General features: G+C 66.4%; 52 protein-coding genes (1 of these 52 only partly in view). 20 read left to right on the top strand and 32 right to left on the bottom strand.

The features are described from left to right. A protein-coding gene (locus ACXAJT_RS19745; protein WP_475237901.1) for a multiheme c-type cytochrome crosses the window boundary here: on the top strand, positions 1–1,359 show its 3' portion. The gene continues 612 nt to the left of window position 1, outside the view; only the last 1,359 of its 1,971 coding nucleotides appear in the window; the start codon falls outside the window, past its left edge; it ends in the stop codon at positions 1,357–1,359. On the opposite strand, the gene ACXAJT_RS19740 is transcribed toward ACXAJT_RS19745, so the two are convergent. The 3 genes from ACXAJT_RS19740 to kduI all read right to left on the bottom strand — a co-directional run bounded on the left by ACXAJT_RS19740 (position 1,348) and on the right by kduI (position 3,726). Then, entirely contained in the window at positions 1,348–2,001 is a 654-nt protein-coding gene (locus ACXAJT_RS19740; protein WP_475237897.1) for an SDR family oxidoreductase, read from the bottom strand. The two genes, ACXAJT_RS19745 and ACXAJT_RS19740, sit on opposite strands and share 12 nt — an antisense overlap. 157 nt (positions 2,002–2,158) lie before the next feature. Next, positions 2,159–2,902 carry a 2-dehydro-3-deoxy-D-gluconate 5-dehydrogenase KduD gene (gene kduD, locus ACXAJT_RS19735; RefSeq protein ID WP_475237893.1) on the bottom strand — a complete coding sequence of 248 codons (744 nt, stop codon included), beginning with the start codon at positions 2,900–2,902 and terminating at the stop codon, positions 2,159–2,161. Next, complete coding sequence (gene kduI / locus ACXAJT_RS19730; protein WP_475237887.1) at positions 2,902–3,726, bottom strand: 5-dehydro-4-deoxy-D-glucuronate isomerase; 825 nt, start codon at positions 3,724–3,726, stop codon at positions 2,902–2,904. The genes kduD and kduI overlap by 1 nt, the downstream gene beginning before the upstream one ends. A 336-nt stretch (positions 3,727–4,062) precedes the next feature. On the opposite strand from kduI, the gene ACXAJT_RS19725 reads away from it, so the two are divergent. Both ACXAJT_RS19725 and ACXAJT_RS19720 read left to right on the top strand, forming a co-directional pair. Continuing rightward, entirely contained in the window at positions 4,063–4,803 is a 741-nt protein-coding gene (locus ACXAJT_RS19725; RefSeq protein WP_475237880.1) for a FadR/GntR family transcriptional regulator, read from the top strand. Positions 4,804–4,825: 22 nt separating this feature from the next. Continuing rightward, positions 4,826–5,134 (top strand): cupin domain-containing protein, encoded by a 309-nt coding sequence (locus ACXAJT_RS19720; protein WP_475237877.1) that lies wholly within the window; start codon positions 4,826–4,828, stop codon positions 5,132–5,134. Between the two features lie 58 nt (positions 5,135–5,192). Here ACXAJT_RS19720 and ACXAJT_RS19715 read toward each other — a convergent pair whose 3' ends face one another. Beyond that, complete coding sequence (locus ACXAJT_RS19715; protein WP_475237873.1) at positions 5,193–6,101, bottom strand: helix-turn-helix transcriptional regulator; 909 nt, start codon at positions 6,099–6,101, stop codon at positions 5,193–5,195. Between the two features lie 212 nt (positions 6,102–6,313). Between ACXAJT_RS19715 and ACXAJT_RS19710 the strand changes: the two genes are divergently transcribed. From ACXAJT_RS19710 to ACXAJT_RS19685, 6 genes are all read left to right on the top strand, one after another. Next, entirely contained in the window at positions 6,314–7,195 is an 882-nt protein-coding gene (locus ACXAJT_RS19710; protein ID WP_475237870.1) for a carbohydrate ABC transporter permease, read from the top strand. Between the two features lie 2 nt (positions 7,196–7,197). Continuing rightward, positions 7,198–8,121, top strand: a complete 924-nt coding sequence (locus tag ACXAJT_RS19705) for a carbohydrate ABC transporter permease (RefSeq protein ID WP_475237867.1) — start codon at positions 7,198–7,200, stop codon at positions 8,119–8,121. A 4-nt stretch (positions 8,122–8,125) separates the two neighbouring features. Continuing rightward, positions 8,126–9,232: an ABC transporter ATP-binding protein gene (locus tag ACXAJT_RS19700; RefSeq protein ID WP_475237864.1), complete on the top strand. Its 1,107-nt coding sequence runs from the start codon at positions 8,126–8,128 to the stop codon at positions 9,230–9,232. 29 nt (positions 9,233–9,261) lie between these two features. After that, the gene (locus ACXAJT_RS19695; RefSeq protein WP_475237862.1) at positions 9,262–10,527 is read left to right on the top strand and encodes an ABC transporter substrate-binding protein; all 1,266 of its coding nucleotides are present in this window, start codon (positions 9,262–9,264) and stop codon (positions 10,525–10,527) included. A gap of 70 nt (positions 10,528–10,597) precedes the next feature. Then, positions 10,598–12,157: a polygalacturonase PglA gene (pglA, locus tag ACXAJT_RS19690; protein ID WP_475237859.1), complete on the top strand. Its 1,560-nt coding sequence runs from the start codon at positions 10,598–10,600 to the stop codon at positions 12,155–12,157. Beyond that, positions 12,154–13,233: a glycoside hydrolase family 88/105 protein gene (locus ACXAJT_RS19685; protein WP_475237857.1), complete on the top strand. Its 1,080-nt coding sequence runs from the start codon at positions 12,154–12,156 to the stop codon at positions 13,231–13,233. Before pglA ends, ACXAJT_RS19685 begins: the two co-directional genes overlap by 4 nt. Before the next feature lie 9 nt (positions 13,234–13,242). Here ACXAJT_RS19685 and ACXAJT_RS19680 read toward each other — a convergent pair whose 3' ends face one another. The 8 genes from ACXAJT_RS19680 to ACXAJT_RS19645 all read right to left on the bottom strand — a co-directional run bounded on the left by ACXAJT_RS19680 (position 13,243) and on the right by ACXAJT_RS19645 (position 20,760). Then, positions 13,243–13,887 (bottom strand): SGNH/GDSL hydrolase family protein, encoded by a 645-nt coding sequence (locus tag ACXAJT_RS19680; RefSeq protein ID WP_475237855.1) that lies wholly within the window; start codon positions 13,885–13,887, stop codon positions 13,243–13,245. A gap of 17 nt (positions 13,888–13,904) precedes the next feature. Beyond that, positions 13,905–14,768 (bottom strand): amidohydrolase family protein, encoded by an 864-nt coding sequence (locus tag ACXAJT_RS19675; protein ID WP_475237853.1) that lies wholly within the window; start codon positions 14,766–14,768, stop codon positions 13,905–13,907. Between the two features lie 238 nt (positions 14,769–15,006). Further along, positions 15,007–16,140 carry a mandelate racemase/muconate lactonizing enzyme family protein gene (locus tag ACXAJT_RS19670; protein ID WP_475237851.1) on the bottom strand — a complete coding sequence of 378 codons (1,134 nt, stop codon included), beginning with the start codon at positions 16,138–16,140 and terminating at the stop codon, positions 15,007–15,009. A gap of 18 nt (positions 16,141–16,158) precedes the next feature. Then, a complete protein-coding gene (gene kdgD, locus ACXAJT_RS19665) occupies positions 16,159–17,061 on the bottom strand; it encodes a 5-dehydro-4-deoxyglucarate dehydratase (RefSeq protein ID WP_475237849.1) in 903 nt (300 codons plus the stop codon). Positions 17,062–17,119: 58 nt separating this feature from the next. Further along, positions 17,120–17,920: an NAD-dependent epimerase/dehydratase family protein gene (locus ACXAJT_RS19660; protein ID WP_475237846.1), complete on the bottom strand. Its 801-nt coding sequence runs from the start codon at positions 17,918–17,920 to the stop codon at positions 17,120–17,122. A 5-nt stretch (positions 17,921–17,925) separates the two neighbouring features. After that, positions 17,926–19,203 carry a TRAP transporter large permease gene (locus tag ACXAJT_RS19655; RefSeq protein ID WP_475237843.1) on the bottom strand — a complete coding sequence of 426 codons (1,278 nt, stop codon included), beginning with the start codon at positions 19,201–19,203 and terminating at the stop codon, positions 17,926–17,928. A gap of 1 nt (position 19,204) precedes the next feature. Beyond that, positions 19,205–19,708, bottom strand: a complete 504-nt coding sequence (locus ACXAJT_RS19650) for a TRAP transporter small permease (protein ID WP_475237841.1) — start codon at positions 19,706–19,708, stop codon at positions 19,205–19,207. A gap of 68 nt (positions 19,709–19,776) precedes the next feature. Continuing rightward, positions 19,777–20,760 carry a TRAP transporter substrate-binding protein gene (locus tag ACXAJT_RS19645; RefSeq protein ID WP_475237838.1) on the bottom strand — a complete coding sequence of 328 codons (984 nt, stop codon included), beginning with the start codon at positions 20,758–20,760 and terminating at the stop codon, positions 19,777–19,779. Between the two features lie 302 nt (positions 20,761–21,062). Between ACXAJT_RS19645 and ACXAJT_RS19640 the strand changes: the two genes are divergently transcribed. Together ACXAJT_RS19640 and ACXAJT_RS19635 are read left to right on the top strand one after the other, a co-directional pair. Next, on the top strand, positions 21,063–22,223 hold the full coding sequence (locus ACXAJT_RS19640; RefSeq protein WP_475237836.1) for an efflux RND transporter periplasmic adaptor subunit: 1,161 nt from the start codon (positions 21,063–21,065) through the stop codon (positions 22,221–22,223). 21 nt (positions 22,224–22,244) lie between these two features. Continuing rightward, the gene (locus ACXAJT_RS19635; RefSeq protein ID WP_475237833.1) at positions 22,245–25,379 is read left to right on the top strand and encodes an efflux RND transporter permease subunit; all 3,135 of its coding nucleotides are present in this window, start codon (positions 22,245–22,247) and stop codon (positions 25,377–25,379) included. A 126-nt stretch (positions 25,380–25,505) separates the two neighbouring features. Here the strand turns inward: ACXAJT_RS19635 and arsJ are convergent, their stop codons facing one another. Genes arsJ through ACXAJT_RS19620 form a run of 3 tightly spaced genes read right to left on the bottom strand, consistent with a single transcriptional unit; the run spans position 25,506 to position 28,650 of the window. Further along, complete coding sequence (gene arsJ, locus ACXAJT_RS19630) at positions 25,506–26,783, bottom strand: organoarsenical effux MFS transporter ArsJ (RefSeq protein WP_475237830.1); 1,278 nt, start codon at positions 26,781–26,783, stop codon at positions 25,506–25,508. Then, positions 26,780–27,778, bottom strand: coding sequence for an ArsJ-associated glyceraldehyde-3-phosphate dehydrogenase (locus ACXAJT_RS19625; protein ID WP_475237827.1), 999 nt, complete (start codon positions 27,776–27,778; stop codon positions 26,780–26,782). Before ACXAJT_RS19625 ends, arsJ begins: the two co-directional genes overlap by 4 nt. Next, positions 27,775–28,650 (bottom strand): arsenate reductase/protein-tyrosine-phosphatase family protein, encoded by an 876-nt coding sequence (locus ACXAJT_RS19620; RefSeq protein ID WP_475237825.1) that lies wholly within the window; start codon positions 28,648–28,650, stop codon positions 27,775–27,777. Before ACXAJT_RS19620 ends, ACXAJT_RS19625 begins: the two co-directional genes overlap by 4 nt. A 151-nt stretch (positions 28,651–28,801) precedes the next feature. On the opposite strand from ACXAJT_RS19620, the gene ACXAJT_RS19615 reads away from it, so the two are divergent. Together ACXAJT_RS19615 and ACXAJT_RS19610 are read left to right on the top strand one after the other, a co-directional pair. Continuing rightward, on the top strand, positions 28,802–29,326 hold the full coding sequence (locus ACXAJT_RS19615; RefSeq protein WP_475237822.1) for a PadR family transcriptional regulator: 525 nt from the start codon (positions 28,802–28,804) through the stop codon (positions 29,324–29,326). A 20-nt stretch (positions 29,327–29,346) separates the two neighbouring features. Beyond that, positions 29,347–30,093, top strand: coding sequence for a siderophore-interacting protein (locus ACXAJT_RS19610; protein WP_475237819.1), 747 nt, complete (start codon positions 29,347–29,349; stop codon positions 30,091–30,093). A 118-nt stretch (positions 30,094–30,211) separates the two neighbouring features. On the opposite strand, the gene ACXAJT_RS19605 is transcribed toward ACXAJT_RS19610, so the two are convergent. Next, positions 30,212–30,388: a hypothetical protein gene (locus tag ACXAJT_RS19605; RefSeq protein ID WP_475237815.1), complete on the bottom strand. Its 177-nt coding sequence runs from the start codon at positions 30,386–30,388 to the stop codon at positions 30,212–30,214. A 383-nt stretch (positions 30,389–30,771) separates the two neighbouring features. Here ACXAJT_RS19605 and hisS point away from each other — a divergent pair, with 383 nt between their 5' ends. From hisS to hisG, 3 genes are read left to right on the top strand one after another with little or no spacing between them, the layout of a single operon-like run. Beyond that, positions 30,772–32,244: a histidine--tRNA ligase gene (gene hisS, locus ACXAJT_RS19600; protein WP_475237812.1), complete on the top strand. Its 1,473-nt coding sequence runs from the start codon at positions 30,772–30,774 to the stop codon at positions 32,242–32,244. Further along, on the top strand, positions 32,235–33,317 hold the full coding sequence (locus ACXAJT_RS19595) for an ATP phosphoribosyltransferase regulatory subunit (protein WP_475237810.1): 1,083 nt from the start codon (positions 32,235–32,237) through the stop codon (positions 33,315–33,317). The genes hisS and ACXAJT_RS19595 overlap by 10 nt, the downstream gene beginning before the upstream one ends. Next, the gene (hisG, locus tag ACXAJT_RS19590) at positions 33,314–34,006 is read left to right on the top strand and encodes an ATP phosphoribosyltransferase (RefSeq protein WP_475237807.1); all 693 of its coding nucleotides are present in this window, start codon (positions 33,314–33,316) and stop codon (positions 34,004–34,006) included. The genes ACXAJT_RS19595 and hisG overlap by 4 nt, the downstream gene beginning before the upstream one ends. A gap of 72 nt (positions 34,007–34,078) precedes the next feature. Here the strand turns inward: hisG and ACXAJT_RS19585 are convergent, their stop codons facing one another. After that, the gene (locus tag ACXAJT_RS19585; RefSeq protein WP_475237805.1) at positions 34,079–34,990 is read right to left on the bottom strand and encodes an AEC family transporter; all 912 of its coding nucleotides are present in this window, start codon (positions 34,988–34,990) and stop codon (positions 34,079–34,081) included. Positions 34,991–35,081: 91 nt separating this feature from the next. After that, positions 35,082–35,942 carry a glutathione-dependent disulfide-bond oxidoreductase gene (yghU, locus tag ACXAJT_RS19580; protein ID WP_475237803.1) on the bottom strand — a complete coding sequence of 287 codons (861 nt, stop codon included), beginning with the start codon at positions 35,940–35,942 and terminating at the stop codon, positions 35,082–35,084. 276 nt (positions 35,943–36,218) lie between these two features. Here yghU and ACXAJT_RS19575 point away from each other — a divergent pair, with 276 nt between their 5' ends. After that, positions 36,219–38,627: a ligase-associated DNA damage response DEXH box helicase gene (locus tag ACXAJT_RS19575; protein WP_475237801.1), complete on the top strand. Its 2,409-nt coding sequence runs from the start codon at positions 36,219–36,221 to the stop codon at positions 38,625–38,627. Between the two features lie 3 nt (positions 38,628–38,630). On the opposite strand, the gene ACXAJT_RS19570 is transcribed toward ACXAJT_RS19575, so the two are convergent. After that, positions 38,631–39,305 carry an SDR family oxidoreductase gene (locus tag ACXAJT_RS19570; RefSeq protein WP_475237800.1) on the bottom strand — a complete coding sequence of 225 codons (675 nt, stop codon included), beginning with the start codon at positions 39,303–39,305 and terminating at the stop codon, positions 38,631–38,633. Between the two features lie 99 nt (positions 39,306–39,404). Between ACXAJT_RS19570 and pdeM the strand changes: the two genes are divergently transcribed. Continuing rightward, positions 39,405–40,067 carry a ligase-associated DNA damage response endonuclease PdeM gene (pdeM, locus tag ACXAJT_RS19565; protein ID WP_475238141.1) on the top strand — a complete coding sequence of 221 codons (663 nt, stop codon included), beginning with the start codon at positions 39,405–39,407 and terminating at the stop codon, positions 40,065–40,067. Positions 40,068–40,309: 242 nt separating this feature from the next. Here the strand turns inward: pdeM and folD are convergent, their stop codons facing one another. From folD to tolQ, 13 genes are all read right to left on the bottom strand, one after another. After that, on the bottom strand, positions 40,310–41,212 hold the full coding sequence (gene folD, locus ACXAJT_RS19560; protein ID WP_475237797.1) for a bifunctional methylenetetrahydrofolate dehydrogenase/methenyltetrahydrofolate cyclohydrolase FolD: 903 nt from the start codon (positions 41,210–41,212) through the stop codon (positions 40,310–40,312). A 5-nt stretch (positions 41,213–41,217) separates the two neighbouring features. Beyond that, positions 41,218–41,514 carry a chorismate mutase gene (locus ACXAJT_RS19555; protein ID WP_475237793.1) on the bottom strand — a complete coding sequence of 99 codons (297 nt, stop codon included), beginning with the start codon at positions 41,512–41,514 and terminating at the stop codon, positions 41,218–41,220. A 164-nt stretch (positions 41,515–41,678) separates the two neighbouring features. Next, positions 41,679–43,349: a formate--tetrahydrofolate ligase gene (locus tag ACXAJT_RS19550; protein WP_475237790.1), complete on the bottom strand. Its 1,671-nt coding sequence runs from the start codon at positions 43,347–43,349 to the stop codon at positions 41,679–41,681. A 75-nt stretch (positions 43,350–43,424) separates the two neighbouring features. Beyond that, complete coding sequence (locus tag ACXAJT_RS19545; protein WP_475237786.1) at positions 43,425–44,024, bottom strand: MOSC domain-containing protein; 600 nt, start codon at positions 44,022–44,024, stop codon at positions 43,425–43,427. A gap of 170 nt (positions 44,025–44,194) precedes the next feature. Then, complete coding sequence (locus ACXAJT_RS19540; RefSeq protein ID WP_475237783.1) at positions 44,195–44,878, bottom strand: methyltransferase domain-containing protein; 684 nt, start codon at positions 44,876–44,878, stop codon at positions 44,195–44,197. An 89-nt stretch (positions 44,879–44,967) separates the two neighbouring features. Beyond that, positions 44,968–46,881, bottom strand: coding sequence for an ATP-dependent zinc metalloprotease FtsH (gene ftsH / locus ACXAJT_RS19535; RefSeq protein WP_475237781.1), 1,914 nt, complete (start codon positions 46,879–46,881; stop codon positions 44,968–44,970). Positions 46,882–46,972: 91 nt separating this feature from the next. Continuing rightward, on the bottom strand, positions 46,973–48,286 hold the full coding sequence (gene tilS, locus ACXAJT_RS19530) for a tRNA lysidine(34) synthetase TilS (protein ID WP_475237778.1): 1,314 nt from the start codon (positions 48,284–48,286) through the stop codon (positions 46,973–46,975). Positions 48,287–48,306: 20 nt separating this feature from the next. Then, the gene (ybgF, locus tag ACXAJT_RS19525) at positions 48,307–49,152 is read right to left on the bottom strand and encodes a tol-pal system protein YbgF (RefSeq protein WP_475237773.1); all 846 of its coding nucleotides are present in this window, start codon (positions 49,150–49,152) and stop codon (positions 48,307–48,309) included. An 11-nt stretch (positions 49,153–49,163) separates the two neighbouring features. Continuing rightward, positions 49,164–49,691 (bottom strand): peptidoglycan-associated lipoprotein Pal, encoded by a 528-nt coding sequence (gene pal / locus ACXAJT_RS19520; protein WP_475237771.1) that lies wholly within the window; start codon positions 49,689–49,691, stop codon positions 49,164–49,166. Between the two features lie 133 nt (positions 49,692–49,824). Beyond that, a complete protein-coding gene (gene tolB / locus ACXAJT_RS19515; RefSeq protein WP_475237768.1) occupies positions 49,825–51,159 on the bottom strand; it encodes a Tol-Pal system beta propeller repeat protein TolB in 1,335 nt (444 codons plus the stop codon). A 149-nt stretch (positions 51,160–51,308) separates the two neighbouring features. Then, positions 51,309–52,535, bottom strand: coding sequence for a cell envelope biogenesis protein TolA (locus ACXAJT_RS19510; protein ID WP_475237766.1), 1,227 nt, complete (start codon positions 52,533–52,535; stop codon positions 51,309–51,311). 10 nt (positions 52,536–52,545) lie between these two features. Beyond that, complete coding sequence (gene tolR, locus ACXAJT_RS19505) at positions 52,546–53,037, bottom strand: protein TolR (protein ID WP_475237764.1); 492 nt, start codon at positions 53,035–53,037, stop codon at positions 52,546–52,548. A gap of 3 nt (positions 53,038–53,040) precedes the next feature. Then, entirely contained in the window at positions 53,041–53,736 is a 696-nt protein-coding gene (gene tolQ / locus ACXAJT_RS19500) for a protein TolQ (RefSeq protein ID WP_066107651.1), read from the bottom strand. A gap of 279 nt (positions 53,737–54,015) precedes the next feature. On the opposite strand from tolQ, the gene ACXAJT_RS19495 reads away from it, so the two are divergent. Then, positions 54,016–55,359: a cytochrome P450 gene (locus ACXAJT_RS19495; protein WP_475237761.1), complete on the top strand. Its 1,344-nt coding sequence runs from the start codon at positions 54,016–54,018 to the stop codon at positions 55,357–55,359. Between the two features lie 151 nt (positions 55,360–55,510). Next, complete coding sequence (locus tag ACXAJT_RS19490; RefSeq protein WP_475237759.1) at positions 55,511–56,095, top strand: transposase; 585 nt, start codon at positions 55,511–55,513, stop codon at positions 56,093–56,095. Positions 56,096–56,262 lie beyond the last annotated feature (167 nt).

The following is a 56,262-nucleotide window of genomic DNA, read 5'->3' as shown; positions in this document are numbered from 1 at the left end:
CCCGGCGCGGCGCATGCCGAATGGGCCGAGACCTACGAGACCACGCAGGAAGCACCGCCCTCTGCCTCCGGCTTCCCCGTCGACATGTCCGACCCCGCTCAGGCCATCGAACAATGCGCCACATGCCATTCGCGGCGCGAGCCCTACACCGACGGCAACCCCGTGCCCGGCACGCCGTATCACGACACCTACAACCTCTCGCTTCTGCGCGAGGGTGCCTATGAGGCCGACGGGCAGATCCTCGACGAGGTCTATGTCTACGGCTCCTTTCTGCAATCGAAGATGTACGCCGAAGGCGTCAGCTGCTCGAACTGCCACCTGCCGCATGAGGCCGAGCTGATCGCCGAAGGCAACGCCGTCTGCACCCAGTGCCACAGCCCGGCGGGCAACCCAGAGTTCCCGTCGCTGCCGCTCGACGTCTTCGATGGCCCCGAACACACGCATCACCCCGAGGGCTCAGCGGGCGCGCAGTGCAAGAATTGCCACATGGTGGAACGCGTCTACATGGGCAACGACTGGCGCGCCGACCATTCCTTCCGCATCCCGCGCCCGGATCTTGCCGCCGAGACCGCCGCCCCCGATGCCTGCACCACCTGCCACGCAGACCAGAGCCCCGAATGGGCCGCCGAGACGCTTGAGGAGTGGTTCCCCGACAGCACCCATCGCGGCCCGCACTACGGCGAGGTGCTCGCCCATGGCCGCCGCGATCCGGCCCGCGCCGCGCCCGAGCTGCGAAGCCTGTCACAAGACACCGACATGGCGGGCATCGTGCGCGCCACCGCCATCTATCTGCTGGAACAGGCGGGCGATCCCGCCGAGGCCGCGGCCTTGGAAGCTTTGCTGCAAGACCCCGACCCGCTGGTGCGCAGCGCCGCCGTCCGCTTGCAGCGCTCCGCCCCGGCCATGGAACGCGCGCCGCGCGTCATGCAATCGCTCAGCGATCCTTCGCGCTCGGTGCGCATGGCCGCTGCGCAGTCAATGCTCGACGCGCAAATCGCCCATATGCCCGGTCGCTACGAACGGGCGCTGCGCGCGGCCTTTGCCGAATGGCAGGCCTCTATGGCCAGCCGTCTCGATTTCCCCGAAACCCACCTGCAGATGGGCGGCATGGCGCTGGTGATGCGCAATATGCCCGCCGCCTCGAACGCATTCGCCGAGGCCACCCGGCTCGATCCGCAACTGACGGATGCGTGGATCATGCAGGTCCGCATCGCCTTCGCCACCGGCGACGAGGCGCGGGGCCGCGCGCTGCTGGAGGACGCGCTGGCGCGCAACCCGGGCAATGTGACCCTGCAGATGATGCACACCGAACTAACCGGTGAGGAGATGGACCTGCTGCCACCACCCTCAGCGGATTAGCGCAGACACCGCCTCTGCCACCGGCGTGTCGCCATCGGTCAGTTCGACGATCTCGCGCCGGATCTGCGGCGTGTCTATCAGCCGCGCCAGAACCGCCGCCACATTGCCGCGCTTGACCGAGCCATAGGCGAGCGCGGGCGCGAGACTCACCGCATCGTCGCCGTCCTCGTGCAGCAGCGTGCCCGGGCGCAGGATCACCCAGTCGAGATCGGTCGCAACCAGCGCGGCATCGGCCTCTTTCTTGGTCTGCATGTAGACTTCGAAATTCGGCTTCACCTCGCCCCCGCGCCCGGCTTCGGGGATGGCCGAAACGAGGTAGACGCGGGAAATGCCGTTGGCCTGGGCCGCGGCGATCATCTTGCGCGGGCCGTTGCCGTCGATCTCGCGCGTCCGTTCCAGGCCGCTGCCTGCCGCACCCGCCGAGAAGACGATCACATCGTGGCCCTCGGCAGCGGTCGTCATCGCGGCTGCGTCCATCTCCATGAGATCGCCCTGCAGCGGCGTGGCACCCTGCGCGCGCAGGTCTTCGGCCTGCTCGGGCTTGCGGTGCAGCGCGGTGACGGTGTGGCCGCTCTTGACGAGCAGCGAGAGGAGACGACGGCCGATGCCGCCGGTGGCACCGATGAGAAAAATGCGAGACATGTTAGAAACCTTTCCGTTTTGCCTCTTCAGATGGCGCCCGGAAAGACGTTCTCAAGAGCAAGGCGCCCCCGATCCGCGGAAAGCGCCCTGCCCTTCTTCTCTTCAAAAATACGCCCGCCGGAGGCGGTCCTGCGCTCACCCCCGCCGCAGCGGCCGGTCAGCGCGCCAGCCAGCCACCGTCGACGTTCAGCACCGCCCCGGTCACGTAGCGCGCCGCGCGCGAGCAGAGATAAGCCGCCGTGCCCGCGATGTCTTCGGGATCGCCCCAACGCCCGGCGGGGATGCGGTCGAGGATGGCCTTCGACCGCTCCGGGTCCTGGCGCAGCGCGGCGGTGTTGTTGGTGGCGATATAGCCCGGCGCGATGGCGTTGACGGTGATGCCATGCGGCGCCCATTCGTTGGCGAGGATCTTGGTGATCCCTGCCACACCGTGCTTCGAGGCGGTATAGGCCGGCACCCGGATGCCGCCCTGAAACGACAGCAGCGAGGCGATATTGACCACCGCGCCCTCCTGCCTCGTGGCGATCAGCTCGCGTCCGAAGGCCTGACAGGTGAAGAACAGCGCCTTCATATTGACGTCGACCACCGCGTCCCAATCCTCTTCGGAATATTCGGTGCTGTCGGCGCGGCGAATGATCCCGGCGTTGTTGACCAGCAGCGAATAGCCCGCGCCCGCGAACACCTCCTTGGCGGCCATCGGGTCCGAGAAATCCAGCCGCAGCGCCTCGGCCTTGCCGCCCGCCGCTTCGATGATCCCCACGGTCTCGTCACAGGAGCGCCGCCCGACGCAGGTGACCGCTGCGCCCTGCGCCGCAAGCGTCACCGCGATGGCCTGCCCGATACCGGTGTTGGCACCGGTGACCAGCGCGCGCTTGCCGTCCAGTGAAAACAGCCCCGACATCAGCGCATGTCCTTGGGCTGGATGAAGTCCATATCGGTGTAATCGACATTGTCGCCCGCCATGGCCCAGATGAAGGTGTATTCGCCGATGCCCGCGCCCGAGTGGATCGACCAGCTGGGGCTGACCACGCCTTCCTCGTTGGCGACGAACAGATGGCGGGTCTCATCGGGCTCGCCCATCAGGTGCAGCACACGGCTGTCCTCGTCCATGCCCCAGTAGAGATAAGCCTCCATCCGCCGGTCGTGGATGTGGCTGGGGATGGTGTTCCAGACCGAGCCCTCTTCCAGCGAGGTATAGCCGAGGATCAGCTGGCAGCTCTCCATCACCTGCGGGTGGATGAACTGCTTGATGGTGCGCTTGTTGGAGGTCTCGGGCGCGCCCATGGTCACCTCCTTGCAGTCGGCAAGGGTGACAAGCTTCGAGGGGTAGGCCTTATGCGCCGGGCAGGAGGTGATGTAAAAGCGCCCCGCGCCCGAAAACGTCACCGCGCCGCTGCCCATGCCAAGGTACAGCACGTCGCCGCGGCCCATCTCGTAGGTCTCGCCGCCGGCCCCGACGGTGCCCGCCTCACCGATGTTGACGATGCCCATTTCGCGACGGTCGAGGAAGTTCGGCGTCTTGGTCTCGTCGACCACGTCCAGCGTCAGCGTGCCGCTGCCGGGCACCGCGCCGCCCATGACGAAGCGATCGTAGTGGGTGTAAACGAGGCGAATTTCGCCCTCCCGGAACATGCCCTGCGCAAGGAAATGCTCGCGCAGTTCTTCGGTCCACATGTCGCGAGCGTGGGTGGGGTGAATGGCGTGGCGGGTTTCAACGGTCAGCATATGCTCTCTCCCAAAAGGATTCCCGGCGCGGCGGACCGACGGCCCGCGGCGCCCCTCGAGCGCAGAAAACCACGTCTAGGCCTCGCCTTCAAGATGTTATCATACATATATTGGTACATGTCTGACTTATCGGCATACCTTTGTGCGCGACGCTCTCATCCCTCGTGAGATACGCCGCTAATCACCTGCGTCTTGCGCAGATATAGCGGCACAGACCCACGCGTCCGCAACTCTTGGACACCGCGTGCGTGGCCGAATGCAGGCTCACCGTGGACAGCCATGACAAAATCTGTAATATAGGTATACCGCACCCTGGAAACTGGAAAGAGCACCGAAGTGACCGAGCAGAAAGTCAAAACGGCCCGCCCGTCGCGCGGCAGCGGCAAGACGCTCGTCGAACAGGTGCGCGACCAACTGCGCGCGCAGATCGAATCCGGCCAATACGCGCCCGGCGCCCGCCTGCCCAGCGAAGCGCGGCTGACCGAGGAGTTCGAAGTCAGTCGCACCGTGGTGCGCGAGGCGGTTGCGTCGCTGCGCTATGAAGGGCTGGTTGAGCCGCGTCAGGGCGCCGGGGTTTTCGTGCTTGACGCGCGGCCGGAGATGGAACTGCCGTTTCAGAACATCGATTTCGTGCGTATCTCCTCGATGATCGAAATGCTGGAACTGCGCACCGCCGTCGAGGTCGAGGCGGCGGGGCTGGCCGCGCTGCGCCGCTCGCCCGCGCAGGAAGAGCAAATCCTGCAGGCGCTCTCGGCACTACGCAGCAAGGCCGCTGCCGGAGAGCCGACGTCGCTTGCCGACTTCGAGCTGCATCTCGCCATCGCCGACGCCACCAACAACCCGCGCTTTCGCGATTTCCTGTCGATGATCGGCGCAAGCGTGATCCCGCGCCACGCGCTCAGCGACGACAGCGACGCCGCCACCGCCACCTACCTCAAGGCGATCGACGCCGAGCATGAGGCCATCGTCAACGCCGTGCTCGACGGCAACGAGGATGCGGCGCGGCTTGCCATGCGGCTTCACCTCAAGGGCGCACAGTCGCGCTATCGCAACCTGCTGCGCAAGACCGGGCAATAACGCCCAAGCAAGGACCTTCTTCATGAGCACATTCCCCGTCGCATTTCCCGACACCGGCGTCGCGCGTCAGGTGCTGGCCGACAGCCCCGAGCTGATGGTCGTCTCCTTTCGCTTCGAAAAAGGCGCGCAGGGCGCGATGCATCATCACCCGCACGTGCAGTCCACCTACTGCGAGAGCGGGCGCTTCACCTTCTTCCTCGGCGACGAGAGCTTCGAGGTGAAGCCCGGTGACAGCTTCGTCATCCCCTCGGGCGCCAAGCACGGCTGCGAGTGCCTCGAGGCCGGGCGGCTGATCGATTGCTTCACCCCGCGGCGGGACGATTTTCTCTGACCTCGCCAGAAGCGCAACATGAGCCGGGCACGCGCCTTCGAGCCCGGGTCCGGGCCAATTACCCCTGACCCAGCGCCCGCGCCTGATCGGCCTCATCCATCCCCATGATCTGCCCATCCTGCGCGCGCTTCACCCTTTGCTGATGGCCGCGCGGGCTGATGCCCATCTGCCGCTTGAACGCGCGGCTGAAATAATAAGGATCGCCGTAGCCGATCTCTCCGGCCACCTGCGACGGGCTCATACCCCGCTCGAGCAACGACATCGCCCGCTCCATCCGGCAGTATTCCTGATACTGCCGCGGCGTGCGCCCCAGCCGGTCGCGGAAGGCGCGGTGGAAATAGTCAGCATTGTAGGGCGCCGCCTCCACCGCCTGTGCCGCAACCTCTGGATCCAGCGGCGCGGTCGAGATCTGCGCCGCCGCCTTCATCACCGCCAGATCGATCGCCGCCGCCCCGTCGAGCGGCACCGCCCCACCCTGCCGCCAGCCTAGAAAGGCGTCGTCGATGAAGGCGATCAGGAACACCATGAACAGGTGGTGCTGCATCAGCGTGACCGAGTTCGGCGGCGCGCTTTCGCGGTAGCTGCGGATCAGCGGCGCAAGTTCTTCCCAGCGTGAAAGACGCACCTTCCGGCGCAGGTCCATCTGCGCGACCAGATCGGCGTCGCCGTAGATGCCAAGCGTGAAGTGTTGCGCCAGCCCCGTGTAGAGCGGCTCTCCCTCATTCCAGCCCACGAAACTCTCGCCCCGGCGCAGCAGCATGGCCTCGCCCGGGTCCAGCGACACGCGCGTTCCGTCGATCAGATAATCCCCCCGCCCCTCCAGCGCGATCACCAGATCCTCCACCGGGTTGACCTTCTCGATCCGCCACAGCGACGAGTGCTGCATGCGGATGGCCGAGCGGGTCAGCGTCAGGGTCAGTGCCGTGGGCGGCACCCGGTCGAGAATTGAACCTCCGATTTCGTCCATCTTTTTCGCCATCCTGGTGAATTCAATCCGGCCTCGCCTTCTGACAGTAATTCATCATACAACTGTGGAGGACCGCCTGTCACCAGCCAGCCCTGAGGAGAGGGCCAGCTGACGCTACGGGACCGGCGAATTCCGCGCAGTTTGGGAGGACACATGCTTATTTCGCCGAAGTCGGGCGCCATTCCGGCGCGCCGCGGCAAGGGAGGCCGGCCATGACGCGCAAGCGCGCTCTGGGGCTTGGCTACCTTTCGCCCTACATCATCGGACTTCTGGTCTTCACGATGATCCCCTTCGGGGCATCGCTCTATCTCAGCTTCACCGACTACAACCTGATGTCGGCGCCAAGATGGACGGGACTGGAGAATTACATCGATCTGTTCACTAAGGACCGGACGTTCCGCCGCTCGCTGACGGTGACGCTGATCTATGTGTTCACGACGGTGCCGCTGAAGCTCGCCTTTGCGCTCTTCATCGCCTACATCCTCAACTACAAGCTGAAGTTCATCAACTTCTTCCGCACCGCCTTCTACGTGCCCTCGATCCTTGGCGGGTCGATCGCCATCGCGGTGCTGTGGCGCTATATCTTCGCCTCCGAGGGGCTGGTGAACATGATGCTCACCGGGCTTGGCTTCGAGGCGGTGAACTGGTTCGGCGATCCGCAGAACGCGCTTTTCACCATCACGCTGCTGCGCTGCTGGCAGTTCGGCTCGGCCATGGTGATCTTTCTCGCGGCGCTGCAATCGATCGACAAGTCGCTCTACGAGGCCGCCGAAATCGACGGCGCGAGCAAGGCGCATTGCTTCATCTTCATCACCATCCCGCTGATCACCCCGGTGATCTTCTTCAACCTGATCATGCAGATGGTTCAGGCGTTCCAAGAGTTCAACGGCCCCTACATCATCACCCAAGGCGGCCCGCTGAAATCCACCTACCTGCTGCCGATGTACATCTACGACGAAGCCTTCCGCCGCTTTGACATGGGCTATGCCTCGGCGATCGCCTGGGTGCTCTTCGTGATCATCATGGTGCTGACCCTCGTGGCCTTCTGGTCGTCGAAAAAGTGGGTCTACTACGCCGGCGACAAGCGGAGCTGACAATGACCGATATCTCACATGCATCCGATGTCCTGAGCGCCGGCGCCGACGGCCTTGCAGAGGCCCGCGCCGCCAACGCCAAGCAAATCCGCAATGCCAAGATCTCGGCCGCGGTGCGCTACATCATCCTCTTCGGCGTCGGGCTGATGATGCTCTACCCGCTGATCTGGCTGGTCGGCGCCTCGTTCAAAACCAACGCCGAGATCTTCGCCAACCCCGGATTTCTGCCCAGCGAGCCCACCACCGAGGGCTACGTGAAGGGCTGGGAGACCTCGACCCCCTACACCTTCGGGCGGTTCTTCCTGAACTCCTTCCTGATCATTCTGCCCAAGGTGATCGGCACGGCGATCAGCTGCACCATGGTGGCCTACGGCTTCGCCCGGTTCGACTTCCCGCTGAAGAAGCTGCTGTTCGGCTCGGTCATCGCCATCCTGCTGCTGCCGAACGTCGTGACCCGCATCCCGCAGTACCTGCTGTTCCGCGATCTGGGCTGGCTCGACAGCTTCCTGCCGCTCTGGGTGCCATCCGCCTTCGCCGGCGATGCCTTCTTCGTCTTCATGCTGGTACAATTCCTGCGCGCCATCCCGGGCGACATGGAAGAGGCGGCACGGGTCGACGGCGCGAACTCGTGGCAGACGCTGGTGTTCATCGTCGTGCCCATGCTGGCTCCGGCGCTGATCTCGGTGTGCCTGTTCCAGTTCATGTGGACGATGAACGATTTCCTCGGCCCGCTGATCTACATCAGCTCGGTCGACAAGTACCCGGTCAGCCTGGCGCTGAAACTCTCGATCGACACGACCGAGGCGTTCGAATGGAACCGCATCCTCGCGATGTCCGTGCTCACCATCACGCCCGCACTCATCGTGTTCTTCATGGCTCAGAAATACTTCATCGAAGGCATCTCTGCCGGTGGGGTGAAAGGATAATCCAATGGCACGTCTGCAACTCAACAAGCTCGAAAAGGTCTATGGCGGTGCGTTCAAGGCGGTGCACGGGATCGACCTCGATGTGGAAGAAGGCGAGTTCATGGTGCTGGTCGGCCCCTCGGGCTGCGCCAAATCCACCACGCTGCGGATGATCGCGGGGCTCGAAGAGGTCACCAGCGGCGAGGTCCGCATCGGCGACCGCATCGTCAACGCCCTGCCCCCCGGCAAGCGCCGCATCGCCATGGTGTTCCAGAACTACGCGCTCTACCCGCACATGAAGGTGCGCTCCAACCTCGCCTTCGGCCTGCGTCTGGCGCATGTGCCCAAAGCCGAGCGCGAGGCCGCCGTGCAGGAGGTTGCCCGCATCCTCGAGATCGAGCCGCTGCTCGACCGGCTGCCCAAACAGCTTTCGGGCGGTCAGGCGCAGCGGGTCGCCTTGGGCCGGGCGCTGATCAAAAAGCCCGAGGTGTTCCTGTTCGACGAGCCGCTGTCGAACCTCGACGCCAAGCTGCGCGCCTCGATGCGGGTGCGGATCACCGACCTGCACAAGCGCCTGAAGGCCGAGGGCCGCCCCTCGACCGTGGTCTACGTCACCCACGACCAGACCGAGGCAATGACCATGGGCGACCGCATCTGCGTGATGAAGGACGGCCATATCATGCAGGTGGCCACCCCCAAAGAGCTCTACGACCGCCCGGCCAATCTGTTCGTCGCGGGCTTCATCGGCTCGCCCGAGATGAACGTGATCGATGGTCAGATCGAGGGCACCGATTTCCGCCTCGGCGGTCAGGTGATCTCGCTGGATCAGGCGGTGCTGGGCCGGATGCAGGCCAAGCCGCAGGAGGCCGCGCTCGGCATTCGTCCGCAGCACATGAAGCTCTCGGCGGGCAATGGGCTCACCGCGCGGCTGCGTTCGGCCGAGTTCATGGGGCATGAGGTTTATCTGCACGCCACACTCGAGGGCAAGGAGATCACCACCGTCGCGGGCGCCGCGGAATATGACGCGCTCGACCGCTCGGACGAGCGCATCCGGCTGACGCCCGATCTTGGTCACGCCCATATCTTCGACCGCGCAAGCGGCGCGAATGTTTCCCTGCCCCTCGCGGGCTGAACCGAAAACTAGGAGGAGGAGTTTTCAAAATGAAATCAACAATCAAGAAGGCGCTGCTGGCCAGCGCACTGGTGCCCTGTGCGCTGTCGGCGGCGAACGCGGCCGACCTGCGGATGAGCTGGTGGGGCGGCGAGTCCCGCCACGTCGCCACGCAGGAGGCGCTGAAGGCCTGCGGTGAAAAGCACGGCCATACCATCGCGCCCGAGTTCACCGGCTACTCGGGCTATCTGGAGAAGCTCACGACGCAGATGGCGGGCGGCACCGAGGCCGACATCATGCAGGTGAACTGGCCGTGGCTGCCGCTGTTCTCACGCGATGGCACCGGCTTCGCCGACCTGCAGGATCTGGCCCCGGTGGACCTGTCGCAGTACCCGCAGGCCGATCTTGATGGCGTGACCGTCAAGGGCCACGTGCAGGGCATCCCGATCTCGACCACCGGACGCGTGTTCTTCTTCAACACCACCACGCTGAGCGAGGCCGGGATCACCCCGCCCACCACGTGGGAAGAATTCTTTGGCGCCGCCGAGGCGCTGCGCGACAAGGAAGGCGAGGATTACCGCTTGTTCAACGCGGTGGCCGAAAGCGCGCAGCTTCTGGTATCTCTGGCCGTCACCCAAAAGACCGGCAAAGACCTCGTCGACCCCGAGACCAACCGCGTTGCATGGACTCCCGAGGAACTGGTGGAAGGCATCAATTTCTACCAGCGCATGGTCGACACCGGCGCCATCCAGTCGCGCCAGGACGAGGCCGCCGAGGGCAACGTGAAGCTCTACGAAAAGACCGCTTGGGCCGAGGGCGAGATCGCCGGGTCCTACGAATGGGACAGCACCTACTTCAAGTTCTCCGACCCGCTGAACGACGGCGAGGAACTGAGCGCGGTGCCGATGATCACCTTCGAGGACGCCAAGACCGAAGGCGTTTATCGCAAGCCCTCGATGCTGCTGGCGGTGTCGAAGAACTCGGACAACCCCGAGGCCGCCGCAGAGATCCTCAACTGCCTCGTCAACGAGCCAGAGGGCATCGACGCGCTTGGCGTGACCCGCGGCCTGCCCGCCTCGAAGGTGGCGCTCGAACGTCTCGAAGGCGCGGGGGAGATCAAGCCGCAGCTGCTCAAGGCGCATGAGATCATGATGGCCTCCGAAGGCCCCGCCGTCTCGCCGTTCAACGAACACCCCGAGCTGCGCGCCACCTTCGTCGACACGCTCGAGGAGTTTTCCTACGGCATGGTCAGCGCAGAAGAGGCCGCCGAGTACATCATCGAAGGCGCCAACGACGTGCTGAGCCAGTTCGACTGACCGAACACCTCCCTGCGGGCGACCCTGTCACTCGGGGCCGCCCGCCTCTTCCCTGACGAAAGCCCGATCCATGTCCCTGATCCGATGCGCCGCGGTGACCCCGCGCATGGCCGTGCTGTGCCTTGCGCCGCCGCCCGCGCGCTTCACGCTCGATCCCGCCCGAAGCTGGCGCCTGAGCCGCGATGGCGAGACCGTGGCCAGCGGCACCGCATCGCGCGTCGTGCTGCCGCTCGGCCCGCTGGAGCCGGGCACCGCGTATGACTTTACCTGCGGCGGCGAGCGCCTGAGCTTCACTACCGCCGCATGCCCCGGCGCCCTGAACGTCACCGACTTCGGCGCCCGCGACGGCCTCACCGACACCCCCGAAAACGCCGCCCAGACCGCCGCGGCCTTTTCCCGCGCGATCGCCGCGCTGCCCGAGGGCGGCACGCTGATCGTCCCGCCCGGCCATTGGCTTTGCGGCCCGGTCGAGCTGCGCTCGAATATGATCCTGCACCTGTCGGAAGGTGCCACGCTCGCCGCCCCATCGGACCGCCGCGGCTGGCCGATCCTGCCCGCCCGCACTCCCGACGGCGCCATGCTCGGCTCATGGGAGGGCCTTCCCGAACCCTGCTTCCGCGCCCCGCTACACGCAATCGCCACGCGCAATCTCACCATCGAGGGCTTCGGCACGCTCGACGGCGGCGGCGACCGCGGCGATTGGTGGACATGGCCCAAGGAAACCCGCGAGGGCGCGCGCCGCCCGCGCGGCCTGCACCTGATCGACGCCGAGGCCACCCGCCTCATCGGTTTCACCATCCGCAACGCGCCAAGCTGGACAATCCATCCGCAGGGCTGCCGCGATCTCTTTGCCGCGGGCCTCAGCATTCAGGCTCCGCACGACAGCCCCAACACCGATGGTTTCGATCCCGACATGTGCGAAGACGTCACACTTCTCGGCACGCATTTCTCGGTCGGCGACGATTGCATCGCAATCAAGGCGGGCAAGCGCGGCGACAATGGCGAGGATGACCACCTGCGCCCCACCCGCCGCGTCACCGTGCAGCACTGCCTCATGGAGCGCGGCCACGGCGGCTGCGTCATCGGCTCCGAGATGTCCGGCGGCGTCTCCGACGTGACCGTGTGCGACTGCGAGATGGTCGGCACCGACCGTGGCTTGCGCCTTAAAACTCGGCGCGGACGCGGAGGACGTATCCAGCGTGTCGCCATGCGCAACGTGACCATGGACGGCGTGCTCACCGCCTTCTCGGCCAACGCGCATTACTACTGCGATCACGATGGTCACGCGGATTGGGTGCAGTCGCGCATGCCTGCCGCGGTGTCTCATCTCACCCCGCAGGTGGGCGAGATCACCGCCGAGGACGTGGAAATCCGCAACCTTTCCCACGCTGTCGGCGCCTTCCTGGGCCTGCCCGAAGCGCCCATCGGCCCGATCCGCCTCTCGCGCATCACCCTTGTCTCGCACGATCCCACCGCCCGCGCCGAGCCGCCGCTGATGGCCGATGGCATTCGCCCGCTGCGCCACGCCGGCGTGCTGGCCGAACATGCAGTACTCGCCGGTGATCTAGCCGCCGATCCCGCCCCGCTCAGCACCGACGACGCCCTCAACCGGAGCCCCGCCCTGCCATGACCCTGCCCACCGTTCTGGAGTATTTCGACGCCTTCGCCGGCCGTTACCGCCACTACAAGGGCGGCTGTTGGTGCTACGAGGATGGCTGCATCTACCGTGGTCTGGCCCTGCTGCATCAGGCCACCGGCGAGGTGCGCTGGTTTGACCACCTCAAACGCCTGACCGATGCGCAGATCGCCCCGGACGGCACGCTTGCGGGCTACCGGATCGACGAGTTCAACATCGACCACATCCTTGCCGGGCGCTGCCTGTTCCACCTCGCCGACGAGACCGGCGATCCGCGCTACATGAAGGCCGCCGACCTGCTCGCCGAACAACTCTCGCGCCACCCGCGCACCAAAGCTGGCAATTACTGGCACAAGCAGCGCTATCCAAGTCAGGTCTGGCTGGACGGGCTCTATATGGGACTGCCGTTCCAGATCGAATACGGGCTGCGCACAAGCCGCCCCGAACTGGTGCAGGACGCGCTGGCGCAGCTGGCCCGCGCGCTGGACCTGACGCGCGGGCCGTCCGGGCTTTACGTGCATGGCTATGACGCGGCCAAGGTACAGGGCTGGGCCGACCCAGACACTGGGCAGTCCGCCTCGGTCTGGGCGCGCGCGGTGGGGTGGCTGGCCATGGCGATGGTTGACATCTGCGCGCTGGTGCCCGCCGACGCCCCGACCCGCAAGACGATTGAACTGCTGCAGGCGGTGGCCATGGAGCAGCGCCGCTCGGGGCTCTGGCCGCAGGTGCTCGACGCGCCGGGCCTTGCGGGCAATTACGAGGAAAGCTCGGCCTCGGCGATGTTCGCCTACGCGCTGATGCGCGGCACCGAGCTCGGCCTCGGAGAGTGGTTCGATGCGGGCCAGCACGCCTATGACGCCCTTGTAGAGACCCGGCTGGAAACCAGCGATGGCGTCACGCGGCTCACCCACATCTGCCACGTGGCGGGACTCGGCGGCTTCGATGGCAAGATGCGCGACGGCTCGCAGGGCTACTACCTGACAGAAGACATCGTCGCCGATGACGCCAAGGGCGTCGGCCCGCTGATGATGGCGGCGGCGCAGCGGCTCTCGGCCCGCGCCCCCGCCTGATGAGCGGTCTCAGAGTGTAAGAAGCGCGCGCACCGGCTCTGCCAGTGCCGCGCCGATGGCCCGCGTGTTCGCCGCGTCCAGATGCACCCCGTCGAGCGGCGAGGGATGCGCCGCCCGGCCCGCATCGTAGAACGCCACGCCCTCTTCTTCGGCCAGATCCGCATAGAGCGCGCCGAAGAGATGCGACTGCTCCACCCGGATCGGGCTGTCGAGCTCGCCGCGCGAGGGCGAAATGCAGTACGGCGGCGCGACGATCAGGATTTGCGGCACCGCCGAGGCGGGCTTGAACGGAAAGCCGCGCACCAATTGGATCAGCCGCCGCATGCCCGCCTGCGCGCCGCTGGCGACGCCGCCGTGCTTGGGTTTGAGGTCATTGGTGCCCAGCATGACAACCACCAGATCAAGCGGCATATGCGCCGCCAGCGCCACCGGCAGCGTGCGCGTGGCGTTGCGGTCGCAGGGCGCCGCATGGTCGTCAAACGAGGTGCTGCGTCCGTTCACCCCGTCGGCCAGCACGGTCGCCTCGGGGATCGCCTCGGCCAGCACCGAGGGCCAGAGATCCTCAATCGGGTGCCGCAACCCGCCCCGTGCGGGGTCATGCCCCCATGTCAGACTGTCTCCGTAGCACAAGATGCGGGGCGTTTGCTCTGCCATGGTGTCTTCGGTCCTCCTCAGGTCGCTTTGGGAAAACCATAGAGCGCCTGCGGGCTCTCCACCAGCACCCGCTGGATCGCCGCCGCATCCGGCAGCCAGCTCATCGCGAGGTCGAGCAGATGCGCGTCGTCGGGATAGTCCTCGGTGCGGCTGGCGGCATTGTGCGGCCAGTTGGTGCCCCAAACGATACGCTCCGGCGCATGCGCGCCGATCTCGCGGCTGAGCGCGGCGATGTCCGGATAGTCGGGGCCCGAGGTCGTGGTCGCCTCGTAGCAACCGGCGAATTTGAACCAGCAGTTGCCGCCGTCCATAAGGCGTTTCATGGTGGCGATATGCTCGGAGGTGATGCCCCCGAAGATCTTGCCGTGGTGGTCGAGCACCCAGTTGGATTTGAGCTTGGCCAGCCGGGGTTCCAGTTCGGGCAGCGCCGTGCCGTCGAACTGAACCGCCATCATCCAGCCCGCCTGCGCGGCGCGTGCATCCACCTCCTCTAGCTGATCCAGCCCCACCGCCCCGCCGGGCAGGTCCATGATCCGCGCCCCGACGATGCCGCCCTCTTCGAGTCGCGCCATTTCCGCATCGGAGGTTGCGCCAGTGATCACCGCGACGCCGCGCGCGCACTCGCCCATCTCGGCAAGGCAGGCGAGCAGGCTGGCGTTGTCCATGCCGTGCCCGTTGCCCTGGGTGATCACCACGCGGTCGAGCCCGAGCCAGTCCATCGCGCGGCGGTACATCTCGGGCGTGGGCAGCGGCTCGGCGGGCACGCCCTTGCCGTCCTCGCGCCACGCATAGCCGGGCAGATACATATGCATCTGCGTGTCGCAGGCACCCTTGGGCATCTGGGTCTTGGGCTTGGGGCCTGTGAGTTTGCGGTCGATCATGGTTGGTCCTCTCAATTGGGTGCGACGGAGGGCAGTGCCCGACCGCGGGTGGGCGCTGAGATGGGTGCGGTCTTCACTTTATCTTTCCACCCCGCCGTCCGCCTGAGCGCTGCGAAACCTGTGGAGAGCGCCCGCCCGTCACGCCAAAGGCGTGCTGCCACATTGGCGCACCTCCGGCGCGACGGGCGGTCGGGCGCTGCCCGGCGGCACTACGTGCCTTGTTCCGGGCAAGGCAGATTTACCCCTTCGGCGCGAACGCCTTCAGCGCGTCGCGGTCGATCTCGATGCCCAGTCCCGGCGCGTCGGGGATGCTGACCCAGCCGCTGTCATGCTCGATGGGCTGCGTCACCACCGCCTGCCGGAAGGGATTGTGCGTGCGGTCGAACTCCATGATCGGCTCGATCGGGCCGCGCCGCACCGGGTCGGGCACCATCGCCGCCATGAACTGCAGGGCCGCCGCGATCTGCACCGCCGTACCCCAGACATGCGGCACCACGCGCACGCCGTGCAGCGTGGCCAGATCGGCCACCCGCTTGGCCTCGGTGAAGCCGCCCACGCCGCAAAGGTCGGGCTGCGCGATGTCGATCACCCGCCGCCGCAGCGGCTCGGCAAAGCCCCAGCGCGTGTGCCATGTCTCGCCCCCCGCCACCGGGATCGGCTGGCGGGCGCGGACCTCGGCATAGGCGTCAAGCTGCTCGGGGATCACCGGCTCTTCGAACCAGTCGATGTCATACTCGGCAGCGGCATTGCCGACGCGCACCGCCTCGATCACGTCGTAGCCGTGGTTGCCGTCGATCATCAGCCGGGTCTCGGGGCCGATCGCCTCGCGCACCGCCTTGATCACGCGCAAATCCTCGGCCGGATCAAAGCCGATCTTGATCTTCACCGCGTGGAAGCCGTCGGCCGCCTGGCGGCCGGTCTCCTCGGCGTTGTCCGCCACCCGATCCACCCCGTCGCGCTTGAACGAGCCGGTGGCATAGGCGCGGATGCGCTCGCGGAAACGCCCGCCCAGCAGGGTCGACACCGGCACACCAAGCGCCTTGCCCTTGATGTCCCACAGCGCGATGTCGATGCCCGACAGAGCGCAGACCGAGATCCCCCGCTGCCCCTGATCGCGCAACGCGTTGTAGAGCACGGCCCAGTGCTTTTCGGTCTCCAGCGGGTCCTTGCCCAGCAGCCAAGGCTTATAAGCCTCGACCATCGCGCGGTTCGGGCCCGCCGGGCCGAGGCATTCGCCCCAGCCCGTGGTGCCGTCGTCGCAGACCACCTCGACCAGCAGATGCACCCGCTTGTCGAAGCGCATGGAGGCGCTCTCAAACGCCGTCTCCAGCTTGTGTTCCAAAAGGTGGGTGCGGATCTCGGTGATCTTCATGGGTCTGGCCTTCCTGTCTTACTGGTGCGCGTCGATCAGCGCCTTGAGGATCTCTTCCTCCTCGCCCGTCAGATCCGACAGCGGCGCGCGGACCGGGCCGGCATCGAAGCCGACCAGACGCACGCCCGCCTTGATCGCCGAGACAGCATAGCCCTTGCGGCGCGAACGAAGGTCCATGAACGGGTAGAAGAAGCTCTTGAGGATGTCCTCGCAGGTGGCGCGATCGCCGGCGCGCAGCGCGGCATAGAACTTGTTGGCCAGCGCCGGAACGAAGTTGAACACCGCCGAGCTGTAGGTGGTGAAGCCTGCGCCGAGGTAGGCCTCGGCAAAGAGCTCCGCCGTCGGCATGCCGCCGAGGTAGGTCAGCCGGTCGCCCATCTTGGCGGTGATCTGCCGCACGAGGCCGATGTCGCCGGTGCCGTCCTTGAAGCCCACAAGGTTGGGGCATTCGTCACACAGCCGCGCCAGCGTATCGGCCTGCAGCACGGCGTTATCGCGGTTGTAGACCATGACGCCCTTGCCGGTGGCATTGCAGACCGCTTTGACGTGCTCAAATAGCCCTTCCTGCGGCGCGTCGATCAGATAGTGCGGCAGCAGCAGGATGCCATCGCCGCCCGCATCCTCGGCCGAGCGGGCGATGCCCTTGGCGATCTCGGTGCCATAGCCGCAGCCCGAGACGATCGCCGTCTTGCCCGCGCTTTCCTTGGCAGCCTTGACGATGGCGGGGATCTCGTCGGGGGTCAGCGAAAAGAACTCGCCCGTGCCGCCCGCCGCAAAGAGCACCGGCGCATCAAAGCCCGACAGCCACTCGACGTGCTTCTGGTAAGGGTCGACCGCGAACTTGTTGTCGGCGTCAAACGGCGTGACGGGGAAGGAAAGCAGGCCGGAGCCGAGCGCTTCTTTGATCTGTTGCGGGTCCATGCGTGGGTCCTCTTGCTTGGGGGCTATTTGGGGCGCGCGCGTGCGGGCCTTATGAATCTCAGCTTTGGTGGATCGGCTCGTCGGTGAAGACGCCGCCCTGATATTTCGCCACGGAGTCCTCGGGGCCGGGGCGCGGCACGGTGCGGCGAATTTCCTCGGCGTAGTCTTGGCTGTTGTCCTGCGGCACCCAGCCAAGGAAGGCGGCGTGGGAGTTGTCCCACCAGCCCATGTCGTTGGCCGATTGCCCCCAGACCACGGTGCAGCCAAGGCGCGGTGCGGTGAAGGCGGCCATGATCAGCGAGGTGAAATCGCGGGGGCTGATCCAAGTGGACAGCATCCGCCAGTTCTCGGGCTTCGGGGTGCACGAGCCGATGCGCACCAGCGCGCTCTCCTGCCCGAACTTGTCATGATAGAGGCTGGCCACCGCCTCGCCGAAGATCTTAGAAACGCCGTAGAGCCCGTCGGGCTTGAACGGGTCGGTGGGCTTGAGCCGCTGCTCTTGCTTGTAATAGCCGATCGTGTGGTTGGAACTGGCAAAGATGATCCGGGGATGCCCGTGCAGCCGCGCCGCCTCGTAGAGGTTGTAGACGCCCCGCAGGTTGGCCGCCTCGATCAGATCGAAGTTCTTCTCCACCGAGATACCGCCGAGGTGCACCACCCCGTCGCAGCCCTCGACCAGCGATTTCACCGCCTCGCCGTCGGCGATGTCGCAGGGCACAAAGCTCTCGTTCGGGCCAAGGTCGGTGATCTCGGTGATATCCGACAGGCGCAGTTCCTCGGCGTGCGGCTTCAGCGTCTCGCGCAGGATCTTGCCAAGCTGGCCCGCCGCGCCGGTGATCAGGATACGTTTCATCATCATGTCTCTCACTCCATCAGGCTCGGCAGGAACATGGAGAAGGCGGGCACGTAAGTCACCAGCAGCAGCGCCACGAGGATCGCCGCGTAGAACGGCAGGATCGTCTTCACCGCATGTTCGATCCGCACGCCGCCGACGACGCAGCCCACAAAGAGGCAAGCGCCCACCGGCGGCGTGCAGAGGCCGAGGCCAAGGTTCATCATCAGCACCACGCCAAACTGGATCGGGTCCATCCCCAGTCCCACCGCGACGGGCAGGAAGATCGGCGTGCAGATCAGGATCAGCGCCGCCATGTCCATGATCATGCCAAGCACCAGCAAGATCAGGTTGAGCAGCAGCAGGATCACGATCGGGTTGTCCGAGATGCCGGTGACCGCGCTGGCCAGCAGGTCCGGCACCCGGTAGAGGGTCAGCAGGTAGGAAAAGGCCGAGGCCGTGGCCACCAGCAGCATCACCAGCGCCGTGGTGCGCACCGAGTTGACGACGGCGGTCTTGAAGCCCTCCCAGCTAAGCTCGCGGTACACGAAGGTGGTGACGAGGATGGCCCAGATCGCGCCGAAGGCCCCGGACTCGGTGACCGTCATCACCCCCGACAGCACGCCGCCCACGACGATGATCGCGGTCATCAGCCCCGGCAGGGCGACGATGAACGACAGACCAAGCGCCTTCCAGCCGGGAAAGGTTTCAGCCGGGTAACCGCGGCGCACGGCGACCGCATAGGCGACGATGCCAAGGCACAGGCACATCAGCATGCCCGGCACCACGCCGGCGATGAACAGCTTCGACACCGACACACCGCCCGCCGCTACGGCAAACAGGATCATATTGTGCGAGGGCGGGATCACCACGCCCGCGACCGAAGAGGTGACGGTGACATTCACCGCGTAATCAGGATCATAGCCCTTTTCCTTCATCACCGGGATGAGGATCGAGCCAAGCGCCGAGGTATCGGCCACCGCCGAGCCCGAGATGCCGCCGAAGAGCATCGAGGAGGCCACGTTGACCACGCCCAGCCCGCCGCGCATCGCGCCCACCGCCGAGGAGGCCAGCCGCACCAGCCGCCCGGCGATGCCGCCGTGCATCATCAGCTCGCCGGCGAAGATGAAGAAGGGGATCGCCAGCAGCGAGAACACCGAGATTCCCGACAGCACGCGCTGGAAGCCGATGAACAGCGGCAGCCCCTCGTAGACAAAGCCGCCCACCGCCGCGAGGCCGATGGCAAAGGCCACGGGCATGCCGCAGATAAGGCCGCCGGCGAAGACCCCGAAAAGAATAATCAAACCCATGTCAGTACCCGCGGCCCTTCGCCAGTTCGGCCATTTGATAGAGGGTGAAAAGCGCGCTCAGCGCGCCGCAGATGGCCATGGGCACAGCGCGCATGCCCTCGGAGACGCCCAGCATCGGCACCGTGCGTGCCCATGTGTTCTCGGCAAGGATGTAGCCCTGCCAGCCAAGGCAGAGCGCGAAGATCAGCACGCCGATCAGCGCCAGCCATTTCATCACCATGGCGATGGTGCCGGGAAAGGCGTCGCGCAGAAAGTCGACCGACAGGTGGGTGCGGTTCCAGACCCCGGCGGCGGCACCAAGGAAAGTGATCCAGACCACGAGGATCAGCGCCAACTGCTCGACCCATGTGGGGGTGTCGTTCATCACGTAGCGCCCCCAGACCAGCCAGCCGAAGATGGCGATCAGCAGCACCAGACCGCTGCCGGCGACAAGCACGCAGATACGCGACAGAAAATCGAGCAGGCGATAGATGGCCCCTGCCCCGGCCGGTTGCGCGTGCGCCATGACCCCTCCCGGAACTGGCGTGTCCCCGCGGGGACACGCCGATTTTCAGCTTGGATAAAAGCCGTAGATCACTCGACCGCCTGAATATCGCGGATCAGGCTTTCCAGATCGGGGTTCGCGGAGATGAAATCGGCGTAGACCGGCTCCATCGCGTCCTGAAACGCCTGCCCGTCCTCGACCTCGTTCACCGCCACGCCGCTGTCGATCACCTTCTGCTTGGACGCTTCCGAGCGCTCGGCCCAAAGCTCACGCTGCAGGTCTGCGGCTTTCACGGCGGCCTCGGTGACAATCGCCTTGTCCTCGTCCGACACGCCATCCCAGACGCGGGTCGACACGCAGATACACTCGGGGATGATCAGGTGGTTGGTGATCGAGTAGTACTGTGCCACCTCGTAGTGGTTCGAGCTTTCGAACGAGGGGTAGTTGTTTTCCGCCCCGTCGATCACGCCGGTCTTCAGCGACTGGTAGACCTCGCCATAGGCCATCGGCGTGGCGTTGCCGCCCAGCTTGTCGACCATCTGCACGTAAAGATCGTTGTTCATCACGCGGAACTTCAGCCCATCCATGTCGGCAGGCGTCTCGATCGGGTGCTTGGTGTTGTAGAAGGAGCGCGAGCCGCTATCCATCCACGACAGCGCCACAAGCCCCTCTTCCGACAGCGCGTCCGAGAAACGCTGGCCGATCTCGCCGTCCATCGCCGCGTGCATGTGGTCCACGTCGCGGAAGATGAAGGGCAGCGACAGCACGTTGGTCGCCGCAACGATCTCGCCCATCGGGCCCATGTTGAAGTTGCCAACGGCGATGGCGCCAGCGCGGACTTGCTCGATCGCGTCGGGCTGCGCGCCCAGCACGCCATTGGCGTAGACGGTGGGCTCGATCCGGCCCTCGGTTTTTTCCGTCACCTCGTCGGCGAACTGCTGCATGGCCACCACGTTCGGATAATCCTCGGGGTGAATGGCCCAGGCGCGCCAGGTTTCGGCCTGCGCGGCACCGGCCAGAAGGCCGCAGAGCGCGACGGTAGCTGTAAGAGCCCCGGTCTTGGTGAATCGCATGATGATCTCCTCCCTGTAGATGCATATGACGTCACGCCGCGGTTATGACTGACTTGTATGATGACTGTCAATATTTTCATATGACAGAAGCGTGAGGGATACCGGACACCGCTTTCGCGACCCCGAAGGCCAATTCCGCGACGCCCTGGATCCGCCGCGCAATGCCGCGCATTCTGCTGCCATGCCTCGCAACGCAGGTGGCGATGGGCGAAACACCGCGACACGATTGTAATAAAAATAGATTTTTCCCGTATTTGGTGTACGCTTCATGGCATAGCTCCGTCCGTGAAAGGACTCTTGATATGTTGATTGGACTGCTGCGAAAGATTTTCACTGTCTCTCTGTGCGCCGCTGTATTGGCATCCGCGACCCTCATCCCGACCCTCGCCGTGGCGCAGGACGACGGCGAGGCCGCACCCGGCCCCACCGCTCTGGTGCAGACCATCGCCACGCAGAGCATCCGCCCTTCCTTCACCCACCCCGCCCGCATCGAGGCGCTGAACACCGCGTCGCTGCGACCGCCGATTCAAGCGCAGATCACCGCGATCCACATCACCGCCGGTGATTTCGTCGAAGAGGGCGAACTGCTCGTCGAGATGGACGAAACCGATTTCCGTATCGCGCTGGCGCAGGCACATGCCGCGCTGAAACAGGCCGAGGCCGCGGCGATCAAGGCCGATCTCGACCTCGACCGCGCCACGCAACTGTCGCAGAGTAACACCGTCTCGCAGCGCGAGGTGGAATACGCGCAAGCGCAGGCCGACGTGGCACAGGCGCAGGTTGACGTGGCCAGCGCTCAGATCGCACAGGCCGAAGAAAACCTCGCAGATACAAAGGTCTACGCACCGTTCAGCGGGCGCATTTCGGCGCCGCAATACGCGGTGGGCGACCTTTTCGCGCCGGGCGATCCAACACAGATCGGCTATATCGCGACGCTGGTCTCGCTCGACCCGATTTACGCGGTGGGGCTGGTCGATCAGTCCAATTACTTCGGCTTCCTTGCCCGCAGACTGCGGATCGAAGAAGCGGGCGGATCGATCCCGCCGCTCGAGCTTGAGGCGATCCTGCCCGGCGGCGAGGTCTACCCCGAAAAGGGCACCTTCGAGAACTGGGACAACACCGGGGCCGCAAGCACCGGCACGATTGCCGCCCGCGTGCTCTTTCCCAACCCCGATGGCATCCTGCTGCCCGGTCAGAACGTCACGATCCGCGGACAGGTGATCGAGCCTGTGCAGGCGCCGTTGGTGCCGCAGCGCGCGGTCAGCCTAGACCAGCAAGGCCATTTCGTCTGGGTGGTCGGCGATGGCGACGTGGTCGAGCGGCGCAACATCGTCGTGGGCGTGCGCAATGGTGCCGACTGGACCGTCACCGAAGGGCTTGAAGATGGCGAACGGGTGGTTGTGGAGGGGCTGCAGCGCATGCGTCCGGGCCTCGCCGTCACCCCGCAGCCCTACGACAGCTGATCCCCGGCAGCGGAGAATTTCATGGGACCCCTATTTTTCATCAGGCGACCGAAGTTCGCCTTCGTCATTTCGCTGCTCATCACGCTGTTCGGCCTGCTCACGCTTCAGGTGATGCCGATCGACCAGTACCCAGACATCGCCGCCCCCAAGGTGGTGGTGCGCGCCAATTATCCGGGCGCCGATGCGCAGACCGTGCTGCAGGCTGTCGCCACCCCCATCGAGGACGAGGTGAACGGCGCCGAGGGCATGGCCTATATGGAATCCAAGGCCGCGGCGGATGGCAGCTACACGTTGACCGTGACCTTCGAGACCGGTGTCGACGCCGATCTGGCGCAGGTCGACGTGCAGAACCGCGTGGCTCTGGCCGAACCGGCATTGCCTGCCGAGGTGCGCCAGCGCGGCATACGGGTGCGCAAGCGCAATCCCGACATTCTGATGGTGGTCGACATCGTCTCGCCCGACGGGCGCTTCGACGGGCTGTTCCTGTCCAACTACGCCTCGATCAACGTCGAGGGAGAACTGGCCCGCCTGCCCGGCGTGGGCGCCGCCGAGAACATCGGCGCGCTGGACTACGGCATGCGCGCATGGCTCGACCCGGTGAAAATGGCCAATCACAATATCACCGTGAACGAGATCGTGCTGGCGGTGAAAGAACAGAACGCGCAGGCCGCCGTGGGCCAGCTTGGTGCCGCCCCGGCCGCGGACGACACGCAGTTCCAATATGTGCTGACCACCAAGGGCCGACTGGAGACCGAAGAGGAGTTCGGCGACATCATCCTCACGGCCAATGACGCGGGCTCGGTGATCCGGCTGCGCGACGTGGCGCGGATCGAGCTGGGGGCCTTTGCCTACAAGGGCTATGGCGAGTTCAACAACCAGCCCGGCGTGCTGATGGCGATCTACAAGCTCAGCGAGGCCAACTCGCTGGAGGTCGCCGAGGCGGTGCGCGAGAAGATGGAGGAACTGAAGGAGTATTTCCCCGAAGGAGTCGATTACGTTATCGGCCACGACACCACGCTGTTCATCGAAGCCTCGCTCGAAGAGACGGTGATCACCATGATCTTCACCATCCTGCTGGTGGTGGCGGTGACCTATATCTTCCTTGGCTCGATCCGGGCGACGCTGATCCCGACCATCGCCGTGCCGGTCTCGATCATTGGCACATTGGCGGTGCTCTACGCCTTTGGCATGACGATCAACACGGTGACACTTTTCGCGCTGATCCTCGCCATCGCGCTGGTGGTGGATGACGCGATTATCGTGGTCGAGAACGTCGAGCGCATCCTGCACGAAAACCCTGACCTAGACGCGCCCGAGGCCACCCGGCGCGCCATGGCCGAGGTGACCGGCCCCATCGTCGCCACCTCGCTGGTGCTGGCGGCGGTCTTTGGCCCGACCCTGCTGCTGCCCGGGATCACCGGACGGATGTTCAGCCAGTTCGGTGCCACTCTGACGATCTCGGTGCTGATCTCGATGGTCAACGCGCTGACGCTCAGTCCGGCGCTGGCCTCGGTGCTGATGAAGCCGGGGCTGCATCCGAACTTCGTGATCCGAGGCTTCAACAAAGGGTTCGACTGGGTGACCCGCATCTACGCGGCCACCGTGGATTTCCTTGCCAAGCACGCGATCATCGCGATCGCCATCGTCGCGGCGCTGTTCTTTGGCATGTACACGCTTTTCACCACCACACCGACCAGCTTCATCCCGACCGAGGACAAGGGCTTCTTCATGGTCGACGTGCAGCTGCCTTCGGGCGCGTCGCTGAACCGGACAGAGGTTGTGATGGATCGGCTAACCGATGCGCTTGGCGAGGATGAGGCGGTTGAGAACGTGCTGTCGGTGAACGGCTACTCGATCCTCAACTCAGCGCTGCAGGCCAACTCCGGCATGATCATCGTCAAGCTGAAGGAATGGAGCGAGCGGACAACCGAAGAAAGCAGCCAAGCCTTCCTGCAGCGCAAGTTCACCCAGCAGTTCGCCGACATCCCCGAGGCGCAGACGATCATCTTCGGCGCCCCTGCGCTGCCGGGCATCGGCGCGGTCGAGGGTCTGGCCTTCGTTCTGGAAGACACGCAGGGACGCGGGCCGGACGAGATGACTGCGGCGCTGCAGGGCTTTCTCGCCCCGGCCAACCAACTGGACGAGATCGCGCTGGCCTATTCCACCTTCAAGGCCGACGCGCCGCAGCTCAACCTCGAGATCGACCGCGTGCGGGCCAAGACGCTGGGCGTGCAGATCTCGGACATCTTCCTGACCCTGCAGGCACAGCTCGGGGCGCTTTACATCAACGACTTCAACGTCTTCGGCCAATCCTACCGAGTGATGATCCAAGCCGACGCCCAGTTCCGCCAGAACGAGCGCGCCTTCGACTCGCTCTACGTGCGCAACCGCGAGGGCGGCATGGTGCCGCTTTCGACGGTGATCACTCCGGTCCCCACCACCGGGCCGGATGTGCTCTATCGCTACAACACCTACAACTCGGCGACGATCACCGGTATCCCCAATGTCGCCGGTGGCTACAGCACGGGCAATGCAATGGATGCCTTTGAAGAGCTGTCCGCCGAGGCGCTGCCCGAGGGTTTCCGCTACGACTGGACCGGCTCCTCGCGCGAGGAACGCTCGTCAGGCAACGCGGTGCCGATCGCGCTGGGGCTGAGCCTCGTGTTCACCTTCCTTTTCCTCGCGGCGCTTTACGAGAGCTTCCTGACGCCGGTGGCGGTGCTGCTGACGGTGCCCTTCGCTGTATTGGGGGCGCTGATCTCTCTGCGCATCGCAGGGGAGCCGCTCAGTCTTTACGGGCAGATCGGCCTGTTGATGCTGATCGCGCTGGCGGCGAAGGCCGCGATCCTGATCGTCGAGTTCGGCAAGCAGCAGCGCGAGGCGGCGGAGTTGGAACTGCACGAGGCGGCGATGCAGGCCGCGAAGCTGCGCTTCCGCCCGGTGATGATGACGGTGCTGGCCTTCGCGGTGGGGGTCTACCCGCTGGTGATCGCCAGTGGGGCGGGCTCGGCCAGCCGGGTGTCGCTGGGGCTTGCGGTGTTTGGCGGGGCGATTGCCTCGGCGGTGCTGGGTGCGATCTTCGGGCCGGTGTTCTTCAAGCTGATCCAAGGCCTGCGCGAGAAGATCCACAAGGGCCGCACGCCGCCGGTGGTGTGAGGCGCGGCGGAGAAAAAGTGAAGGCCCGGGCGCTGTGTCCGGGCCTTCTGCGTTTGCCGTGGTACGGCCCCCGCCCCGACCGGACTCAAGGCGAAGCCGCCGGTCGAGCGCTGGCCCGTGTTGCGGCTAGACCGCCACCTCCTGCGGCTCGGCGCTCAGCCTGCCCGAGGTCAGCGCGGCCAGCGCCACCATCACAGCCGCCGTGCCCAGCACCAGCGGCAGCCCTCCGATCTGATAGGTCAGCCCCGACAACAGCGTACCGATCAGCCGCCCCGCCGCATTGGCCATGTAGTAAAAGCCCACGTCCATCGTCACCCGCTCGGACTTGGTAAAGGCGAGGATCAGGTAGGAATGCAGCGAGGAGTTCACCGCGAAGATCGCTCCAAACACCAGCAGGCCGAGGACCAGCGTCACCGTCAGCCACATCTGCGGCGCGGGCGAAAGCAGCACCGCCACGGTCAGCGCCGCCGGCACCACGAAGAGCGCAGCGGCCCAGCCGCGCGCGGCGCGGATCAATTCTCCCTCGGGACGGGTGCGAGCGCGCAGGATGCGCGGCGCCGACGCCTGCACCGCGCCATAGAGGATCACCCAGACCGCCATGAAGGTGCCGATCATGAAGAACGCCGCGCGGTTGCCCTCTTCGGTGCCATCCGACAGCACTGCGTAGAAGTAGATCGGGATGCCGACCACGAACCACACGTCGCGCGCGCCGAACAGGAACACCCGCGCCGCCGACAGCCAGTTGACGTTAGCCGACTTCGAGAAGACCTCGGAGAACTTCGCGCCCTTGCGCCCCCTCGGGAGCCCGCCCGGCATGAACATGGTCACCGCGACGAGGATCAGGCCAAGCACCAGCGCCATGGCCAGAACCGCCCATTTGAAGCCAAGCGTCGCCAGCAGCGCCGCGCCGAGCAAAAAGCCCAGCCCCTTCACCGCGTTCTTCGAGCCGGTGAGCACCGCCACCCAGCGAAAGAGCCCGCCGTCCTCGGATGGGGCGAGCAGCTTCACCGCCGATTTCGAGGACATCTTGGCCAGATCCTTGGCCACGCCCGACGCGCCCTGCACGCACATCACAAAGGCCACCGACGCGCCGATAGCCCACGAGGGATCGAGCTGGGTCAGCGCCAGCAGCGCCACCACCTGTAGCGACAACCCCGCGTAGAGCGTCGATGTCAGGCCAAAGCGCGCGGCGATCCAGCCTGCGGAAAGATTGGTGACCATCCCGGCGATCTCGTAGAGCACGAAAAGATACGCCAGCTGCACCGGCGAGAAGCCGAGGCTGTGGAAGTGCAGCAGCACCAGCATGCGCAGCGCGCCGTCGGTCAGCATGAAGGCCCAATAGGCCGCCGTCACCGCGATATAGGCCGACAGGCCCTCGGGCCGGTGCTTGGCTTGGGTGCTCACAGCGTGTCTCCGACCATGCGCGCCACGTCCACCAGCCGGTGCGCGTAGCCCATTTCATTGTCGTACCACGCGTAGACCTTCACCTGCGTGCCGTTGACGACCATGGTCGAGGGCGCGTCGATGATCGAGCTGCGCGTGTCGTTGGTATAGTCGCAGGACACCAGCGGCCGCTCTTCGTAGCCGAGAATGCCCTTCAGCGAGTCCTTCGAAGCCGCCTCGAACAGTGCGTTGACCTCCTCGGCGCTGGTGGCGCGCTCGACCTCGAAGACGCAATCGGTCAGCGAGGCGTTGAGCAGCGGCACGCGCACCGCATGGCCGTTCAGTCGCCCCTTCAGTTCGGGATAGATCAGCGTGATCGCGGTGGCCGAACCGGTGGTGGTGGGGATCAGCGAGTTCAGCGCCGAGCGCGCCCGGCGCAAATCCTTGGCAGGGCGATCGACGATGGTCTGCGTGTTGGTCACATCGTGGATCGTGGTGATCGCGCCATGGCGGATGCCGAGCGCTTCGTGGATCACCTTGACCACCGGCGCGAGGCAGTTGGTTGTGCAGGACGCCGCGGTGACGATGCTGTGCCGCGCCGGGTCATACGTGGCATCGTTGACGCCATAGACGATGTTCGCCGTGGGCCCGTCGTTGACCGGCGCCGAGACAACCACCTTCTTCACCCCGGCCTCGAAATAGGGCGCGAGCGCGGCTTCGGACTTGAAGACCCCGGTGCAGTCGATCACCACATCCACCCCGTCGAGCGGCAGCTGCGACAGGTCCTTGGTACCGATGAAGGGCAGACGGGTGCCCCCTACCGTCACGCTCTCGTGGTCGTGTTGGATCTCGGCGTCCCAGCGCCCGTGCACCGTGTCGAACTCCAGCAGATGCGCGTGCATCGCCGGATCGCCGACGGCGTCGTTGATCCATGCAATCTGCGCGCCGCTTTCGAGGAGCGGTTTCAGGGCGAGCTTTCCGATACGGCCGAGGCCGTTGAGAGCATAGGTGGTCATGTGGTCGCTTCCGGAATTGTCTGGGTCGTGTCGGTCTGGTCGGGTTCGGCCCGGGCGATTTCGTCCACCGCCGCCTGCAGCGAAATGCGGTCAAGCTGGGCGAAGGGCAGCGCGGTGAAGGCGGAAATCCGATGTTTGAGCGCGCCGTAGGCCTGTTGGAAGGCCAGCATCTTCTCGGCCTCCGTGCCGGTGGCCTTCACCGGGTCGGGCATGCCCCAGTGGCCGCTGATCGGTTGCCCTTCCCACGCCGGGCATTCCTCATTCGCCGCCTGATTGCAGACGGTGAAGACGAAATCGAGGTCCGGCGCATCCGCGCCAGAGAACTCCGATACATTCTTGGCGCGCAGCGGCGCAATGTCGTGTCCCTTCTGGTGCAGCAATTCTACCGCCGTCGGGTTGAGCTGCGAACTGGGCTTGGTGCCCGCGGAGTAGGCATTGAAGCGGTCGCCGGCGATCTCGCGCAGCAGCGTCTCGGCAAAGATCGAGCGGGCCGAGTTGCCGGTGCAGATGAACAGCACGTTGTACTTGCGGTCAGGCATTGGGGGCACTCCTGTCTCGGAGAGGAAGGGGGATGGTGCGCAGATCTCGGGCCGCCCGCGGCAGCAGTCACGCAGCAGATAGTCGAAGGTCTGTCGCACTTGGGTCATGTCGACGCTGTAGAGCAGCGATGTGCCCGACCGCGCCTGAGTGACCAGCCCGGCGCGCATCAGCGCCGCCAGATATGCCGAAAGCGTGCTGGCCTTCACGCCGATGGTCTCGGCGATCTCGCCGGCGGGAAGCCGGTCAGGAAAGCGGCGCATCAGCAGCCGGAAGATGGCCAGCCGCTGCGGGTGGCCAAGGGTCATGAGGCGATCGGGAATCTCTTTTTCCATATTTCCCGAATATTCGAATTATCGGGTCACGGAAAGTGAAACCTTTATGACAACGATCCGGCCGTAGCCACGCACGCGGGTGTGAGAACCGGGGGCTTGCGGATTTTCCGATATATCTTATTTTCCGATATATCGAATCCAAGAGGACCACATGCAACGCGATAAACCAGCCCACCCAAAGCCCGGCGGACGGCGCGGCAAGCGGCTCTTCGGCCACGGAGAGCTGCGCATGCTGGTATTGGCGATGATCGCCGAGCGCCCACGCCACGGCTACGAGCTGATACGTGAGATAGAAGAGCGGACAGAGGGCGCCTATTGCCCCAGCCCCGGTGTCATCTACCCCACGCTGTCGTGGCTGGAAGACATGGGGCACGTGCAGATCGAGACCGACGAGACCGGGCGCAAGCGCTCGCGCATCAGCGACCACGGCAGCGCCTTTTTGGCCGCCAACCGCACGGTCGCCGACGAACTGTTGACCCGCAAGCCGCCGCGCTGGCACCGCGGCAACGCGCCCAAGGAAATCGTCGCCGCCATGGACGAGATCAAATCCGCCCTGCGCCAGCGCCTCACCGCACCCGGTGCAGACGATACACTCATCGCCACGCTTTCCGCGCAGCTACGAGACACCGCTCGGGACATCCGCGAGGCCACGCCCCGCGACACACCCGAAGACTGAAAGACACGCAAGGACCTGACATGGAAAGCATCATCACCCGCCACCGCCACGAATTGAAGCGCCGCACCCTGACGGTGCGAGACAGCCAGCGGCTGACCCCGCACATGTTGCGCATCACCCTCGAGGGCGAGGACCTGGCCGATTTCACCAGCCTTGGCGCCGACGACCACGTGAAGCTGTTCCTCGACACCGGTGCAGAGGCCCCGGTGGCACGCGACTACACCCCGCGCGCGTTCGACACCGAGGCGCGCACGCTGGTGCTGGACTTCGCGTTGCACGATGCCGGCCCGGCCACTGCATGGGCCGAAGCGGCGCAACCCGGCGACACGCTGCTGGTCGGCGGACCGCGCGGCTCGGCGGTGGTGGCGCCGGTGTTCGACTGGTACCTGCTGATCGGCGACGAGACCGCCCTGCCCGCCATTGCCCGCCGCGTCGAGGACCTGCCTGCAGGCGTCACCGCGATCACCCTCGCCGCCGTGCCCGGCGCCGAAGATGAACAGACATGGCAGAGCGCCGCCACGCAACAGACTCACTGGCTGCATCGCCCGGTTGCCGAGGCGCATGAGGCGGCACCGCTGCTCGACGCGGCACGGACGCTGGATCTGCCCGAGGGCAAGGGGTTTGTCTGGATCGCCGCCGAAGCGAAGGTGGCGCGAGCGCTGAAGCAGCACTTCTTGCAAGACCGCAGCCACCCCGCGCCGCATCTGAAGGCGGCGGGCTACTGGATCAAGGGGGATGCGGGCAGCAGCGACAAGGCACTCGACTGATCGTCCCGCCGGGCACCGCCCCGACACTTCAGAGCGTCGCACCTTACGGCGACGAAAAAGCCGGGCGCCCCCTCCAAGGTGCCCGGCTTTTCCGTGTCAAAAGCGGAGTTTCAAGGACTCAGGGCTTGGCGAAGCCTGCCGGGAAAGCGCCGCCGCGAACCGGGGCCCGCTGTCCACCGCGTGGCGGTCTTCCGGCCTCCTTACGGCGCGACATGATCCCGGCGAACAGGACCAGCGCGATCAGTGGCGACATGATGAGAAGCCCGATGGACAGGCCGACCAGAAAAAGATGCATATTCGTTCCTCCCTGAAAAAGAGGCTATCACGGATCCGTGGCGACACAATGCCGCATTCCAATTTTCTTTTCATGCCGCGACGCGGCGCAATCCACGCTGCAACGCGGCGCAGGAGGGTCCTGCGCGCTGTGGGCCAACTTCGGCTAGCCTGCGCGGACGGCCCCTGCCGGGGCCTAGCCCACTTGCACGGGCGCAACGGAAAGGCCCGCGGCGATGCCGTGTTGATCGAGGCCGCGCGGGCATTTCCGAAACTCGACCGGGCCTGCGCGCGATCTCAGGGGCGGAAACCGGGGGGAATTGCAGGCACCGATGGGGCTTCGCTTGCTCCTTGCGGGTCAAGCGGCTATGGGGAGCGCGCAATCTGGACAGCCGGAGCGAGGCCATGGCCAAGGAAAAGAAAGCCCCCCGCCCCCGGGCACAAACGCCCAAGGGGTTCCGCGACTATTTCGGCACCGAGGTGACCGAACGCGCAGACATGCTGCATACGATCGCCGGGGTCTATCATCGCTACGGCTTTGAAGCGCTGGAAAGCTCCGCCGTCGAGACCGTCGAGGCGCTCGGCAAGTTCCTTCCGGACGTCGACCGTCCGAACGAGGGGGTCTTTGCCTGGGAAGACGACGATGACGGCTGGGTGGCCCTGCGCTACGACCTGACCGCGCCGCTGGCGCGGGTCTACGCCCAGCATCGCAACGATCTGCCCACGCCCTACCGGCGCTACGCCATGGGGCCGGTCTGGCGCAATGAAAAGCCTGGGCCGGGCCGGTTCCGGCAGTTCTACCAGTGTGATGCGGATACCGTGGGCGCGCCTTCCGTGGCCGCCGACGCCGAGATCTGCGCGATGCTGTCGGACACGCTGGAAGAGGTCGGCATTCCGCGCGGCGACTATCTGGTGCGGGTCAACAACCGCAAGGTTCTGAACGGCGTGCTCGAGACCATGGGCCTGTCGGATGACGCGCAGCAGCAGGCCGTGCTGCGCACCATCGACAAGTTCGACAAGGTCGGCGAGAGCGGCGTGCGCGAGCTTCTGGGCAAGGGCCGTCTGGATGCCTCCGGGGCCTATATTGATGGCGTCGGCCTGTCGGACGATCAGACCGCACCGGTGCTGGCCTTCCTGACCTCCAAGGGCGCGGACGCGAGGGCGACGCTGGCCAACCTGCGTGCCGCCATCGGCGCTTCGGCAGTGGGCGCAGAAGGCGTCGACGAGCTGGAGCAGATCGCCACGCTGCTGGATGCCGGCGGCTACGGTGCCGACCGGATCGAGATCGACCCCTCGGTGGTGCGCGGCCTCGGCTATTATACCGGCCCGGTGTTCGAGGCCGAGCTGACCTTCGAGATCCTCGACGAGAAAGGCCGCAAGCGGCAGTTCGGCTCGGTGGCTGGCGGCGGGCGCTACGACGATCTGGTCAAGCGCTTCACCGGTCAGGCGGTGCCTGCGACCGGCGTGTCGATCGGTGTCGACCGGCTGCTCGCCGCGCTGCGCGCCAAGGGCCGCATCGGCGGCACCGCGCAGGGCCCGGTGGTTGTGACCGTGATGGATAAGGCGCGCATGGCCGATTATCAGGCGATGGTGGCCGAACTGCGCAACAACGGCATCCGCGCCGAGGTCTACCTCGGCAACCCGAAGAACTTCGGCAACCAGCTCAAATACGCCGACAAGCGCGGCTCCCCCGTGGCCGTCATCGAGGGCGGCGACGAGAAAGAGCGCGGCGTGGTGCAGATCAAGGACCTGATCCTCGGCGCGAAGCTGGCGGAAAGCGCCAGCCTCGAGGAATGGAAAGAACGGCCCTCGCAAGTCGAGGTGCCGCGCGATCAACTGGTCGCCAAGGTGCGCGAGATCCTGAACCAATGGGCGTGAGCATGGCAGCCGAGAAGGCCGAGGCGGAGCGCCTGCGGGCGGTTTTTGCCGAGGCCGGGGCGCAACCGCTGGACTGCGCGATCATGCAGTCGGCAGAGACGCTGCTGGACCTTTATGGCGAGGACATCCGCGCGCGCGCCTATGTGACGCATGACCCGAACCGCGGCGAGGTCATGCTGCGTCCCGACTTTACCGTGCCGGTGGTCGAGATGCACATGAGCCACGGGGCCGAACCCGCGCGCTATACCTACGCCGGCGAGATTTTCCGGCGGCAGGAAGAGCACCCCGAACGCCCCTCAGAGTACTTTCAGGTGGGCTACGAGGTGTTCGATCGCGGCGATCAGGCGCAGCTCGACGCCGAGGTCTTTGGCCTGTTCTCGGAGGTGCTGGCGCCCTACGCGCTGCGCCCGGTCACCGGCGACATCGGCATTCTGACCGCCGCGGTGGCGGGGCTGCAGACCTCGCAGGCGCGGCGCGATGCGCTGCTGCGCCACATCTGGCGGCCGCGCCGGTTCCGTGCGCTGCTCGATCGCTTCTCTGGCAAGACGCCGGTTCCCGCACCCCGCGCCGCGATGCTGGCGCAGGACGATCCGATGGCCAAGGCCGGCCCGGTGATCGGCGTGCGCTCCGAACGCGAGATCGCCGATCGCATCGCCGCGCTGCGCGCGGATGCCGCCGAACCGGCACTGCCCCGCGCGCAGGTCGAGCTGATCGACGCGGTGCTGGCGGTGCGTGAGACCTGCTCCTTCGCGCTGGAACACCTGCGCGACATCGCCGTGGACATGCCCGCGCTGCTGCCCGCGCTGGAGCGGTTCGAACGGCGCTGCGATGCGCTGAGCGCGCGCGGCGTGGATGTTGCCGAGCTTGACTTCGAGGCCAGCTATGGCCGCAGTTCGATGGAATATTACGATGGCTTCGCTTTCGGCTTCGTCTGCGAGAGCCGTCCCGATCTGCCCCCGATCGCCACCGGCGGGCGCTATGACGCGCTGACCCGGCGGCTTGGCGGCGGGCAGGAAATTCCGGCGGTGGGCGGCGTGATCCGTCCGGGCATCCTTCTGGAGGTGGCGAAATGAGCATCAAGCTTGGCGTGCCCTCCAAGGGCCGGCTGATGGAAAAGACCTTCGACTGGTTCGGCGCACGCGGCGTTAAGCTCTCGCGCACCGGATCGGACCGCGAATATGCTGGCGCCGTTGACGGCGTCGAGGGCGTGTCGCTGGTGCTGCTCTCTGCGGGGGAAATTCCGCGTGAACTGGCGGCCGGGCGCATCCACCTCGGCGTCACCGGCACCGACCTGATCCGCGAGAAGCTGGTGCAATGGGACCAAAAGGTCGAACCGCTGGCCGAGTTGGGCTTCGGGCAGGCCGATCTGATCGTCGCCGTGCCCGCCGCGTGGGTCGATGTCGACACGCTCGATGACCTCGACGGCGCCGCGGCCGCGTTCCGCGCGACGCACGGGTTCCGCATGCGGATCGCGACGAAATATCACCGACTGGTGCGCGACTACCTGCGCATGGGCGGCGTCGCCGACTACCAGCTTGTGGACAGTCAGGGCGCGACCGAAGGCACGGTGAAAAACCTCACCGCCGAGGCCGTGGCCGACATCACCTCAACCGGCGAGACGCTGCGCGCCAATCACCTCAAAGTGCTGGCCGAAGAGCCGGTACTGCGCTCGCAGGCCACCCTCTTCCGCTCGCGCGCGGCCAAGATGAATGACGCCGACCGCGAGACGCTGCGCACCCTGACCGAAATGCTTGGGGTCTGAGCCAGCGGGCCGCAGGCCATGTCTTCGCGAAGCTCAGCATGGGCGCGGGCCGAACAGGCAGCGCGCCCGTCGCTAAAGCGTTCCGACAGCCCACAGCACCAGCGGCAGGGTCAGCGCAGCGACCAGCGTCTGTCCGGTGATGATCCCGGCCATATAAGGCCCGTCCCCGCCCAGTTGCCGGGTGAGGACATAGGCTGTGGGCGCCGTCGGCACCGCCGAGAACACCACCAGCACCAGAGCCGCGCTGCCCTCCAGCCCAAAAAGCGTGGCAAGCGCCTGCGCCAGCAGCGGCATGCACAGCAGCCGCAGAACGCTCACGCCGGTCAGCGCCGGAAGATCGCGCCGCAGGGTTTCCGGTTGCAGCGCCGCGCCAACGCAGAGCAGGCCCAGCGGCAGGCTGCCCTGCGCCAGCAGCTTGAGGAAGGCGCCGGTGCCAAAGGGCAGCCCCACGCCGCTGAGCGCAACCACGATGCCAGCCAGACAGGCGAGGATCAGCGGGTTGCGGAAAATCGTCCGCAAAAGCACGGCGGCCCGCCGCCCGCCGCCGCCATGGTCGCTCAGCGCGATGATCGACAGCACGTTCACCAGCGGCACTGCCACAGCAAGATAGACCGCCGCCTGCGCCGTGGCCGCGATGCCCGCGACGCTGGTGATGGTGGCCACGCCAAGATAGGTGTTGAACCGGATGACGCCCTGCAGCGCCGGCCCGTAGCGCGCCGCCGGAAACGGACGAAACTGCCGCGCCAAGGCCAGCGCCGCCGCCGCAAGCCCAATGGTCGCGAGGGCCGCGCCGCCGAGGCGCAGCACTTCTGGGTCACGCACCGGCGCGGCCGCGAGACTGGAGAAGAGCAGCGCCGGGAACAGCGCGAAATAGTTCAGCCGCTCCGCTGCGGGCCAGAAAGAGTCTGCGGGAAATCCAGCCCGCCGCAGCGCGAAACCGAGGCAGATCAGCGCGAAAATCGGCCAGATGGCGGTGATCAGCATAGCGCGTCATCTCGAGTCTGGCGGGTCTTCGCGCCCGACCTGCGAAAGCAGAGGTGCAAGAGCCACGGAAGGCTCTTGCCTCTGGCACGCGTCATTCAGCCGCCAGCTTGTCCTGCGTGCGCAGCTCGAAATCCGAGGCATCGTGGCGCTCGTGCAGCTGCTCCTCAAGCGGGCCGGTGGCCTTGTTGACCATGCGACCACGCTTTACCGCCGGGCGGGCGTCGATCTCTTTGGCCCAGCGTTGCACGTTCTTGTAGCTTTCCACGTCGAGGAACTCGGCTGCTTCGTACTGCCGTCCCAGCGCGAGGTTGCCGTACCAGCACCAGATCGCGATGTCGGCGATCGTGTAGTCGTCCCCGGTCATGAAGGCGCGGTCCGCAAGGTTGCGATCAAGCACGTCGAGCTGACGCTTGGTCTCCATCGCGAAGCGGTTGATCGGGTATTCCATCTTTTCCGGCGCGTAGGCGTAGAAATGCCCGAAGCCACCGCCGAGGTAGGGCGCGCTGCCCATTTGCCAGAACAGCCAGCTGAGCATCTCGGCCCGATCCTCTGACTTGCCGAGGAAGGCGCCGAACTTTTCCGCCAGATGCAGCAGGATGGCGCCGGATTCGAACACCCGGACCGGCGTCTCGCCCGAGCGGTCGAGCAGCGCCGGGATCTTCGAGTTCGGGTTCACGTCGACGAAGCCCGAGCTGAACTGGTCGCCCTCGCCGATGTTGATGAGCCACGCGTCATACTCGGCGTCATGGCCCGCAGCGAGCAGCTCCTCGAACATCACCCCGGCCTTCTGGCCGTTCGGCGTGGCGAGGCTGTAGAGTTGGAACGGGTGTTTGCCGACCGGAAGGTCCTTGTCGTGGGTCGGGCCGGCGATCGGACGGTTGATCGAGGCGAACTGGCCGCCGCTCTCGGCTTCCCAAGTCCATACTTTGGGCGGGGTGTACTGCGCAGTCATGAGAGGGACTCCCTTTATCTGATTGCGCCAGACCCTAGCGGTTTGCAGCGGAAAGGCCAGAGAGTGCGCTGTGCATGGCGGCACAGGTGGATGTGAGGCGGTTGCGACGCCTCGGCTGAGAAGCGGCGGTCGGTCTGGTGAACGGCGTAGAAAGAGGGGGCTCCGCCCCCGTCCGCGCGTTGCGCGGCCTCCCCCGGCGTATTTCAGAAGAGAAGAAGAAGGGCGCGCGGCAGCGCGGCGGCTTTCCAAGTCGGCACCCGCGCCTATCTTGGGGGCATGCTCGATTTGCCCGCCCCGCTTCAAGACTGGGTCTCCCGCCGCGGCTGGAGCCTTCACCCCCATCAACGCGCCTTGCTGGACCGCGCCGGGACGCCGGCGCTGCTGCTTATTGCGCCGACAGGCGGCGGCAAGACGCTGGCCGGTTTTCTGCCGACGCTGGCCGAACTGACCGCGGCGCCGCGCACCGGGCTGCACACGCTCTACGTCTCGCCGCTGAAGGCGCTGGCCGCCGACATCAAGCGCAACCTGCTGATCCCCATCGAGGAGGCCGGACTGCCGATCCGCGTCGAGGACCGCACCGGCGACACGCCGTCTTCGCGCAAGCGCCGCCAGCGCGCCGATCCGCCGCACATCCTGCTGACCACGCCCGAGAGCCTTGCGCTGCTGACCTCCTACGAGGATGCGCCAAGGATGTTCGCGGGGCTGGAACGGGTGGTGGTGGACGAGATCCACGCGCTGTCGGAAAGCAAGCGCGGCGATCAGCTGATGCTGGCGCTGGCCCGGCTGCAGCGCATGTGCCCCGACCTGCGGCGGGTCGGGCTTTCGGCCACGGTCGAGGACCCTGCGGCCATCGCCGGGCTGCTGGCGCGACATCCGGACCCCTGCGAGGTCCTCGAAGCAGACCCCGGCCCCGAGCCCGATATCGCGATGCTGCAGACCGAGGCGGCGCCGCCATGGTCCGGCGGCGGGGCGGCCTATGCCATTCCGGCGGTATTGGAGCAGGTGAAGCAGCACCGCACCACGCTGATCTTTCACAACACCCGCGCGCAGGCCGAGATTTTCTTTCACAAGCTCTGGCTGGCCAACGAGGAAGCGCTGCCCATCGGTATTCACCACGGCTCGCTCGACCGCGGCCAGCGCGAGAAGGTCGAGGCGGCCATGGTGCGCGGCGACCTGCGCGCCATCGTTTGCACCGGCTCGCTGGATCTGGGCATCGACTGGGGCGACGTCGATCTGGTGATACAGGTCGGCGCGCCGAAGAACGTCAAGCGGCTGGTGCAGCGCATCGGGCGCGCCAACCACCGGTACAACGCGCCTTCCAAGGCATTGCTGGTGCCCGCCAACCGGTTCGAGGTGGTGGAATGCGTGGCGGCGCTAGAGGCGGTGCGGGCCCGCGATCTCGACGGCGAGAGCCGCGGGCCGGGCCCGCGCGACGTGCTGTGCCAGCACATCCTCATCGCCGCCTGCGCCGGGCCGTTCGACGCGGGCGCGCTTTATGCCGAGATGACCACGGCGGGGGCCTATGCCGGGCTGAGCCGCGCGGAGTTCGACGATTGCCTGCAGTTCTGCGCCACCGGCGGCTACGCGCTGCGCGCCTATGACCAGTGGCAGCGCCTGAAACAGCGCGAGGACGGGCTGTGGCAGCTGCGCGACCCACGTTCGGCGGTGCGCATCCGGCAGAACATCGGCACCATTCAGGACACCGACACGCTGAAGGTGCGCTACCGCGGGCGCGGCGGCGCGCCGCTGGGTGAGATCGAGGAAGGCTTTGCCGCGCAGCTCACCCGCGGCGATACGTTCCTCATTGGCGGGCAGATCGTGCGCTACGAGGGGCTGCGCGAGATGGTGGTGCAGGTCAGCCGCGACGCGCATCGCAAGCCCAAGATCGCCACCTTCATGGGGACCAAATTCGCCACCTCCACCCAGCTGTCGGACCGCATCGTGCGGATGTTCCAGCAGGGTGCATGGCCCGGGCTGCCCGAGCATACCGCCGATTGGCTGCGGCTGCAGCGCGAGGTGTCGCGCCTGCCGCAGCCCGGGCGGCTGCTGATAGAGAGCTTTCCGCACGACGGGCGCGAGCAGCTGGTGGTCTATGGCTTTGCCGGGCGCAACGCCATGCAAACGCTGGGGCTGCTGCTGACCAAGCGCATGGAAGAGGAAGGCCTCGCTCCCATGGGGTTCGTCGCCACCGATTACGCCGTGCTGATCTGGGGGCTCGACGAGGTGATCGACCCGGCGCCGCTGTTTGACCTGCAGGCGCTGGAGGCCGGGCTGGAAGGCTGGCTGTCGGGCAATGCGGTGATGAAGCGCACCTTCCGCGCCTCGGCCACCATTGCCGGGCTGATCGAGCGCAACATCGGCGGCCAGCGCAAAAGCGGCAAGCAGGCGACCATGTCGTCGGACATCCTTTACGACACGCTGGTGAAATACGACCCCGATCACCTGCTGCTGCAGATCACCCGCGAGGAAGCGATGCGCGGGCTCGTGGATTTCGCCCGCATCCGCGAGATGTGCGCCCGCGTCGAGGCGCGGATCGATCTGCTGCGGCTGGAGCGGCTTTCACCGCTGTCGGCGCCGCTGTTCCTAGAACCGGGGCGCGTGCCGATCCGCGGCAGCGCTGACGAGCGCCTGCTTGAAGAGGAAGTCGGCGCGCTGCTGCGCGAGAGCGGGCTGGCGGCGATCTGAGCCCTACTCGGCGTAGATCATCTTCTTGGTCATACCGCCATCGACGGTGAGCGTCTGGCCGGTGACGAACCCTGCATCGGCAAGGTAGAGCACCGCATCCGAGATGTCGCCGCTGCGGCCGACCCGGCCTGCCGGATGCTGCGCGTGGTCGTCGTGGGAGAGCTCGGTCTCACCGCTGATCCAGCCCGGCGCAATGGCGTTGACCCGCACCTTCGGCCCCAGTTGCACCGCCAGCGCTTGCGTCAGCCCGATCAGCCCGCCCTTGGCGGCGGCGTAGGCGAAATCGCCACCCTCGGACATCAGCGCGCGGGTCGAGGCCATGACCACGATCGCCCCGCCCTCCTGCAGCAGCGGCAGCGCCGCGCGGCTCATCAGGAAGGCACCGGTGAGGTGACTGCCGAGCATGCCGTTCCAGTCGTCCAGCGAGGTCGTGCCCAGTTCCATGTCGATACCGCCGGTGCGCCCGGCGTTGCTGACCAGCAGGTCGAGGCGTTCCCAGCCGAGCGTATCGAAGGCGGCTTTCACCGAGGCCTCGTCCGAGACGTCGCATTGAATGTGGCGCCCCGGGCCGTCTTCGGCGAGGTCAAAACTGGCGACCTCCCAGCCCTCGGTCATCAGCCGCTCGCAGATGCCCCTGCCGATGAGGCCCGATCCCCCGGTGACAATGGCGCGGCGCATATGATCTCTCCTTCTTGTGTCCTGCCCGGCAGCTAGGGCGGCGCTGCTTCGGTGGCAAGCGTCTTGCGGGGGGCTCGGCGCTCTGGCATGGCAGCGCCGATGACACGGCTCGGCTTTGACTTTCACGGCGCGGCGCTCGAGGCGCTGGGATCGGGGGCGCTTTACTGGCCCGCCGAGGGGCTGCTGGTGGTCTCGGACCTGCACTTCGGCAAGTCGGCGCGACTGGCAGCGCAGGGCGGCGCGCTGATGCCGCCCTACGAGGGACGCGAGACCCTGCTGCGGCTGGAGCGCGACCTCGAGACCACCGGCGCGCGGCGGGTGGTCTGCCTTGGCGACAGTTTCGACGCGGCGGGGCTCGATCTGGTGCTGCCCGAGGAAGAGCAGCTGTGGATCGCCCGGCTGCAGGCGGGGCGAGACTGGCTCTGGGTCGAAGGCAACCACGATCCCGGCCCGGTGTCGCTGGGCGGCACGCATCTGGCGGAACTGCGGCTGAACGGGCTGGTGCTGCGGCACATGGCTGAAGACGGCGCGGTGGGAGAGGTGTCGGGGCATTTCCATCCCAAGGCGCGTATTGCCGTGCGCGGGCGGGTGATCTCGCGGCCCTGTTTCCTGTTGGACGCGGCGCGGCTGATCCTACCCGCCTATGGCGCCTACACCGGAGGGTTGCGCACCGACAGCGCGGTGCTGTCGGGGCTGATGGGCGACGGCGCGCAGGCGATCCTGACGGGGCCAAAGCCGGTACAGCTGCCGATGCCGAGGTAGCGGCAGGCGCAGCACGAGTCGGGCAGCGCAGGCCCGTGGGGTGGCACTGCGACCATCGAGGTCAGCGCTTTATCCTCGCCAAACCCGGACGACATCATGCCCTTGCGCGAGGATGAAAAAGCGCCAGCCCGCGCCGCACGCCAAAGGCGTGCAACTTGGGAGTGCACACCTTCGGTGCGACGGGCCGGCGCTTGCCCGGCGGCCTTCGGCCTTGTTCCGGGCTCTTCACCTTACTTCGCGGCTTACGCCGTCAGCCCCTCGGGCTCGGGCAGGCCGTTGGCGCGGCAGCAGGCGGTCACGGTGTTGGCCAGCAGGCAGGCGATGGTCATCGGGCCGACGCCGCCGGGCACCGGGGTGATCGCGCCCGCGACCTCGGCTGCCGATGCAAACTCCACGTCACCCACCAGCCGGGTCTTGCCCTCGCCCTTCTCGGGCGCGTCGATGCGGTTGATGCCCACGTCGATCACCGTCGCGCCGGGCTTCACCCAGTCGCCGGGGATCATCTCGGGGCGGCCCACGGCGGCGACAAGAATGTCAGCGCCGCGGCAGACCCCTGCCAGATCCTTGGTCCGCGAATGCGCGATGGTCACCGTGCAGCTGTCGCCCAGCAGCAGTTGCGCCATCGGCTTGCCGACAATGTTCGAGCGGCCCACCACAACGGCGTTCAGCCCCGACAGCGAGCCATGCTGTTCGCGCAGCATCATCAGGCAGCCGAGCGGCGTACAAGGCACCATGCTCTTCTGCCCGGTGCCGAGCAGGCCGACGTTGGAGATGTGGAAGCCGTCGACGTCCTTGGCCGGGTCGATGGCATTGATGACAAGGTCCGAGTTCATGTGCGACGGCAGCGGCAGCTGCACGAGGATGCCATGCACCGCCGGATCGGCGTTGAGTGTCTCGACCAGCGCCAGCAGGTCCGCTTCCGAGGTGTCCTCGGGCAGCTTGTGCTCAAAGCTCTGCATCCCCGCTTCAAGCGTCTGCTTGCCTTTGTTGCGCACGTAGACCTGACTGGCGGGATCTTCGCCCACCAGCACCACGGCGAGGCCGGGGGTGATGCCGTGCTCGTCCTTCAGCCGGGCGACATGGCCGGCGACCTTTTCGCGGACCGTTGCGGCAAAGGCCTTGCCGTCGATGATGGTTGCACTCATGTGGCTCACTCCTGTCCCAGCACCGCTTGCTCGCGGCGGATCGACCATTCCACCAGCTCGCGCCAGAGCGTCTCGCTCAGGTCCGGGTCGATCCCCTCGGCCTCGGCGTTGCGCCGGGCGTTGGCGACGACCTCGTCGACGCGGGCCTTGATCCGGGCGGGCAGACCCGCGCCGGTCTTGATCTCGGCGGCACGGTCGATGAGGCTCTGGCGGTGCGCCAAGAGCGCGCTCAGCGCCTTGTCGGTGTCGTCGATCTCGGCGCGCAGCGCCGTCATGTCACCCAAGGTTGCGGGATCGCGCATCAGCGGCTCCTTGCAAGTTTTTTCCGTGTCCGGTGCGCCCCCTATGCCGCGATGCGGCGCAGGGATCAACGCACCAGTGCGGCGGATATTGCACCAATCGCGACAAACCACGCGCGGATCGGAAACCCGCGGCGCTTTTTGAGCGCCGCGCAACGGTGACTGCCTCAGAAAAGCCCCTCGACCTGGCCTTCGGTGTTGAGCCCGATGCTCTCGGCGGCGGGCACGCGCGGCAGGCCGGGCATGGTCATGATGTCGCCGCAGATTGCCACGACGAACCCCGCGCCGGCCGAAAGCCGCACTTCGCGCACCGGCACCGTGTGGCCCTCGGGCGCACCGCGCAGCGTCGGGTCGGTCGAGAAAGAGTACTGCGTCTTGGCCATGCAGACCGGCAGGTTGCCAAACCCCTGCTCTTCCCACTCTTTCAGTTGCGCCACGACCCGCGCGTCGGCGCTGACCTCGCCTGCGTGGTAGATGCGCTTGGCGACGGTCTCGATCTTCTCCCACAGCGGCATCTCGTCGGCATAGAGCGGGGCGAACTGCGCGGCATCGCCATCGGCGATATGCGCCACGCGCTCGGCCAGAGCGGTGATGCCCGCCGAGCCCTCGGCCCAGTGGCGGCACAAATGCGCCTCGGCGCCGCGCGCCTCGGCGTAGGATGTCACCGCCGCCACTTCATCCTCGCTGTCACCGGCGAAGTGGTTGACCGCCACGACGACCGGCACGCCGAACTGGCGCAGGTTCTCGATATGGCGGCCAAGGTTGGCACAGCCCTGTTTCACCGCGTCCACATTCTCGGATCCGAGATCGCCGCGCGCCACGCCGCCGTTCATCTTCAGCGCGCGCACCGTCGCCACCAGCACCACGCAATCGGGGTGCAGCCCGGCCTTGCGGCACTTGATGTCGAAGAACTTCTCGGCCCCCAGATCGGCCCCGAAGCCGGCCTCGGTGACCACGTAATCGGCCAGCCGCAGCGCGGTCTTGGTGGCCACGACCGAATTGCAGCCATGGGCAATATTGGCGAACGGACCGCCATGCACGAAGGCCGGGGTATGTTCGAGCGTCTGCACGAGGTTGGGCTGCATCGCGTCCTTCAGCAGCACGGTCATCGCACCGTCGGCCTTCAGATCGCGTGCCAGCACCGGGGTCTTGTCGCGGCGATAGGCGACGATCATCTGGCCAAGCCGGTCCTGAAGGTCGGCGAGGTTCTCGGCAAGGCACAGGCAAGCCATGATCTCGGAGGCCACGGTGATGTCAAAGCCGCCCTGCCGCGGGAAGCCGTTGGGCGCACCGCCAAGGCCCGTGACCACGTCGCGCAGCGCCCGGTCGTTGACGTCGAGCACACGGCGCCAGACCACGCGGCGCAGGTCGATCTCCAGATCGTTGCCCCAGTGCACGTGGTTGTCGATCATCGCCGACAGCAGATTGTGCGCAGCCGTGATGGCGTGGAAATCGCCGGTGAAATGGAGGTTCATCTCTTCCATCGGCACCACCTGCGCATGACCGCCGCCGGCCGCCCCGCCCTTCATCCCGAAGTTCGGCCCGAGCGAGGCCTCGCGGATACAGATCGCCGCTTTCTTGCCGATCGCCTGCAGCCCGTCGCCAAGACCGACCGTGGTGGTGGTCTTGCCCTCGCCTGCCGGGGTCGGGTTGATCGCGGTGACGAGGATCAGCCGACCGCGCTTGCGCTCGCCCAGCCCCTCGATGAAGCTTGCCGAGACCTTTGCCTTGTCATGGCCGTAGGGGATGAGGTCGGCCCCGGTGATGCCGAGCTTTTCGCCGATCTCCTGAATGGGACGTTTCTGAGCGGCGCGGGCGATTTCGATATCGGTGGTCATGGCGGGGCCTTCCTGCGGAGTGGTCTCGTGCCCCGTCAATAGCCGCTCTGGCGCGCGTGGTCACGCGCGAAGCGTTCAGCCCCTTCGCGCCGCATCGAGATGCGCCCAGACCGGCTGGTCTGGAATGTGCAGCGTCAGCGTGTCGCCGATCGCCAGTCTGCCCGGTCGCTCGACCCACGCGGTGACGCCGCGCTTGCCCTTGGCGGCGGATTTGAACGCCTTGCCGTGGCCCTTGTGCTCGGCCTCGATCTCGCGCGCGGGCAGGTTGCAGGGGCGGTTTTCCATGTCGACGACCAGCGTCGTGCCATCCGGCCCCTGCAGCCGAGACGACGGCGGGATGTGGCTGAAGTCGGGAATGCCTTCGAGGATCATCGTGGCCCCGGCCAGCACAGGGTCGACCTCATCAAGGTTCAGCGTTCGCGCGATCTCGGCAAGGTCCTCGGCGGCGACGATGCTGAGCTGACGGGCGTTGGCGATCTCGGTGCCGCGCTTGTGCTGCGAGGTCACGCGCGAGCACGAAGGCCGCGTCAGGCCCGCGTGGCGCTCGTCTGCCGGACCGGCCCAATCCAGATCAAGCGCCTCCTCGGGCACAGAGCGGATGCTGTCGCCTTCGACCGGCACCCGGCCAAGCCATGTGATGCGAGCAGAGAACTGGGTGGGCTTGAGCGCGGGCATGGGGCACGTCCTTTCGAAGCTTACGTTGCGAAGCCAACTTGGGCCACAGATGTGCGGCGACGTCGAGGGGGAAGCACTCCGGTTCCTGCGCAATTGCGCGCGCGGCGATCGCAGCCCCGGCAAAGGCGCGCACCGCAGGGATCGGAAGTTTGCGGCGCCGCGCGGCGCCGTCAGACCGTGACGGTGAAGAACAGTCGCCGGAAAGGGAACAGCGCCCCGCCCGCCGCGTCCACCGGGTAGACGGTGCGGATCACCGCCTCATAGGCAGAGATCAGTTCTGCCCGTTCCGCCTCGTTCAGCGGATCGAGCACTGGACGGGCAAAGGTCGCTTGCGTGAAATGGCGCACCGGATGGCCGCTCTCCTGTGGGGCGAGGTATTGATAATACTCGGTCTCCCACAGCGCGGTCTCGCCCTGCGGTGCCAGCAGCGCGTGATACTCTGCCGGGCGCAGGATGCCGGGAATGGTGGTCGGATCGATGCGGCCGGGGTAGCGTTCCTCGACCAGCGCCAGCCACATGCGGTGCGACGGCGCGTTGTTCTGCGCCGGAACCTGCACCGCAAGCGTGCCGCCGGGCGCAAGCATCGCAAGCAGCCGCGGCAGCAGGATGTCATGCCCGTGCGCCCAGTGCAGCGCCGCGTTGGAGAAGATCAGCGCCGGCGCTTCCGCCGCCTTCCACGTCGAGATTTCAGCCTCGTGCAGCGCGTCATAAGCGCCGGTCTGTCGCGCCTTGTCCAGCATGGCCGGGCTGAGATCCACGCCCTCCAGCCGCCGCCCCAGCTGCGTCAGCGCCGGGCCGACATCACCCGCACCGCAGCCGAGGTCGACAACCGGCCCCTCGGGGAGCGCGGGCAAAGACCGCAGCAAATCAAGCGCAGGCCGCAAACGATGACCCCGGAACCTTTGATAGGTCCCGGGGTCCCAGTCGTTATGCCCGTTCGGGCTCATGCAGAGGGTTCGGGCTCCATCCCGCCATCTTCCGAAGGCTTCGCCTTCGGCTTGGTCTTGGGGATGGCGGTGACGCTCGGGGTGTCGTCCGACCCGTCATCCTCGCCGCCCGAAGCGTTCGGCGGCTCGCCCTTCATCACGCGTTTGATCTCGTCGCCGGTCAGGGTCTCGTACTCAAGCAGGCCCTGCGCCAGACGCTCCCACTCTTCGTGCTTCTCGGTGAGGATCGAATGGGCGCGTTCATAGGCGATCTGGATGAAGTTGCGCACCTCTTCCTCGATCAGCTCCTTGGTATGCGCCGAGACCGACAGGCCAGCCGTGTTGCCCTGATAGCCCTCATGCGCCTCGGAGTAATCGATATTGCCGATCTTGTCCGACATGCCCCAGCGCAGCACCATCGCGCGCGCCAGAGCGGAGGCCTGCTGGATGTCGCCCGCCGGGCCGTTCGACACGTTGGGCTCGCCATACTTGATGATCTCGGCGGCCTTGCCGGCCATGGTCATCGCGAGCTTTTCCTCGCATTCGGACTTGTGCCAGTTCAGACGGTCGATCTCGGGCAGCGAGACCACCATGCCAAGCGCCCCGCCGCGCGGAATGATCGTCGCCTTGTAGACCGGATCGCACTGCGGCAGCGACAGGCCGACGACGGCGTGACCGGCCTCGTGGTAGGCGGTCTTTTCCTTCTGATCGGCGGTCAGCACCATCGACCGGCGCTCGGCGCCCATCATGACCTTGTCCTTGGCGTTCTCGAAGTCTTCCATCGTCACGAACCGGCGGCCAACGCGGGCGGCCATCAGCGCCGCCTCATTGACGAGGTTGGCAAGATCCGCGCCCGAGAAACCGGGCGTGCCGCGCGCGATGATGCGCAGGTCGACATCCGGGCCAAGCGGGGTCTTGCGGGCGTGTACGCCGAGGATCTTCTCGCGGCCCTTGATGTCGGGGTTGCCCACCATGACCTGACGGTCGAAGCGGCCCGGACGCAGCAGCGCGGGGTCGAGAACGTCGCGGCGGTTGGTGGCGGCGATGATGATCACGCCCTCGTTCGCCTCGAAACCGTCCATTTCGACCAGCAGCTGGTTCAGGGTCTGCTCGCGCTCGTCGTTGCCACCGCCATAGCCCGAGCCACGGTTGCGACCGACGGCGTCGATCTCGTCGATGAACACGATGCAAGGCGCGTTCTTCTTGGCCTGTTCGAACATGTCGCGCACACGCGATGCGCCGACACCGACGAACATCTCCACGAAGTCCGAGCCGGAAATGGTGAAGAAGGGCACACCGGCCTCGCCCGCGATGGCGCGCGCCAGCAGCGTCTTACCGGTGCCCGGAGGGCCCACCAGCAGCGCGCCTTTGGGGATCTTGCCGCCGAGCCGCGAGAATTTCTGCGGATTGCGCAGGAATTCCACGATCTCTTCAAGCTCTTCCTTGGCCTCGTCGATGCCCGCCACGTCGTCGAAGGTGACGCGGCCGTGCTTTTCGGTCAGCAGCTTGGCCTTGGATTTGCCAAAGCCCATGGCGCCGCCTTTGCCGCCGCCCTGCATGCGGTTCATGAAGTAGATCCACACGCCGATCAGCAGCAGGAAGGGCAGAAGGCTCAGCAGGAAGGCCTGGAAGCCCGATTGTTCCTGCGGTTCGGCCCGGACGGTGACGCCCTTGTCGATCAGCGAATCCGTGACCTGCGCATCCTCGGGTTTGACGGTGACATAGTCTTGCCCGTCGTTGCCGCGATAGCGGATTTGCTCGCCGTCGATGGTGACGGAGCTGACGGATTGAGAATCCACCGCCTCCATGAAATCCGAGTAGCTGATTTCCCGGCTCTGCAGCGTGCTTCCGCCTCCGGAGAAGAGGTTGAAGAGCGCCAGAATCAACAGGAAAAGAACGACCCAGAAGGCGATATTTCGTGCGTTGCCCAAGGACGGCCTCCTAAAATGACGTAGCGCGCGGCTCCGGACGGAACCACGGTGTGCCTAACATAAGGGCTGAGCCAGCCGGTTCAATGCGATTTCACCCTGTTTGCGGGCCGGATTGCACGAATGCCGCGAAGCTCAGGCCCTCGCGCCCAAACGGACACAGCCTGAAAGCGGGCGGCATGCAATCCCGCAGCGCCAGCGCGTCGCAGGCCACCAGCCGCGCGCCGTCGAACAGCGCGGGGGCGGTGCGGGCGGCATGAAAGGGCACCGGCGGCGCTGCATCGCGATCACGCTGCGCCCATCCGTCATCCCCAAGTGCGCGCGCCGTCAGCCCCTCGGCATCGCAGCGCAGGATCTGCCAGCGACCATCCCAGAACGCCCCGGGCGCCGCTGCGACCACCTGCTCTCGCACCGCTTCGTATTCACGGAACATGGCGATGCGCCCGCGTTCGATGCGTGTTTCGCAGCCGTGCAGGGTGCCGCCGCCGCCGCCAAGCAGCCGGTCGAGCAGCGCTTCGAGGGGCGCTTCGCGCGGGCGGTATTCGGCCCCGGACACATAGCAAAGCCCCGCCGCGAGAAGCCGAAGCTGGGTGTCACGCTCGACACGCTGAAACCCGGACTGGTCGAACAGCAGATCGCCCGCCCGCTGCGGCACATCCGGCGCGGCGATCTCGTGCCAGACCTGCACCGCCCTTGCCCGCAGCGCCTCGCCCGCCCGCGCCATACGCTCCGCGGTCCGGCTCAGGTCGGGGCCGGAGAGCTCGCCGTCTGCCTCCAGCCGGGCAATCAGCTTGCGGGTGCGCACGCGGTCGTAGCTGTCATCCTCGTTCGACGGATCGTCAGCCCATGTGCCCTTCAGGACGCGCAGGTAATGGCGTAGTTCGCCGCGCCGCATATCGAGACAGGGCCGGATGATCCGCATCGGCGCAGCTCCCGGCTTCGCAGGAACCTCGCGCACCGGGCGCATCGCGGAAAGCCCCTCAACCCCAGACCCGCGCGCCAGACGCATCAAGAAGGTCTCGGCCACGTCGTCGGCGGTGTGGGCCATAAGCACGTCGCGGATGCCACCACGCCAGCCGTCGATCAGCGCGAGACGGGCGCGTCGCGCCGCGTCCATCAGATTGCCCTGCCCGTCCCAGTGCCAGCGCAGCGTGCTGTGCGGCCAGCCAAGCTCGGCGCAGGTTGCCGCGACCATGCGCGCCTCTTCCGCCGCCTCGGGCCGCAGCCCATGATCGATGGTGACCACATGCAGCCGCACCCCCCAGACGTGAGTCCAATTGTGCGCCAGTGTCAGCATCGCCATGCTGTCGCCGCCGCCGGAGACGGCCAGCGCGATATCGGAGGGAAAGTCCGGCCCCAGCGCCGCGCCCATGGCGTCGGCAAAGCGCTGGTCCAGTGTCGGTGTCATCGCAGGGCTCGCCGGCTGCCTCACTGGCAGCCGAGACGCGCCATTTCCGCCTGCGCCTTGGAGACGGCGGCGTTGCCCGGATAGCGGGTTTCGACCTCGGCCAGCGTCACGCAGGCCTCGTTGGTGCTACCCAACTGGCCAAGCGCCGCGCCGAGCCGCCACAGCGCGTCGGGCGCGACCTCGCTCTCGGGGTAATTAGCATAGGCCCCGAGGAACCGGCGCGCCGCCTCGCGGGTATCTCCCGCTTCGCTGAGCGCGCGACCTTCGCCCAGATAGCTCGCCGCCTCTAGCGGAGATCCCGGGTAGGTCTGGCGGAAGGACGCAAACTCGCTCGCGGCGGATTGAAAGTCACCGCTGGCGAGCGCCTCCTGGGCTCGCCGGAAATCGGTCTCCTCGCCGACGGCGAGTTCGACCCCGCCCGACGGCAGCGCATCGTCGCCTGCCGACGCGCTTTGCGACGGTGCCGACGCGGGGCTGCCCGCGGTCGCCGGCTGGTCGCCGCCGAGTGGACGGGTCTGGCCGATGTTGCCGATATCGCAGCCCGGCTCCATTTCGCAGATACGGAATTCCAGATCGCCGATCCGGTTGGTGCCGTCGCTGACAACGCTGTCGATCCGGTGGCTCATCTCTTCGGTGCGCGCGGTCAGCCGGGTCAGTTCGGCCTCGATCGCGTTCACCCGGTCAAGCGTGCTGCCACCGACGTTTGCCGCGCCGATGCCGGTGGTGTTCAGCTCTTGCTTGAGCTTCTTAAGTTCGGTGTCGAGCATCACGAGTTCCTGACGGAGATCCGCCAGGGTCTCGGTCTGCTGGGCCTGCGCGCCGCTCGCGATCAGGCCCAGACAAAGGGCAATGCCAGTCAGACGCATCCGGGGCCTCCTCAGCTTGTCATGCCCATGGAAATCACCGTCACCGCACGGCGGTTCTTGGCGTAGCAGGCCTCTTCGGAGCAAATCTCCACCGGGCGCTCCTTGCCGTAGGAAATCTGGCGCAGACGGCTCGAAGCCACGCCCTTGGAGATCAGGTATTCCATCACCGCGTTGGCGCGGCGAGCGCCAAGCGCGATGTTGTACTCGCGGGTGCCCTGCTCGTCGGCGTGGCCTTCGATCACCGCGAGGTAATCGGAGTTGGTCATCAGCCACTGCGCCTGCGCATCAAGCGTGGCCTGCGCCTCGGCGGTAAGCGTCGACTGGTCGACGGAGAACAGCACACGATCGCCGATCGCCTGGTTGAAGTAGGCCGAAGACGTCGGGTCATTGGCCGAGCCCGGCACCATGCCGCCATTGGCGCCCGCGCCGCTGCCGCCCGCACCGGCACCATAGGCACCTTCGTTGAAACGATCGGGGTTGGTGCAGGCAGCAAGGCCAAGACCGGCCACCAGCATCAGAACCTTCGGAAGATATGTCATTGGATCACTGTCCTGCTCGTATGTTTTGCCGAAAGGCTATCACAGCGCGAAAGGCTTGGGAACGTAGCGTCTCGCGGCCCGGATAACCCTTTTGAGAGAATTGTTTCCGGGCCGATGATCTTTGGCGCCGCGCTTACTGCAGCGGCCCCCAGCTGGGGTCCGACGCGCCATCGGGCGTGCGCACCCGCTTGAGATTCCGCCCCGAGATATCGACCGTGTAGAGCGAGCTTGATCCCTGAGCACCCTGCGTCTCGCGGGCGAACATCAGAACGCGGCCGTTCGGCGCCCACGTCGGACCCTCGTCGAGGAACGAGGCGGTCAGCAGCCGCTCTTCCGACCCATCCGTGCGCATCACCCCGATGTGGAAGCGCCCGGCGTTCTGCTTGGTAAAGGCGATGAGATCGCCGCGCGGCGACCAGACCGGGGTGCCGTAACGGCCCTGACCAAAGCTGATCCGCGTCGGCTCGCCGCCACCCACCGGCATGACGTAGAGCTGCTGGCTGCCAGAGCGGTCGCTCTCGAAGACAATCTGACTGCCATCGGGCGAGAAGCTGGCGCCGGTCTCGATCGAGGGCGCGGTGGTCAATTGCCGGGTCTGGCCGGAACTAATGTCCATCGCATAGATGTCGGTGTTAGAGCCACGCGCCATAGAATAGAGCAACTGCGAGCCATCCGGCGAGAAGCGCGGCGCAAAGCTCATCACCCCGTCGGTGGTCGGCAGAATGCGGCTCTGTACCGAGCCGACATCAAGCACGTGAATGCGCGGCTCGCCGGTCTCGTAGCTGGTGTAGAGCACCCGGTCGCCGTTGGGCGAGAAGCGCGGCGCGATGACGATCGAGCGGCTGTCAGTCAGATACTGCACGTTGGCGCCGTCGTAATCCATCACCGCAAGTCGCTTGGCACGCTCGTCTTTCGGGCCGCTTTCCGACACAAAGACCACGCGGCTGTCGAAATAGCCGCTCTCGCCGGTGATCCGCGAATAGACCTGATCGGCCACCTTATGCGCCAGCCGCCGCCAGCCTTCGGTGGTGGCCGAGAACTGCATGCCGTCGCCCAGTTCGGTGCCGGCGAAGACATCCCACGCGCGGAACTTGACGGTGAGCCGCCCTGCCCCGTCGGAACTGACGGCACCTGTGATCAACGCCTGCGCATTGATCGCTTTCCAGTCGGAGAATTGCACCGGGCTGGAGAAATTCGACACGCGGCTGATATGCGCATCGCGCGGAATTTCGCGGAAGAGGCCGGTGCCGCTCAGGTCCTCGGCGATCACCCGGCTGATCTGCTGCGCGTATTCGGCGGCGTCGCCGGTCTCGGCCACGAAATCGGGCACCGCATAGGGCAGAGGTTCGATCACACCTTCGGTGATCTCGATGCGCAGTGGGCCGTCTTGCGCCAGCGCCGGCGTTGCAACGCCCACCGCCGCCCCGGCGCTGCCGAGGGCAAGGATCAGGGCCAGAATTCTTGTCATGCTCGTGTTCTCCTTCCCGGTCGCCGTGCCGCGCCGCTCTGCCTGAGTTCTGCCTCGCGGCAATGATAGCGCGCGGAACCGCCTCGGACAAAGCGCCACATTATCGAGCCGGTGGGCCGCCGTGCGGAGGGCCGCGCCAAGATGCCCCATCACCGTTGCCTCATCTGCTCGGGATTGAAGGTCATCTCGATGGTCTTCCATTGATCGTATTTGTCGGCGGGCAGCGAATAGCGCCCACCGCTTTCAGCTTGGCAACGCAGAATGGCGCGGCGCGCATTATTGAAGGCCGTCCCCACCGCTGCGGTGTCACCACCTGATGAGTCGATCATCCGCAGCGAGGACGAAATGACTTGGCCACTGGGCTCCATGTCCATGCTTATGGTGACCGTTACGTTGGCGGCCGGGCTTCCGACGTCTACCCGCCAGCACTTCTGAACCGCGATCCTGAAAGCATCGCGATCACCGGGCGACAGTGCGGGGCTAGATAGCCCACGCTGCTCCGCCGCGCCGCCACCGCCGGCGAGCGCCTGCGCGATGGCATCGGCGACGGCGTCGTCGGTGCTGTCCTGCGCGGGCGGGGTGTCCTGTTCCGGCGCCGGAGCCTGCTCTGCGGTCTGCGGGCTCGGCTCTTCGGCCGGTGCCTCAGGCTCCGGTTCCGGCTCGGGGCGCTGCGCGAGATTGGTCGGGCGCGTGAGCGGACGACGCGAGGCATCGGGCGCGAACATCGGCGCATCAGGCACCGGGTCCTCGGCGGCCGCCGGTTCCTCGGCCTCGGTGACGATCTCGGTCGCGGTCTCTTCGGGGGCCGTTGCCTCTTGCGCCTCCTCGGCCACCTCCGGTGCCTCGGCGTCGGGCTCGGCGGCCTGCTGCACCTCCTCGGCAACCTGCGTGTCGGGCTCTGGCGGGGCCACCGGCTCTGGCGCGACGCGCGGCGCGGGGCGCGGCACCGGGCGGTCGGCCACATCGGGCGCGAGCACCGGCGGCGGCGCCACGGCCTCGGGCTGGGGCGGCGAGACCGGCTCGGACGTATCGGGCGGCGTCACCTCTGCGGGCGGCGCGATAGGCTCGGGCAACACCTCAGCGGGCGGCTCGGGCGCCGGCTCCGGAGCGTCGGGGCTGGGCGCGGGATCGGGCTCTGCCGGGGCCAGCACGGCCTCGGGTTCCGGCTCGGCGGCGGGCGCGGGCGGCGCGTCGACCTCCTGCGCCGTCTCCGGGGATTGCGCGGCACGGCTCATCGCGGCGAACTCGGCTTCCGAGATCACCGTCACCGCCGAGGTCTCGACCTGCGGCGGATCGGGGCGGAACACATTGCCGAAGATCGCCCAAAGGATCACCGCAAGGTGCAGACCACCCGAGATATAGAGGCTCTTGCGCAAGGGCGCTCCCTCAGTTGCCAGACAGTCCGGCCGCACCGTCGAGCGCCGGACCGCCGGTGTCGGTGACCAGCCCGATCGACGAGAAGCCGCCGCGGTTCAGCGCGCCCATGACCTTGGCCACGGTGTCATAGGGCACCGTGCCGTCGGCGCGCAGGAAGATGCGGTCGTCGTCGCGTTCCTCGGCGATGGCGCGCAGGCGCGGGGTCAGTTCGTCCATCGCCACCTCGGTGGTCTGGATCATCACCATGCCATCGGCGGCGATGGTGACGGTGAGCGGCTCCTCCGCCTCGTTCGGCAGCGCCGTCGCGGCGGTTTTCGGCAGTTCCACGGGCACGCCCACGGTCAGCAGCGGCGCGGCGACCATGAAGATGATCAGCAGCACCAGCATCACGTCGACCATCGGCGTGACGTTGATCTCGGCCATCGGCTGGCCACCACCGCCGGAGCGGCGCCGCCTGCGACGACCGCCGCCGCCTCCCTTTTTCATCACGCCTCCGGCCATGGCTCAGGCGTCCAGCTGGCGCGACAAGATGGTGGAGAACTCGTCGGCAAAGGCCTCGTAGCCCGCGATCACGCGGTCGGAATCGGCCGAGAGCTTGTTGTAGAAGATCACCGCCGGGATCGCAGCGACGAGGCCAAGCGCCGTGGCAAACAGGGCCTCGGCGATGCCGGGGGCCACGACCACCAGCGAGGTGTCCTGCTGCGCGGCGATCTCGATGAAGGCGTGCATGATGCCCCAGACCGTACCGAACAGCCCGACGAAGGGCGCTGCCGAGGCGACTGTGGCCAGCACCGGAAGACCGCGCTGCAACGCCTCGGCCTCTTTCTGAATGGCCACATCCATCGACCGGTCGATGCGCGCGCTGGCGTTGGCAATCATGCCGCCGTCACCACGATGCGATCGCCGCCATTCGGTCATGCCGGCGGCAAAGACCCGCTGCGCGCGACCGCGCGGTTCTGGGCCGATCTGGTCAAACAGCTCGTCCAGCGGCTCGCCGGACCAGAAAGCCCGGTCGAACACCGCCGCCTCGCGGCGGGCACGGCGATAGGCGACGAGTTTCTCAAAGATGATGGCCCAAGCCCAGACCGAGGCGAGGATCAGCATCAGCATCACCAGCTTGACGGTCAATGTGGCGCGGGCGAAGAGCCCCCACATGGAGAAATCGATCTCCTGCGCGAGCGCGAGGGTATTTGCGTCCATAAGCCTGCTCTTCCTCATGGGCTATGAAATGGCCTCTGTGTCGAGGCTCTGATTACCGGTGTGTTTAGCCGATTTGCAGCGCGAACTCCAACACAATGGCGTCATCATCGGGTCACGGCGGCGATATTCCCGCGGGAACCCGCCGGTTGCCGCAAGGGCAAGGCGGTTGCATGGGGCGGAACGCCGGTAGAACAGACCTTGGACGACATGGCGCAGCCTCGAAGGCTTGATACCCCCCTCGAAGGCAATACGTTTCCGTGACACGGCGAAGGAGGGACCATGACGCAGACGCTGCCGCCCCGCATCGAGCCCGCAACCGAACCGCTGGGCATGCTCGCCAGCCTGCGGGCCGCCCGCAGCAATGTGCTGCGGATCATCCCAGCCATCGCCTACACCCAGCCCATCGTCACCGGCACCACCGGCCACGCCCGCTGGCACATGGTGCAGGGCCCCGAAGGCATGAAGCGGCTGTTTCTGGACAACGTCGAGAACTACCCGAAGTCCGAAGTCATGCTGCGCATGCTGCGCCCGGCGGTGGGCGACAGCCTGTTCACCTCCGAGGGCGCGCAATGGCGCTGGCAGCGCCGGGCCATCGCCCCGGTCTTTGCCGCGCGCAACGTCGAAGCGCTGTCCCCGATGATGACCGCCACCGCCGAGCGCGCCTGCGACCGCCTTGCCGGTACCGACAGCGCCGAGATGGTCGCAGAAATGCTCTCGGCCACCTTCGACGTGATCTGCGATGTCGCCCTCTCTGGCCGCGAGCACTTCGATGCCGAGACCTACGGCGAAGCGATCACCCGCTATTTCCTGACCGTGGGGCGCGCGTCGCTGCTCGACTTCCTAGAGGTGCCGCCTTGGGTGCCGCGCCCCGCCGAGCTTTTCGGGCGGCGCGCGGTGAAGACCATGCACAGCATGGTGTCCCGCGCCATCGAGGCGCGGCGGCGGGAAGCGACGGGCAACGCGGATGATCTGCTCGACCACATGCTCGCTGCGCGCGACCCCGAGAGCGGACGGACCATGTCGCCGCAGGATCTGCTGCACAACATGCAGTTCTTCATCGTCGCCGGCCATGAGACGACGGCGCTGTCACTGGCCTGGGCGCTTCACCTGCTGGCCCACGACGAACCGGCGCAGTCCCGCGCGCGCGAAGAGGCGCGGGACGTGCTGCAGGGCGGCGCCTGCGGCCACGAAGAGCTTGAGCGCATGCCCGGCATCACCGCGATCCTCGACGAGACCATGCGGCTCTACCCACCGGTTGGCATGCTCGCGCGCAACGTACGCGCGCCCGACACGCTCTATGACCGCGAGATCCACCCGCGTGAGACGATCTTCGTGAACACGTGGGCGCTGCATCGACATCACGAGTATTGGGACCGACCCGACGAATTTGATCCCATGCGCTTCGCCCCCGGTCAGAAACGCGACCGCTATCTGCACCTGCCCTTCGGGGCGGGCCCTCGCGTTTGCGTGGGGGCAAACTTCGCCATGATGCAGGCGGGGATCATTTTGGCCACGCTGCTGTCGCGCTACCGCTTCGCCCCCAAGGGACCGCGCCCCGAGCCCATCATGCACATGACGGTACGCCCCGATCCCGGAGTCACACTGGAAGTCACGCCGCTTTAGGGCACGCAGGTGGCCCTGTTGCGCCCGCCCTACTGAGGAGGTCCAGCCAGGATGCCCGAAGCCCGCTAAGACCGGCGGCCCGCAAGACTACGGACTGGCCGCAAAGCGAGAAAAGCCGGAGAGCATTGTCAGCAAACTGGGCCAGATTGAGGTGCTCTACAAGGAAGACCTGGCGATGGCCGATGCGGGGCGACAGATTGCAGTATCGCGGCATAGGTTCGACCTGTGGCGGAGCCAGTACGGCGGGATGACCCGGGCGCGGCTCTCGCGGCTCAAGGAGCTAGAGCAGGAGACCCTGAGGCTGCGTCGAGCGGTATCCGAGCGGACGCCTGAGAGACGCACCCTGACCGCGGCTGCGCGGGCGAAGTCCCAAAGCCCGTCGCGCCGCCGCCATAGCGTGGAGCATGTTCGCAAGGCACTTGGCATCTCCAAGGCGGCGGACCGGCACCGTTTCGCACAGGGCGGGGTGAAGCAATTATCTTGTGAACCCGGCATTGTCGCTGGCCTGCATGTGCAAACCTGTTCACCGAGGGACACGGAGCTGGAGCTAGGCGCTGGCGCGACCATGTCACAGAGCAACTTGGCTGCTGCCTCAAGAAATTCATATGCTCATGAATTCGTTCATAACTTTCCCGAGAAAAAGAAAAGTTATGGCGGAGAGAGAGGGACCGGGGTCGAACGTTCTCTGCCCCCCAAAAAAGAGCTCTGTGTGACGCCCAGGTTATCCGGAAACTGAATAGCGCGGCCTGACCTGAATGTCCGCCGGCTCGGAGGCGGGCGGATCTTGGGTGGGGCTTTGGGGCCAAGCGAAGGCCTAGGCTCAGGACTCGTTCTCCTTCAAAGCCAGAAGATTACGGTCGCAGCGAGTGCGATTGCTGAGAAGAAGGCTTGTGGGCAGCGGTC

It is taken from the genome of Salipiger sp. ABF4_146 (genome assembly GCF_056161345.1).
The sequence above is the reverse complement of the archived record's forward strand: the minus strand, read 5'-3'. Positions and strand labels throughout refer to the sequence as shown.

Bases quoted from the DNA above. Each gene is read 5' to 3' on its own strand.
- kduI (WP_475237887.1), bottom strand. From the start codon at position 3,726: ATGCTGACCGTTGAAACCCGCCACGCCATTCACCCCACCCACGCTCGC.
- ACXAJT_RS19625 (WP_475237827.1), bottom strand. From the start codon at position 27,778: ATGACCACCTATGCTCTCAACGGCCTCGGCCGTATCGGAAAGCTCGCC.
- ACXAJT_RS19705 (WP_475237867.1), top strand. From the start codon at position 7,198: ATGACCGATATCTCACATGCATCCGATGTCCTGAGCGCCGGCGCCGAC.
- ACXAJT_RS19715 (WP_475237873.1), bottom strand. From the start codon at position 6,101: ATGGACGAAATCGGAGGTTCAATTCTCGACCGGGTGCCGCCCACGGCA.
- ACXAJT_RS19675 (WP_475237853.1), bottom strand. From the start codon at position 14,768: ATGATCGACCGCAAACTCACAGGCCCCAAGCCCAAGACCCAGATGCCC.
- ACXAJT_RS19605 (WP_475237815.1), bottom strand. From the start codon at position 30,388: ATGCATCTTTTTCTGGTCGGCCTGTCCATCGGGCTTCTCATCATGTCG.
- ybgF (WP_475237773.1), bottom strand. From the start codon at position 49,152: ATGCGTCTGACTGGCATTGCCCTTTGTCTGGGCCTGATCGCGAGCGGC.
- ACXAJT_RS19610 (WP_475237819.1), top strand. From the start codon at position 29,347: ATGGAAAGCATCATCACCCGCCACCGCCACGAATTGAAGCGCCGCACC.
- pglA (WP_475237859.1), top strand. From the start codon at position 10,598: ATGTCCCTGATCCGATGCGCCGCGGTGACCCCGCGCATGGCCGTGCTG.
- ACXAJT_RS19555 (WP_475237793.1), bottom strand. From the start codon at position 41,514: ATGCGCGATCCCGCAACCTTGGGTGACATGACGGCGCTGCGCGCCGAG.
- hisS (WP_475237812.1), top strand. From the start codon at position 30,772: ATGGCCAAGGAAAAGAAAGCCCCCCGCCCCCGGGCACAAACGCCCAAG.
- tolQ (WP_066107651.1), bottom strand. From the start codon at position 53,736: ATGGACGCAAATACCCTCGCGCTCGCGCAGGAGATCGATTTCTCCATG.
- ACXAJT_RS19740 (WP_475237897.1), bottom strand. From the start codon at position 2,001: ATGTCTCGCATTTTTCTCATCGGTGCCACCGGCGGCATCGGCCGTCGT.
- ACXAJT_RS19700 (WP_475237864.1), top strand. From the start codon at position 8,126: ATGGCACGTCTGCAACTCAACAAGCTCGAAAAGGTCTATGGCGGTGCG.
- ACXAJT_RS19635 (WP_475237833.1), top strand. From the start codon at position 22,245: ATGGGACCCCTATTTTTCATCAGGCGACCGAAGTTCGCCTTCGTCATT.
- ACXAJT_RS19615 (WP_475237822.1), top strand. From the start codon at position 28,802: ATGCAACGCGATAAACCAGCCCACCCAAAGCCCGGCGGACGGCGCGGC.
- tolB (WP_475237768.1), bottom strand. From the start codon at position 51,159: ATGACAAGAATTCTGGCCCTGATCCTTGCCCTCGGCAGCGCCGGGGCG.
- ACXAJT_RS19640 (WP_475237836.1), top strand. From the start codon at position 21,063: ATGTTGATTGGACTGCTGCGAAAGATTTTCACTGTCTCTCTGTGCGCC.
- ACXAJT_RS19695 (WP_475237862.1), top strand. From the start codon at position 9,262: ATGAAATCAACAATCAAGAAGGCGCTGCTGGCCAGCGCACTGGTGCCC.
- ACXAJT_RS19680 (WP_475237855.1), bottom strand. From the start codon at position 13,887: ATGGCAGAGCAAACGCCCCGCATCTTGTGCTACGGAGACAGTCTGACA.
- pdeM (WP_475238141.1), top strand. From the start codon at position 39,405: ATGACACGGCTCGGCTTTGACTTTCACGGCGCGGCGCTCGAGGCGCTG.
- ACXAJT_RS19570 (WP_475237800.1), bottom strand. From the start codon at position 39,305: ATGCGCCGCGCCATTGTCACCGGGGGATCGGGCCTCATCGGCAGGGGC.
- ACXAJT_RS19685 (WP_475237857.1), top strand. From the start codon at position 12,154: ATGACCCTGCCCACCGTTCTGGAGTATTTCGACGCCTTCGCCGGCCGT.
- tilS (WP_475237778.1), bottom strand. From the start codon at position 48,286: ATGACACCGACACTGGACCAGCGCTTTGCCGACGCCATGGGCGCGGCG.
- folD (WP_475237797.1), bottom strand. From the start codon at position 41,212: ATGAGTGCAACCATCATCGACGGCAAGGCCTTTGCCGCAACGGTCCGC.
- ACXAJT_RS19720 (WP_475237877.1), top strand. From the start codon at position 4,826: ATGAGCACATTCCCCGTCGCATTTCCCGACACCGGCGTCGCGCGTCAG.
- ACXAJT_RS19495 (WP_475237761.1), top strand. From the start codon at position 54,016: ATGACGCAGACGCTGCCGCCCCGCATCGAGCCCGCAACCGAACCGCTG.
- kduD (WP_475237893.1), bottom strand. From the start codon at position 2,902: ATGTCGGGGCTGTTTTCACTGGACGGCAAGCGCGCGCTGGTCACCGGT.
- ACXAJT_RS19670 (WP_475237851.1), bottom strand. From the start codon at position 16,140: ATGAAGATCACCGAGATCCGCACCCACCTTTTGGAACACAAGCTGGAG.
- yghU (WP_475237803.1), bottom strand. From the start codon at position 35,942: ATGACTGCGCAGTACACCCCGCCCAAAGTATGGACTTGGGAAGCCGAG.
- pal (WP_475237771.1), bottom strand. From the start codon at position 49,691: ATGACATATCTTCCGAAGGTTCTGATGCTGGTGGCCGGTCTTGGCCTT.
- ACXAJT_RS19585 (WP_475237805.1), bottom strand. From the start codon at position 34,990: ATGCTGATCACCGCCATCTGGCCGATTTTCGCGCTGATCTGCCTCGGT.
- ACXAJT_RS19575 (WP_475237801.1), top strand. From the start codon at position 36,219: ATGCTCGATTTGCCCGCCCCGCTTCAAGACTGGGTCTCCCGCCGCGGC.
- ACXAJT_RS19545 (WP_475237786.1), bottom strand. From the start codon at position 44,024: ATGCCCGCGCTCAAGCCCACCCAGTTCTCTGCTCGCATCACATGGCTT.
- ACXAJT_RS19650 (WP_475237841.1), bottom strand. From the start codon at position 19,708: ATGGCGCACGCGCAACCGGCCGGGGCAGGGGCCATCTATCGCCTGCTC.
- ACXAJT_RS19620 (WP_475237825.1), bottom strand. From the start codon at position 28,650: ATGGAAAAAGAGATTCCCGATCGCCTCATGACCCTTGGCCACCCGCAG.
- ACXAJT_RS19645 (WP_475237838.1), bottom strand. From the start codon at position 20,760: ATGCGATTCACCAAGACCGGGGCTCTTACAGCTACCGTCGCGCTCTGC.
- ACXAJT_RS19550 (WP_475237790.1), bottom strand. From the start codon at position 43,349: ATGACCACCGATATCGAAATCGCCCGCGCCGCTCAGAAACGTCCCATT.
- ACXAJT_RS19595 (WP_475237810.1), top strand. From the start codon at position 32,235: ATGGGCGTGAGCATGGCAGCCGAGAAGGCCGAGGCGGAGCGCCTGCGG.
- hisG (WP_475237807.1), top strand. From the start codon at position 33,314: ATGAGCATCAAGCTTGGCGTGCCCTCCAAGGGCCGGCTGATGGAAAAG.
- tolR (WP_475237764.1), bottom strand. From the start codon at position 53,037: ATGGCCGGAGGCGTGATGAAAAAGGGAGGCGGCGGCGGTCGTCGCAGG.
- ACXAJT_RS19655 (WP_475237843.1), bottom strand. From the start codon at position 19,203: ATGGGTTTGATTATTCTTTTCGGGGTCTTCGCCGGCGGCCTTATCTGC.
- ACXAJT_RS19710 (WP_475237870.1), top strand. From the start codon at position 6,314: ATGACGCGCAAGCGCGCTCTGGGGCTTGGCTACCTTTCGCCCTACATC.
- ACXAJT_RS19660 (WP_475237846.1), bottom strand. From the start codon at position 17,920: ATGATGATGAAACGTATCCTGATCACCGGCGCGGCGGGCCAGCTTGGC.
- kdgD (WP_475237849.1), bottom strand. From the start codon at position 17,061: ATGGACCCGCAACAGATCAAAGAAGCGCTCGGCTCCGGCCTGCTTTCC.